Source organism: Mycobacterium sp. (genome assembly GCF_035623875.1).
GTDB lineage: Bacteria > Actinomycetota > Actinomycetes > Mycobacteriales > Mycobacteriaceae > Mycobacterium.
Genome location: NZ_DASPSP010000136.1, coordinates 1 through 55089, shown reverse-complemented (window position 1 = coordinate 55089; position 55089 = coordinate 1). Strand labels below are relative to the sequence as shown.

Annotated in this window: 39 protein-coding genes, 1 tRNA gene and 1 pseudogene; 26 read left to right on the top strand and 15 right to left on the bottom strand. The window is 65.5% G+C overall.

Features of this window, described 5'->3' with window-relative positions; translation table 11 throughout:
- Positions 1–187: 187 nt before the first annotated feature.
- From VEI45_RS11235 to VEI45_RS11215, 5 genes are read right to left on the bottom strand one after another with little or no spacing between them, the layout of a single operon-like run.
- Positions 188–1690 (bottom strand): class I adenylate-forming enzyme family protein, encoded by a 1503-nt coding sequence (locus VEI45_RS11235; RefSeq protein WP_324853110.1) that lies wholly within the window; start codon positions 1688–1690, stop codon positions 188–190.
- Entirely contained in the window at positions 1687–2622 is a 936-nt protein-coding gene (locus tag VEI45_RS11230; protein WP_324853108.1) for an acyl-CoA dehydrogenase family protein, read from the bottom strand. The genes VEI45_RS11235 and VEI45_RS11230 overlap by 4 nt, the downstream gene beginning before the upstream one ends.
- On the bottom strand, positions 2619–3767 hold the full coding sequence (locus VEI45_RS11225; RefSeq protein ID WP_324853106.1) for an acyl-CoA dehydrogenase family protein: 1149 nt from the start codon (positions 3765–3767) through the stop codon (positions 2619–2621). The genes VEI45_RS11230 and VEI45_RS11225 overlap by 4 nt, the downstream gene beginning before the upstream one ends.
- Before the next feature lie 2 nt (positions 3768–3769).
- Positions 3770–4906, bottom strand: a complete 1137-nt coding sequence (locus VEI45_RS11220) for an acyl-CoA dehydrogenase family protein (protein ID WP_324853104.1) — start codon at positions 4904–4906, stop codon at positions 3770–3772.
- Entirely contained in the window at positions 4903–5982 is a 1080-nt protein-coding gene (locus tag VEI45_RS11215) for an acyl-CoA dehydrogenase family protein (protein WP_324853102.1), read from the bottom strand. Before VEI45_RS11215 ends, VEI45_RS11220 begins: the two co-directional genes overlap by 4 nt.
- A gap of 91 nt (positions 5983–6073) precedes the next feature.
- Here VEI45_RS11215 and VEI45_RS11210 point away from each other — a divergent pair, with 91 nt between their 5' ends.
- Positions 6074–6925, top strand: coding sequence for an LLM class flavin-dependent oxidoreductase (locus tag VEI45_RS11210; RefSeq protein ID WP_324853100.1), 852 nt, complete (start codon positions 6074–6076; stop codon positions 6923–6925).
- A gap of 9 nt (positions 6926–6934) precedes the next feature.
- Here VEI45_RS11210 and VEI45_RS11205 read toward each other — a convergent pair whose 3' ends face one another.
- Positions 6935–7654 (bottom strand): SDR family oxidoreductase, encoded by a 720-nt coding sequence (locus VEI45_RS11205; RefSeq protein WP_324853098.1) that lies wholly within the window; start codon positions 7652–7654, stop codon positions 6935–6937.
- Between the two features lie 12 nt (positions 7655–7666).
- Entirely contained in the window at positions 7667–8488 is an 822-nt protein-coding gene (locus tag VEI45_RS11200; protein ID WP_324853096.1) for a FadR/GntR family transcriptional regulator, read from the bottom strand.
- 191 nt (positions 8489–8679) lie between these two features.
- Between VEI45_RS11200 and VEI45_RS11195 the strand changes: the two genes are divergently transcribed.
- Complete coding sequence (locus tag VEI45_RS11195) at positions 8680–11079, top strand: CoA transferase (protein WP_324853093.1); 2400 nt, start codon at positions 8680–8682, stop codon at positions 11077–11079.
- 85 nt (positions 11080–11164) lie between these two features.
- Positions 11165–11356, top strand: coding sequence for a ferredoxin (locus VEI45_RS11190; RefSeq protein WP_324853091.1), 192 nt, complete (start codon positions 11165–11167; stop codon positions 11354–11356).
- 8 nt (positions 11357–11364) lie between these two features.
- Here VEI45_RS11190 and VEI45_RS11185 read toward each other — a convergent pair whose 3' ends face one another.
- Complete coding sequence (locus tag VEI45_RS11185; protein ID WP_324853089.1) at positions 11365–12600, bottom strand: cytochrome P450; 1236 nt, start codon at positions 12598–12600, stop codon at positions 11365–11367.
- Between the two features lie 199 nt (positions 12601–12799).
- Here VEI45_RS11185 and VEI45_RS11180 point away from each other — a divergent pair, with 199 nt between their 5' ends.
- The 6 genes from VEI45_RS11180 (at position 12800) to VEI45_RS11155 (ending at position 17497) form a co-directional block, all read left to right on the top strand.
- On the top strand, positions 12800–13915 hold the full coding sequence (locus VEI45_RS11180; RefSeq protein ID WP_324853087.1) for an aromatic ring-hydroxylating oxygenase subunit alpha: 1116 nt from the start codon (positions 12800–12802) through the stop codon (positions 13913–13915).
- Positions 13915–15501: an AMP-binding protein gene (locus VEI45_RS11175; RefSeq protein ID WP_324853085.1), complete on the top strand. Its 1587-nt coding sequence runs from the start codon at positions 13915–13917 to the stop codon at positions 15499–15501. Before VEI45_RS11180 ends, VEI45_RS11175 begins: the two co-directional genes overlap by 1 nt.
- Before the next feature lie 16 nt (positions 15502–15517).
- Positions 15518–15943: a nuclear transport factor 2 family protein gene (locus tag VEI45_RS11170; protein ID WP_324853083.1), complete on the top strand. Its 426-nt coding sequence runs from the start codon at positions 15518–15520 to the stop codon at positions 15941–15943.
- A gap of 74 nt (positions 15944–16017) precedes the next feature.
- Complete coding sequence (locus VEI45_RS11165) at positions 16018–16491, top strand: FAS1-like dehydratase domain-containing protein (RefSeq protein ID WP_324853112.1); 474 nt, start codon at positions 16018–16020, stop codon at positions 16489–16491.
- Entirely contained in the window at positions 16488–16919 is a 432-nt protein-coding gene (locus VEI45_RS11160) for a MaoC family dehydratase (protein ID WP_324853081.1), read from the top strand. The genes VEI45_RS11165 and VEI45_RS11160 overlap by 4 nt, the downstream gene beginning before the upstream one ends.
- Positions 16920–16924: 5 nt before the next feature.
- Positions 16925–17497 (top strand): maleylpyruvate isomerase family mycothiol-dependent enzyme, encoded by a 573-nt coding sequence (locus VEI45_RS11155; protein ID WP_324853079.1) that lies wholly within the window; start codon positions 16925–16927, stop codon positions 17495–17497.
- Between the two features lie 3 nt (positions 17498–17500).
- On the opposite strand, the gene VEI45_RS11150 is transcribed toward VEI45_RS11155, so the two are convergent.
- On the bottom strand, positions 17501–18973 hold the full coding sequence (locus tag VEI45_RS11150; protein ID WP_324853077.1) for an aldehyde dehydrogenase: 1473 nt from the start codon (positions 18971–18973) through the stop codon (positions 17501–17503).
- A 68-nt stretch (positions 18974–19041) separates the two neighbouring features.
- Here VEI45_RS11150 and VEI45_RS11145 point away from each other — a divergent pair, with 68 nt between their 5' ends.
- On the top strand, positions 19042–19869 hold the full coding sequence (locus VEI45_RS11145; protein ID WP_324853075.1) for an enoyl-CoA hydratase/isomerase family protein: 828 nt from the start codon (positions 19042–19044) through the stop codon (positions 19867–19869).
- Positions 19866–21200 carry a lipocalin-like domain-containing protein gene (locus tag VEI45_RS11140; RefSeq protein ID WP_324853073.1) on the top strand — a complete coding sequence of 445 codons (1335 nt, stop codon included), beginning with the start codon at positions 19866–19868 and terminating at the stop codon, positions 21198–21200. Before VEI45_RS11145 ends, VEI45_RS11140 begins: the two co-directional genes overlap by 4 nt.
- A gap of 77 nt (positions 21201–21277) precedes the next feature.
- Here VEI45_RS11140 and VEI45_RS11135 read toward each other — a convergent pair whose 3' ends face one another.
- On the bottom strand, positions 21278–22888 hold the full coding sequence (locus VEI45_RS11135; protein ID WP_324853071.1) for a serine/threonine-protein kinase: 1611 nt from the start codon (positions 22886–22888) through the stop codon (positions 21278–21280).
- 223 nt (positions 22889–23111) lie between these two features.
- Here VEI45_RS11135 and VEI45_RS11130 point away from each other — a divergent pair, with 223 nt between their 5' ends.
- The 5 genes and pseudogenes from VEI45_RS11130 to VEI45_RS11110 form a co-directional block, all read left to right on the top strand.
- On the top strand, positions 23112–23834 hold the full coding sequence (locus VEI45_RS11130; protein ID WP_324853069.1) for a DUF1906 domain-containing protein: 723 nt from the start codon (positions 23112–23114) through the stop codon (positions 23832–23834).
- A gap of 486 nt (positions 23835–24320) precedes the next feature.
- A complete protein-coding gene (locus VEI45_RS11125) occupies positions 24321–33572 on the top strand; it encodes a polyketide synthase (protein ID WP_324853067.1) in 9252 nt (3083 codons plus the stop codon).
- A gap of 111 nt (positions 33573–33683) precedes the next feature.
- Positions 33684–34076 carry a holo-ACP synthase gene (locus VEI45_RS11120; protein WP_324853065.1) on the top strand — a complete coding sequence of 131 codons (393 nt, stop codon included), beginning with the start codon at positions 33684–33686 and terminating at the stop codon, positions 34074–34076.
- Positions 34077–34189: 113 nt separating this feature from the next.
- Positions 34190–35527 (top strand): dipeptidase, encoded by a 1338-nt coding sequence (locus VEI45_RS11115; RefSeq protein ID WP_324853063.1) that lies wholly within the window; start codon positions 34190–34192, stop codon positions 35525–35527.
- 71 nt (positions 35528–35598) lie between these two features.
- Positions 35599–37089 (top strand): annotated as a pseudogene (locus tag VEI45_RS11110) (MFS transporter); the annotation flags it as partial.
- A gap of 52 nt (positions 37090–37141) precedes the next feature.
- On the opposite strand, the gene bcp reads toward VEI45_RS11110, so the two are convergent.
- On the bottom strand, positions 37142–37615 hold the full coding sequence (gene bcp / locus VEI45_RS11105) for a thioredoxin-dependent thiol peroxidase (protein ID WP_324853060.1): 474 nt from the start codon (positions 37613–37615) through the stop codon (positions 37142–37144).
- A gap of 119 nt (positions 37616–37734) precedes the next feature.
- Between bcp and VEI45_RS11100 the strand changes: the two genes are divergently transcribed.
- Positions 37735–37962: a DUF3618 domain-containing protein gene (locus VEI45_RS11100; protein ID WP_324853058.1), complete on the top strand. Its 228-nt coding sequence runs from the start codon at positions 37735–37737 to the stop codon at positions 37960–37962.
- Positions 37963–38050: 88 nt separating this feature from the next.
- On the opposite strand, the gene VEI45_RS11095 is transcribed toward VEI45_RS11100, so the two are convergent.
- Both VEI45_RS11095 and VEI45_RS11090 read right to left on the bottom strand, forming a co-directional pair.
- The gene (locus tag VEI45_RS11095; RefSeq protein ID WP_324853056.1) at positions 38051–39868 is read right to left on the bottom strand and encodes an FAD-dependent oxidoreductase; all 1818 of its coding nucleotides are present in this window, start codon (positions 39866–39868) and stop codon (positions 38051–38053) included.
- Positions 39869–40037: 169 nt separating this feature from the next.
- Positions 40038–41165: a methyltransferase gene (locus VEI45_RS11090; RefSeq protein WP_324853054.1), complete on the bottom strand. Its 1128-nt coding sequence runs from the start codon at positions 41163–41165 to the stop codon at positions 40038–40040.
- Between the two features lie 334 nt (positions 41166–41499).
- On the opposite strand from VEI45_RS11090, the gene VEI45_RS11085 reads away from it, so the two are divergent.
- From VEI45_RS11085 to VEI45_RS11060, 6 genes are all read left to right on the top strand, one after another.
- Positions 41500–41769, top strand: a complete 270-nt coding sequence (locus tag VEI45_RS11085; RefSeq protein WP_324853052.1) for an acyl carrier protein — start codon at positions 41500–41502, stop codon at positions 41767–41769.
- Positions 41770–41796: 27 nt separating this feature from the next.
- Positions 41797–42948: a 3-oxoacyl-ACP synthase gene (locus tag VEI45_RS11080; protein WP_324853050.1), complete on the top strand. Its 1152-nt coding sequence runs from the start codon at positions 41797–41799 to the stop codon at positions 42946–42948.
- Positions 42945–43889, top strand: coding sequence for a hypothetical protein (locus tag VEI45_RS11075; RefSeq protein ID WP_324853048.1), 945 nt, complete (start codon positions 42945–42947; stop codon positions 43887–43889). Before VEI45_RS11080 ends, VEI45_RS11075 begins: the two co-directional genes overlap by 4 nt.
- A 107-nt stretch (positions 43890–43996) precedes the next feature.
- Positions 43997–44257, top strand: coding sequence for an acyl carrier protein (locus VEI45_RS11070; RefSeq protein ID WP_324853046.1), 261 nt, complete (start codon positions 43997–43999; stop codon positions 44255–44257).
- On the top strand, positions 44254–47193 hold the full coding sequence (locus tag VEI45_RS11065; RefSeq protein WP_324853045.1) for a type I polyketide synthase: 2940 nt from the start codon (positions 44254–44256) through the stop codon (positions 47191–47193). Before VEI45_RS11070 ends, VEI45_RS11065 begins: the two co-directional genes overlap by 4 nt.
- 175 nt (positions 47194–47368) lie before the next feature.
- On the top strand, positions 47369–49084 hold the full coding sequence (locus VEI45_RS11060) for a fatty acyl-AMP ligase (RefSeq protein WP_324853043.1): 1716 nt from the start codon (positions 47369–47371) through the stop codon (positions 49082–49084).
- A gap of 49 nt (positions 49085–49133) precedes the next feature.
- Here the strand turns inward: VEI45_RS11060 and VEI45_RS11055 are convergent, their stop codons facing one another.
- Positions 49134–51383 carry an MMPL family transporter gene (locus tag VEI45_RS11055; protein WP_324853041.1) on the bottom strand — a complete coding sequence of 750 codons (2250 nt, stop codon included), beginning with the start codon at positions 51381–51383 and terminating at the stop codon, positions 49134–49136.
- 690 nt (positions 51384–52073) lie between these two features.
- Between VEI45_RS11055 and VEI45_RS11050 the strand changes: the two genes are divergently transcribed.
- Together VEI45_RS11050 and VEI45_RS11045 are read left to right on the top strand one after the other, a co-directional pair.
- Positions 52074–53417: an adenylate/guanylate cyclase domain-containing protein gene (locus tag VEI45_RS11050; RefSeq protein WP_324853040.1), complete on the top strand. Its 1344-nt coding sequence runs from the start codon at positions 52074–52076 to the stop codon at positions 53415–53417.
- A gap of 113 nt (positions 53418–53530) precedes the next feature.
- Positions 53531–53932, top strand: a complete 402-nt coding sequence (locus VEI45_RS11045) for a hypothetical protein (RefSeq protein WP_324853038.1) — start codon at positions 53531–53533, stop codon at positions 53930–53932.
- A gap of 55 nt (positions 53933–53987) precedes the next feature.
- On the opposite strand, the gene VEI45_RS11040 is transcribed toward VEI45_RS11045, so the two are convergent.
- Positions 53988–54068: transfer RNA gene (locus VEI45_RS11040), tRNA-Lys, on the bottom strand.
- An 825-nt stretch (positions 54069–54893) separates the two neighbouring features.
- On the opposite strand from VEI45_RS11040, the gene VEI45_RS11035 reads away from it, so the two are divergent.
- Positions 54894–55089, top strand: a 196-nt coding sequence (locus VEI45_RS11035) for a nitroreductase/quinone reductase family protein (protein WP_324853036.1), incomplete at its 3' end; no start/stop codon positions are given.

Here is a 55089-nt window from a genome sequence, read left to right as displayed (position 1 = left end):
AGGGTAATTCACCCGTGGGCAGGCACAGGTTGGGAAACAGCAGCGCGCTGCCCGATGTGGTGACATAGGTCTGCCGACGGCGAGGTCAGAATCACGGTGCCGTCGGGCAGCTGTTGATCCCGCCATCCCCAGAAGGTCTTCACCAAGTGTTGCAGGCGGCACAGACATTTGAGGTATAGGTGCCGCGTTATCCCCCCCGGGCCTCGATCATCGCTGCCCGGTTGACCTTGGTCGCGGCCGTGCGCGGAATCTCATCGACGAACTCGACGGTCTTGGGAACCTTGTAGGCGGCCAGTCGGGTCTTCGCGTAGGCGATGACCTGCTGCTCGGTCAACGCCGTCTCGACGTCGGCGAGCTGGACCACAGCGTGCACCCGGCGCCCCCACTCCGGATCGGCGAGTCCGATGACGACGACGTCGACGATCTCGTCGTGTTCGGCCAGCGCGCATTCCACCTCCGCCGGAAAGACATTCGCGCCCCCGGTGATGATCACGTCGCTACGGCGGTCGGCGATGTAGAGGTAGCCGTCGGCGTCCAGGTGTCCGATGTCACCGGCGGTCCGAAACCCGTCGGGCGTTGACGGCAACAACGGCGCCCCACCAAGATATCGATACCCGGCGCTCATCGGCGAGCGCAAGTAGACCTCGCCGAGCTCGCCGGTTGCCACCGGCCGGCCCTGTGGATCCAGGATCTGCACCTCGGTGTCCCGGAAGCCGCGGCCGACGCTGCCCGGATGCGCCAGCCACTCGTCGCCACGCAATGCGGTGATTCCCAGGCCTTCTGTCATCCCGTACGCCATCACGACTTGCTCCGGGCTGAGCAGATCGAACCAGGTGTGCAGCAGCGCGTGCGGCATCACTGCAGCGCCCTGCAAGATCCAGGCGACGCTGGAGAGATCTCGTTGGCGTACATCGGGAAGAGCTGCGATGCGAGCGAGCATTGTCGGCGTGGCGGTGAAGTTGGTGATGCGATACCGTTCGATCGCGTCGACAACGGTTGCCGCGTCGAACTTTTCCAGCACCACCAATTGGTCACCCCCCAACAGGTAGGTGAGCGGTGAGAATCCGTTGGTGTGATACATCGGACCGGGCACGAGGATGGTCTGCGGCTGGGCTGTCGGCTCCCAGGCGGCTAAGAACGGGAAGGATGACTCAGGCGTCCAGAGCCCCTGCGCCAGAGTGAGAATCACTTTGGGCAGGCCGGTGGAACCGCTGCTGCATATCCCGTTCGCGTGGGGGGACACCACGGCCGGAAGCGGCTCGTCGGACTGCTCGGCGGCACGCGATGCCAGCACGTCCCGGTGTTGTTCGTCGACGACGACGGCCGGGTCGATCACCTCCAGCACCCGGGTGCGCTCCCAATCCGGCAGGTCCCAGCGCATCGGAACGGGAACAGCGCCGATCTTCCAGCAGCCGAGCGCGGCTAACACCAGCTGCTCGGAATTGGGAATCGCAAGCGCGACAAGCGAACCGGTTTCAGCACCGGCCGCGGCCAGCGCGCGCCCCCATTGGTTGGCCCGGCCATCTACTTCGGCGAAGGTCATCGAGCGCGCGGTGCCGTCGCGGGCGATAACGGTAACGGCCGTGTCGTCACCACGTTGTCCGGCGAGCTGCTGCAGTTTGGTCCCGAACGGAATTCCTTCGTCTGGCGGAGTGGAAATCACTTCAGAAGCTGCTGGTTCCGTGGTCATGCGGATACCGGCTCAGAGAACAATGTCTCCAGTTGGCCACCGCGAACACCGGGCATCAGGCGAAGCGCAAGCACTTCGCTGCTGACCGGCAGCCGGATCAGCGGCTGGGTGTGCCTGTCCAGGACGCTGACGTCGGACTCGTCGCAGAAGCCCAGCGCGCCGAGCAACTGGTGCGCGGTGCGCAGCACCTGGCGCGCGGTATCGGTGGCCTTGAGCCGGAATACCAGCGCGTCTGCCGAACGCACGTGGGCCGCAGTCGATCCCATTCGGCTGATGGTGTACTTGGCGAGTTCGTAAAGCCCGCGCACGGCGACCGACGCGTCGGCGATGGTGAACCGGACGGCTTGAAATTCCGCCAGCGGCTTGCCGAACTGCATTCGCGCGGTGACGTGCTGGCGGGTGATCTCCAACGCCTGCTGCACGGCACCCAGAACCCGCCAGGATCCCAGCGTCAGGTGCATATCGACGTCGGCTCCCGGCACCGTGCCGTCGGGCTCAGTCAAGGTGGCCGGGACCAGAAACGGCCCCAGCTTGGCGCTGGTTCGCGACGACGGTCGCACGTGGTACCGCGTGCCGTCGAGGTCAGCGGCGATCCAGTCGCCGGCCAGGTCGCCGTGGTCGATGCGCGGCGCTTCGGGATTCACCAGGGCGAGCCGAGCACCGTCGATCGCCAGCAGCTCCTCGACTAGCGGGTAGGGCAGGGCCGCTGCGCCGGCCGCCTGGCAGAGCACAGCGGCCGCCAGCAGATCGTCGCCACCGGATCTGACGTCGAGGTCGAATGCGCCCAGGTCGGCCAGCGCGGACCGGGCATCGAGCCGGAGGTGGTCCTCGGTCTCGGCCCGCAGCGCCGCCTGCGGGCCGCCGAACCGGACGAAGCGTTTGGCGGCGACAGCGCCGAACTCGGTGATATCTTCTGGCAGAGCGGTGTTCACCCGTGATCCCCCAATGTCTCGCGCGCCACCAGCATCCGCTGTACTTCGATCGTTCCCGACGCCACGGTGGCTGCCTGGGCGTAACGCCAGTGGTCTTCGACCGCCCCGTGCAATCGGGCGGAGGTGCCGCTGTCCAGCGCAGAGGGGCCGAGCACGTCGAACAGCAACTCGGCGACCTGCTGATCGCAGGTGGTGGTCGCGATGCGGGCGGCACTGGCTGCCGGGCCCGCCGACGGGTCGTCCTGCAGCGACACTGCGCGGTAGGCCAGCAGCCGAGCGACCCGCAGGTCGATCAATGCCCGCACCCATCGGGACCGGATCGACTCGGGCAATCGGTCCCAGTCGTCACCGAGTTCGGATTGCATCCGGTCCAGCAGCGACTCACACCGCGCGTACCGGGCGATCCCGACCCGTTCGAAGGCCAGCGCCTCACGCATCACCCGCCAGCCGTCACCGACCTCGCCGAGGACCTCGTCGGCGAACACCTCAACACCGTCGAGGAACACCTCGTTGAGGTGGTGCGGTCCAAGCATCGAGCGGATCGGCCGCACAGTGATACCGGGCCGGTCCATGGGAACGAGAAACAGGCTGAGCCGCTTAGGTTTCGGTGCGGTCGGATCGGTGCACGCCGCCAGCACGCACCAGGACGCCATCTGCGCATAAGACGTCCAGACCTTCTGGCCGGTGACGCGCCAACCGTCGCCGTCGGGAACCGCGCGGGTGCGCAGCGACGCGAGATCGGTTCCAGCTTCCGGCTCGGAAAATCCCTGACACCAGATGACTTCTCCGCTCGCGATGGCGGATAGGTGTCGGGCCTTCTGCTCAGGGGTCCCGTAGCGCATCAGGGCGGGTCCGACCCAGTTGATGCCCATGTACTGCGCTCCGCGCGGTTCATGATGGGCCCACATCTCCTCGCGGAGTACGGTCTGCTGCCATACCGAACCTCCGCCGCCGCCATGCTCTTTCGGCCAGGCCAGCGCCAGCAGCCCGTCGGAGGCCAGCAGCTTGCAAAACGACTCGGTGGTGGCGAGGTCTCTCGGGTCGTCGGTGCAGGCGCCCAAGAAACCTTCCGGTATATGCGCGGAAATTAAGTCCCGCAAACGCTTTCTGAGATCGACGGCGTCGGCACCGAGGTCGTAATCCATCGTCATCCCTTCGGCAGTCCGAGCAGCCGCTCGGCGATGATGTTGCGTTGGATCTCGGATGTCCCGCCGTAGATAGTCGCCGCCAACGCGTCCTGACGTTCGAAGAGCAAGTCTTCATCGTTGATCGAACGTGGCCCGGCCGCAGCGGCGGCGAGTTCCCAAACCCGCTGCAGGGTAACCGAACCGAGGAGTTTCAGGATGTCGGCTTCTGGGCTTGGCCGGCCGGCGAGTTCGTTGTACAGCGAGCGGTACCCAGTGGCCCGCAACGCTTCGGCGTCGGCGAGCAGTGAGCCGAGCTCGGTGAAGACCTCACCCGAGGCGTAGTCGTCGTGCGCGGTCTCGGATCCCCGAACCGAATCGAGTCCACGCTTGATCTCAACCCAGTTCATGATCCAAATCATCTGGCGCTCATGGTTCAGCGACGACAATGCGACTTGCCATCCGCCGTTGTAGGGTCCCAACAGGTTAGCCACCGGCACCTCGACATCGTCGAGAATGACTTCGCAGAACGTCTCATCGGAGATCGATGCCATCCGAATCGGCTCGATCGTCACCCCGGGGGATTCGAGATCGAGGATGAGGCAGGAGATGCCGCGGTGTTTGGGTGCGTCCGGGTCGGTGCGGGCATACAGCGTGCACCACCGGGACAGGTGCGCCTGGGTGGTCCAGATCTTCCTGCCCTTGACCCGGAATACTTTGCCGTCTGGGCCGTCACGCACGGCGCGGGTGCGCAGGCCGGCGAAATCGGATCCGGCTTCCGGCTCCGACATGCCAAGCGCCCACCACTCGTCGCCGCGCAGCAGCGGGACGAGCAGACGTTCGATCTGCTCCGGGGTGCCGAACTGGCGAATCCCCGGCGCAGCAACATTGGGGCCGGCGATGTTGGGCAGCTTCGGCGCCGATCGCGTGGCGGCTTCCAGCCGGATCTCCATCGCGTCGGCCAAGCCCAACGATCGACCCCCGTGTTCGCGCGGCCAGGTCGGCTGCAACCACCCGGCCTCGAACGCCGCGCGTTGATGATCGCGCCGAAGATCGAGGTCCCAGCGATACTCGCGGTAGCGGTCGTAGTAGTCGTCGGGCAGAAAGTCCGTCAACCAAGCCGCATACTCGGCGACCACTTCACGCACCGAAGCCGTCATGCGGCACCTCCGGCGATGCGGCGTCCCACTGCGTAGTAGAGCGCGCGACTGTCTCCTAGCGTCGCGGCACCTTGCCACGCGTGCCGCAGATACAAGTGCATGTCGTGCTCCCACGTCTGCCCCAACGCGCCGTGGACCTGAACGCCGGTGCGCGCGCAGCCGACCGCGGCCTCCGCTGCCGCCGCCTTGGCCAGCGCCGCGGCGGTCCAGCCGGCCGAGGGTGACGTCGCGGGATCGTCGAGGCGCGCTGCTGCCGCATAGGTGAGACTGCGGGCGCGCTCTAAGGCGACATACTTGTCGGCCAACGCGTGCTTGATTCCCTGGAACGCGCCGATCGGCTTGCCGAATTGCTGCCGTGATTTCGCATGTTCTATCGCGCGCGCCAGCGCGGCGTCGGCCACGCCGACCAGATCGGCCGCCGCGGCGACCAACGGTGTGGCCAGCGCCGATTCCACATCGACCGGCGCGGTGACGACGGCTTCCGCGTCGATCTCGACGTCAGCGACCGGCTGCGCCGGATCGGTGCACTCCACGGCTTTCATGGCCACGCCGTCGCCGACGCGAACGACTGCGGCGACCGGCCCGTCAGCTGACGAGGCCAAGGTGACGATCAGCTCCGCCCGGGGCAGGCCGGCCACCGCGACCGCACGCCCGCGCAGACGTCCGCTCTGCAGGGTCATCGGCACACCCGGCAGCCGACACCCGGGTGGGTGAGCAGCCAGCGCGGCCACCACACCACCGCCGATGGTCTCCAGCACCTCGTCGACCGCGGGGCCGGCGACACGCAAGACACCGGCGGCCAGACCGATGCTGGACAGTAATGGGATAGGGGCGATGGCCGAACCGCATTCCTCGAGAACGACAGCGAGATCGAGGCGGCCGAAGGCGCCGTCACCGCCATCGGCGGGCACGGCGAGTTCGGTCCAACCGAGGTCGACGACCGTCTTCCACACGGTGCGCCAGCGTTCCGGATCCGTCATCGCCTGCCGGGCGACCCCGGGCGGGCACTCGGTGCGCAAGACGTCGCGCACGCTGTCACGCAGCGCCAGCTGACCGGAATTCAGTCCGACGTCCATAAGGCCCCTAACATAATAAAAATAGTAAACTAGCGCGACAGACGTCAATCGCTGCCGCGGTGTGCTGGGCGGCTCCGTATGGTGGTCAGCTATGGCCGAGTGGTACTTGTTCCTGCCGCAAGTGAGAGTGCCGGTCGCCGACATCGTTCAGCGATCGCGCCACGCTGAGGCCAGTGGGTTCAACGGGGTGGCGTTCGTCGACCACCTCGAGGCGCCCGGACTGCGCGACGAAAAGATCTGGGAGGCAATGGGGGTCGCCACCTGGGTGGCTGCTAAGACCGAGCGGTTGCGTATTGGTCATTTGGTGCTCTGTGATGCATTCCGCCATCCGGCGGTGCTGGCCAAACAGGCTGTCACCTTGTCGGAGGCCTCAGACGGCCGGTTCGAGCTCGGCCTCGGCTCTGGCTCGTGGCCCGCTGAGTTCGCCAGATTTGATGTTGGCCAACAAGATCCGGTGGCCCGGATCGCGCAGCTCGAACGCCATCTGGGCTTGATCATGCAGTACTGGGGGCGTGACGAGGCCCTGGAACGCAGACAATCGCCACCTCCCGAGCATCCGATACCGCTGGTCCTCGGGGGAACCGGGCGTCGGATGATGGAACTCGTTCGCAGATACGCGGATTGGTGGAACATACCGGCCAATCATCTCGATCGGTTGGCAAGTCTGGCGCCGGCCACCGGGTCCGCCCGGGTATCGGTTCAGCAGATGGTGGGCTTCGTTCGCCGGGACAGCGACCCCAAGGCTGTGCGGGAGCTGAGCACCCGGCGGTTCGGAAACCTCGGTTCCGGCCTGGTATGTGGTGATGCCGACGAATTGTCCGGACATTTCGCCGGCCTGTCCGCCCAGGGCGTCGAGCGGTTCTATGTCTGGTTCGCCGATTTCGCCGCCCCGGAATCGCTACACGAGTTCGGTGAAACGGTGATCAAAGCCTTCCCCGGATAGCGCGCTCGGTCATTGCTGCTGTGCGGCCCGCCGACGGACCTCGGTGGGCACGACGGGTTCACGGGCGAAGGGCCCGCGCCGGACCGCGTTCAGCCGGATCTCCGGTAGGTCCACGGACGGGTCCACGGTGTCGAGCCAGGCGACGGTCTCAGCGACATCGGACACCTGGATCGCGTACATCTCGAACGGAACATCTTGCAGCATCTCGGTTTCCACGGGTCCCGGCGTCACGATGTGCACGGCGATGCCGTCGCGGTCGACCTCGAGAGCCAGCGCGCGGGCGAAGGCGTTCATCCCCGCCTTGGACGCCGAGTAGGCCGTCCGCGCCATCATCGGCTCGTGCGCCGCGGAGGACGAGATGAACACCAGCCGGGAGCCGGCACGCATCCGTGGCAGCACCGCCGCGGTCACCACGAAGCAGGAATCCAGGTTCGCCGAGATGATCGCCTGCCATTGCTCGAATGTTTGCTTGCGGGCGTAGGTTCCGCCCAGCGTTCCGGCGGCGTGCACAACCAAATCGATTGTCTCCAAGGAGCTGATCGCTTGCGCGAAGCCTTTCGCGTCAGCGGCGTCGGCCACGATATACCGGGCTCCGATCTCGTCGGCGGCGGTGCGCAGCGGGCCCTCCCGGCGCGCCGACAAGACAACGTCGTAACCCAGTTCGCACAGTTTGCGCGCGCAGGCCTTGCCGATCCCGCCGCTGCCACCGGTGACCAGTGCGGTTCTCACGCTTGCTGCGATCTACAGATGGCGGTTGTCCCGCGGGCGGGACAGCGCCTGCGGCGACAACGCGTAGATCCGTTGGTCGGGGCCCGCGGCCAACACGTGACTCTGGGTGTCGGAAAGGTGCCGGGCAGCGATGCGGCGCGCCCGGTCGACGTCACCGGCCTCGATCATTTCGGCCAGCTTGACGTGGGTGTTGAGCACGGCGCGACGCTTAGCCAACGACGGGTAGGTGCCCTTAGCCGCGCTCTCGTCGGCCCAGTGCTGTTCGTGACTGGTCCATAACGTTTCCAGCGTGCCGACCACCGCGATGATGGTGCGGTTTCCGCAGCCACGCACGACGGAATCGTGGAATTTACGGCCGATTTCGGTGAATTCGGGTCCGTCCTCCAGATGCGCGGCCATCGCATCGTTGATCTCTTTGAGCTCGGGCACGATGGTGTCGGAGCGGTCCGGCCGTTGGGCGGCCAATGCCGCGCAGGCGGGCTCCAGCTCCAATATCGCCGTCCCCAGATCGGCAACCACAACCGACTCGCTCTGCAACAGCAGACCCAACATGTAGGCGGCGCTGGTCTTCGCCGGAGCGTGCACAACCGCACCGCCCCGGTTGCCGCGCCGAACCGATACCAGCCCTTCGGTCTCCAGGATCCGCAGCGCCTCTCGCAGCGAGACAAGGCTGACGTTGAACTGCTCGACGAGCACTTCCTGGCGCGGCAGCAAATCGCCGTCGGCCAATTCGCCGTCGATGATCTGGCGCCGCAACTCGTCGGCGACGATCTCGGCGATCCGGGGCGCCGACAAGCGACGTCGGGCCTCGGGGCCAATTCCCAGCGCAGTCATACGATTCCAGCAGCGAAACGACCGGACAGAGCCACGGCCGCTGCACCCGCGAACTCCATTGACTGCAATCTTAGCAGTAATGGCATAATAGCCGCGCTGGTCAAGCGGCCGGTTCAACTTGATCGAACCGATGATCGGCAAAGTTACTAAGATGGCATAGACAACAACCCGACGATGTAGACGGATGCAGGTTGAGCAGCGAGCATGACAGCCGACCGACACCGCTGGACGACGTCCGTGTTGTCGAGATCAGTGACCGGATCGCCGGCAGTTACTGCGGAAAGCTGTTGGTCGACGCCGGTGCCGAGGTCAGGAAAATCGAACCGCCACAAGGGGATCCGTTGCGGCGGTTCAGTGCCAGCTGCTCGCCGACGCCGGACCAGACGGACTCACCCCTGTTCGGCTACCTCAATGCCGGCAAGCGCAGCCTGACCTGGCCTGCTGCGGGCCCGCGCTCCGACGAGGGTTTCCACGATCAGCTTGCCGGCGCCGATATCGTCGTGGTCAGCGCGACCCGGGCACAGGCGTCCGCGTTGGGCATCGATCCGCAGCGGTTGCTGGCGGATAACCCGCAGGCAGTCGTCGTCACGATCTCCGACTTCGGCTGGACCGGTCCCTACGCCGACCGTGCCGCCAGCGAATTCACGCTGCAGGCCTGGTCGGGCTTGACCGGTTTCCGCGGCGATCCGGCCGGACCACCGATCGCGATCGGCGGTGACCTCGGGGAGTACATGGGCGGGGTGTCCGCCGCATTCGGCGCGCTCGCGCTGCGCCGCCGCGTCGAGCGCGGCGGTCCCGGCGAGCATCTGGATTTGTCCATGCTGGAAGCGATCACGCTGATGCAAAGTGGCGAATGGCTGCACTCGCAGCTGTTACAAGTGCCGCCGGTATCCCGCACGGTCGAAGTGCCGTCGATCGAGCCGGCCAAGGACGGCTACATCGGGATCACCATGGTCACCGGCCAGCAGTGGCTCGACTTCGCGGCGATGGTCGACTGCCCAGAGCTGACCGAGATTCCTCAGCTCAGTTTTCAAATCGGCCGATGGGAGTACCGCGACTTCATCCGCGATCGGATTCGTCCCTGGCTGGCCGAACGCACCGTCGAGGAAGTCGTCGAACTCGGGCAACTGTTCCGCCTGCCGATCGCGGGATTGGGTAACGGCGCCACGATCCGCGACACCGCCTATGCGACCGAACGCGGAGTGTTCGTGCGCAACCCGGCGGGCTTTCACCAGCCCCGCACCCCCTGGTTGATGTCACGCTGTGGGCCCGCCCTGCTGCGCAGCGCGCCGTCGCTTGGCGAGGCCAACAACACCAGGCCCTGGCCCAAGCGTGAGCACGACGTGCGGCCGGCAGAGCCTCGGCTGCCGCTCGAGGGCCTTCGCGTCATCGACCTGACCGCGTTTTGGGCTGGGCCCGCCGCGACTCATCTGCTCGCGGCGTTCGGCGCCGACGTCGTCAAGGTGGAGTCGATCCAGCGTCCCGACGGCATCCGGTACTCGGGCGGGATGCGCAAGGACGTCGACGACTGGTGGGAATATGGCTGGGTGTTCCACGCCATGAACACCAACAAGCGGTCGGTAACTTTGGATTTGGGGTCCGACGAAGGCCGTCGGCTGTTCACCGGCTTGGTCGCCGACGCCGACGTGGTGATCGAGAATTTCTCCGCGCGGGTGATGGACCACTTCGGGCTCACCGCGGACGCCTTGCTGGCGGTCAACCCGCGGCTGGTCATGGCCCGGATGCCAGCGTTCGGGCTAGACGGTCCGTGGCGCGACCGGGTCGGTTTCGCGCCCACCATGGAGCAGATCGCCGGGCTGGCCTGGGTGACCGGATTGCCCGACGGTCCGCCGGTCCCGCCCAGGGGAGCCTGCGATCCGCTGGCCGGCGTCCACGCCGCGTTCGCCGTGCTGGCTGCGCTGAACTTCGCCGAGCGCACCGGAGACGGCCAGCTCGTCGAGCTGCCGATGATCGAAACAGTCATGAACGCCACAGCAATTCAGCCGATGGAGGCCGAGGTATTCGGGATCACGCTGAGCCGCCGGGGCAACCGCGGTCATGGCTGGGCCGTCCAGAATCTCTACCGCTGCGCGGGCGACGACGATTGGATCGCCGTCACGGTGCGTACCGACGACCAATGGCGTGCATTGGTTGACCTGATGGGCCGGCCGTCGTGGGCCGAGGACCACCGTTTCGCCACTGTCGCCGGACGGCGGGAAGGGGCCGACGATATCGACCGTCGACTTCAGGACTGGTTCCTCGGCCAGGATCTGCGAAGCGCAGTGGAAAACCTTGCCGGCGCGGGCATTCCCGCCGCACCGGTGGTGTCGCCGTCGCTGGTGACCGAGAATCCGCAACTCAACGACCGCGGGTTCCTCGAGCCGCTCGACCATCCGCGCACCGGCCCCGGCCGCTATCCCCGGCCGCCGTTCGCCCCGCTCGACGGACGGCGGAACTGGCTGATGCGTCCGCCGCCGACCCTCGGCGAGCACAATGAAGAAGTACTGCGCGATCTTTGCGGGCTCACCGATCAAGACCTCGCACGGTTGGCGTCTGCCGGGGTGATCGGCACCCGGCCCAAGGGTATGTAACGAACTGCGCCTGGTGGCAATATCGGCCCGCGGTGGGGGTCCCCCCGCTTGCGGGGGCGAGCCGGGCGAAAGGAGGAGGTTTTCGATGCGAGTGATTGTCGACGAGACGTTATGTGAGGCAAACGGTTTCTGCGAATCGTTGGCGCCGGACATATTCGAGATCGGGCACTCCGACGTCGTGCACGTTGCGGAGGGTGAAGTTCCGGAGCATTTGGAGATAGACGTGCGCGCCGCAGTCGACCAGTGCCCCAAGGCCGCGTTGCGAATCGTCGACTGAACTAGGGCTTACCGCTCCCTCAGCGAGATCGCCATCTCGTCGTAGATCGACATGTTCGTCGTCAAATTCGGGTAAGCCGCCCGGGCCGGGCCGAGCGTGATGCCGTCACTGCGCAACAGCAGCTCGTCAAACACTGCGCGAAGCTCGGCGCGCGCCAGCATGGCGCCCAGGCAATGATGCGGGCCTCCGCCGCCGAACGCCACATGCGGATTCGGCTGGCGAGCGATGTCGAAGGTGAACGGCGCCTCGAAGACCTCCTCGTCGCGGTTCGCCGACCGCAGCATCGAGACCACCCGATCGCCTTTGGGGATGTGCAGGCCATCCATCTCGACGTCGACCTTGGCGGTGCGTGTCCAGTACGCCACCGGTGACGCCCAGCGGAGCACCTCCTCGACGGCGCTCGACCGCAGTGATTCTTCTTCGCGATACCGCTCGATCTGGTCGGGATTGGCGACGAACGCCTGCAGCCCGATCGCCAGCGCGTTCTTGGTGGTGTCGCTGCCCGCGAACGCCAGTACGAAGAAGAAGAACTCCAACTCGTTGGCGGGCAGACTGAACTGCTCGCCGTCGTCGCCGGTGATCACCGCGGATGCCAACGTGCTCCAGATGTCGTCGGTCGGATTCCGCCGCTTTTCCGCAGTGAGCTCCATCGCGTAGCTGAAGATCCAGGCGAAGAGATCGACGTCCGGCTTTCGGTTCTCCTGCGACCCGCGCGCTTGCGACTTCAGGATGCGGTCGAGGCAATCGAAGACTCGCGGCCGATCCTCGTCCGGTATGCCGATGATGTCGCCGATGACGGTCATCGGCAGCGCGTCGGCGACATCATCGATCCAGTCGCCGTCCCGCTTGGCGAGGAGATCGTCGATCATCCGCGCCGCGCGGGCTCGGATGCCGTCCTCCAGTTTGGCGATCGCTCGCGGGTTGAAAGCGTTCGAAATGAGCTTGCGACGTTTGTTGAGCCCCGGCGGATCCATGTTGATGATGGTCGGGTAGGAGGCGAAGAGATCGGCCGGCTGGATCAGTGGGCCATCGGCGGCGGTGAACGAATCGGCATCTCGGTGCAGGCGCACGGCATGCCGATGTTTGGTGGCCATCCAGAAATCCCGTTTGACGGTTTTGGCCACGCCCGGCGTCAAGCCGTGGCGGAACAGCGGCTTGTTGCGGCGTAGCTCGGCGAACACCTCATCAGGAAAGCCGTTGCGCCACAATGCGAAATCGGACAGATCGACCGCCACAGCCGTCATCCGCAACCTCGATTCACTCGGACGCCAATACCGCGCAGGGCGCCGCTAGCTGACCCAACCCTACTGCCACCAACGACCCGCGTTGACGTTCAATGCTTAAAATAGTAAAAATAGAAGAAGTCGTCCACGCGCGGCGAGCATAAAGCGCGGCCATGTGCCACTTGGCTGGCGCGGGAGATGGACGCAAAAGGAGCAGACAGTGACGGACACGGTTTCGGACTCCTCCATCGATCCGTCCGAACGCGAGTTCGGGGCGAGCGGCATCAGCCTGTCGCGGTACCGATTTCCGACTGGATGGTTCATCGTCGGCTTTGCCTCGGACCTGGCGCCCGGCGAAGTCAAGCGTGTGCACTACTTCGGCGAGGAGCTGGTGCTTTTTCGCACCGAATCCGGCCAGCTGAACGTGCTAGACGCGTACTGCCAGCACCTGGGCGCCAACATGGGTGTCGGCGGCACGGTGGAGGGCGAGAACATCGTCTGCCCCTGGCACGGTTGGCGGTGGCGCGGTGACGGAACTAATGCGCTGATCCCGTACAGCAAGATCGGCTGTAAAAACAACGTCCGGGTCCGCACCTACCACAGCACGGAGTGGTATGGCTTCATGCTGGTCTGGCACGAGCGGCACGGCCGGGCGCCGTACTGGCAACCGCCGGTACTGCCCGAGCTGGAGACCAACGAGTACTACCCGCTGCACCCACACACCCGAATGGTCAACCGGGTCAAGGTGCACGCGCAGATGATCATCGAAAACGCCGCCGACCCGTATCACGTGCAATATGTGCACAAGGCCGCCAACCCCGCTACCACTGCTTCGTTCGAGGTGTCCGGCTATCACCTGCACGCCACGGTCAACGCCCATTTCGGCGGCGGCCGAGCACAGACCTGGCTGACCCCGAACGGGCCGGTCGACGCGAAGATCATCTACGACAACTACTCGCTCGGGTTGGGCATCGTTCGGTTCCCCAGCGAGCTGGTCGCCACCGTCCAGGTCACCGGGCAGACTCCGGTCGACGAGGACTACACCGACTACTTCTACACCCAGGCTTCCATCCGCGAACCGGGCGACACTGGCGACGCACCCACCGGTCGCGCCGCCAAATTTTTGGCGCTGCAGCAAGAGGTCATCAAGCAGGACTTCTTCACGTGGGAGAACATGAAGTATCTGGAAAAGCCGAATCTGGCTCCCGAGGAGGCGCACGACTATGCGGCGCTACGGCGGTGGGCGCACCGCTTCTATCCGGGAGAACAACGCTCGCCTGAGGACTTCGGCTACACCGCCAATGGCGAGCCGGACCCGGCGGCCGCCCCGGCTTGATGTGCGCTGACCGGAGCGGGCCCCTCGGGCCCTCCGATTTCGGCGTCGATAGTTTCACCGTGTCTGCTGTGCTGGATCGGCGGGCCGAGCAGTACCCCGATCGCGTGATGATGGCGATCGCCGGGACCGACGTGACTTTCGAACAGATGCGGCGACGCTCCTGCGCGGCGGCTAATGCTCTGCTGGACTTGGGTATCGGGCCGGCAGACTGCGTCGCGTTGTTCACCGCGACGTGTCCGGAATGGGTCTACTTCTGGTTGGGCGCCGCGCGCATAGGTGCGGTGACCGCAGCCGTGAATGCCGCCAACAAGGGCGACTTCTTGCTGCACGCGCTTCGATTGTCGCGGGCGAAAGCGGTCATCACCGACACCGAACGGCGATCCCGGGTCGCTGAGGTGGCTGAACGATTGCCCGAGTTGAGCAGCATTGTGGTCCAAGGTGATCCGCTCGACGAAGTGCTCCATTGCGCAGCGATGGGCACCGAGGGCGAGTACGTCGGCAACGGCGGGGATGTCGGGTCGTTGTTCTTCACGTCGGGCACCACCGGGGCGTCGAAAGCGGTTGCCACCACTTGGCATTACCTGTTCACCACGGCCGCGACGGTCGCGTCGGCGTGGGAGTTCGGTTCCGCCGAGGTGCTGTGGACGGCGATGCCGCTGTTTCACCTCAGCGCTGCGCCGTCAGTGCTGGCGCCGATGCTCGTCGGCGGGACAACGGTACTGGCGCCGGCTTTTCATCCCGGGTCGGTCTGGGACGAGGTGCGCGCGTGCGGCGCTGTCGGATTCGCCGGTGCCGGTGCAATGGTCTCGATGCTCCTGCGGCAGCCGCCCGATCCACGCGATGCGCAGTTGCCGGTGCGGTTCATCTCCGCCGCGCCGATTGATGCTTCGGTGTACCGCGATATCGAAAAGCGCTACGGATGCCGAATCGTCACCATGTACGGCATGACCGAGGCCTTTCCGATCGCGGTCAAAGGTGTTGCCGACGAAAGCGTGCCCGGAACGTCGGGCCGGCCTAATCCCAGTTTCGACGTGCGGATCGTCGACCCGGCCGGCGAGCCGGTCCCGGACGGATCGGTGGGCGAGATCGCTTGTCGGCCCCGCTACCCGCACGTCATGAGCGAGGGTTACGTGAACGGTGAAGGTGGCGTCGACCCGCACCCGCCGTGGTTTCGCACCGGGGATCTCGGCGTGCTGGACAGCGACCAGAATCTGACTTATGTGGACCGGCTGAAGGATTCGTTGCGCCGTCGCGGCGAAAACGTCTCATCGGTCGAGGTCGAGACCGTGGTGATGGGTCATCCCGCGGTGCTCGAAGCCGCGGCGGTCGGTGTGCCCAGCGACCTCGGTGAGGACGACATCCTGCTGGTCGTCGCGGTGCGACCGGACTCCGCGCTGGATTACCCGGACCTGCTGGACTTCTGCAGTGCCCGAATGCCGTACTTCTGCGTGCCGCGATACGTAGAGGTAGTCGGCGAGTTGCCGAAGACCATCATCGGGCGGGTCCGCAAGGATATTCTTCGCAGCCGAGGTGTCGGACCCAGCGCCTGGGACCGCGAAAGTCACGGATACATCGTCAGCCGGTAAGACAGGGAGAAAACAGATGGCCATGACCTACCAACAGCAGTACGTACTCGACGGTGCGGCGGGGCGCGACGCCATCTTGAATCTGACCGCACGGCACAACCGATGCTATTCGGACGGCGACCGCACCGGCTGGATTACCACATTTCGGCACTCTGGCGCCCGTTTCACCCGCGACGGTGAGAAATTCACCGATCTGGGTGCTGCCTTCGACGGCGGCGCGGGAAGGCTGGTCACCATCGATCACGAAATCACCGTCGACGGCATCAACGCGACACAGCGCTGCGTCGCACTGCTTTTCGCCATCGGCGAGGATGGCACGACCAGCTTGCGCGCCACCGGAAGCTACCGGGACCAACTCATTTATGAACGCGGCGGCTGGTACTTCGCTTCCCGCGAGCTCGAATGGGATTCGGTCTCGAACGGGCATTCGCTCACGGTGTGACGGAAGCGGCATCCTTGGTGACAACACCCATCAGCTACCGGTTGGCGTTCGGTACCTATGAGGAGGCCCTGCGGATGGTCGGTGTGGCAACCGAGCCAAGAACTGCGGGGACAGTGGTCAGTGCGGCCCGGATCCAGATGTTCGCCGCGACCGTCCGTGACGGCAATCCGTCGTATTGGGACGTCGAATTCGCCACGAGCACCTGGGGAGGACTCTTGGCGCCACCGGCGCTGCTGATGGGGTGGCTGACGCCGCCGCCCTGGGAGCCGACCGGGCAACCGCCGGTGTCGGCCATCGCCATCCGGGTGCCGTTGCCCGGGACCACGTTTATCAATGCGGCCAACGAGGCCGAATTTCCGCTGCCCATCATCGAGGGTGACCGGCTGAGTGTCGTCGAGGAAGTGGTGTCGGTGTCACCGGAGAAACGAACCCGGCTCGGTGTCGGCCATTTCGTCGAGACGTTGGACACTTTCACCCGCCAAGACGGTGCGGTGGTGGCCACGAACCGGAACACTCTGTTTCGCTTCACCCCCGATACGCCGTCATGACCGTGGACTGGGAGCGGATCAATATTCCGTGTGATCTGCCCGAGGTACGCGATGAGATCAGCTACCAGCGGGTGGTGATGAACTCCGGAGCGACGTGGGACTACTTCCCGGGCCACTTCGATCCCACCTATGCCGAAAGCCAAGGCCATCCAACGATTTTCGTCAACACGATGCACCTCGCCGGTTTCGCCGACCGCATCGCGACCGATTGGGCCGGCCCGGACAGCCGGGTAGTGCGGCGGAAGATGAGGTTAGTCGGCTCGATCTATGCCGGCGACACGATGGTGGGCCGGGGACGCGTCGTCGCCACGCGCCGCGACAGCACCGTCGACCCGCCGCGCTACCTGCTCGATGTGCAGATCGAGGTGACCAACCAACGCGGTGAGCTGTGCTGTCCGGTCGAGCTCACCCTGCAGCTACCCGGGTAATTGCAGTGGCCGATGGCTTGGGCGAACGACACCTGGCGGTGTGCCGAAGGTTCGGCGAGTCGGTTCGCGCGGCGAACGGAAAATGGGATCGTCGCTCGCCCTGCGATGCGTGGGATGCCAGGGGAGTGCTGGAGCACGTCATCGGTTTTCACGACGTACTGCTGCTGCGCCCGCTGGGGCTCAAGCCCGACCGTCCGCGTGATGATTCGCAGATCCGGTGGGAGCTGACCTACGGCGCGCTAGAGAAGGCGTTCGAACCCGGTCGGCGCCTGTTCGACCGAGTCGTTGACATCCCGGAATTAGAGGGCAATCCGGCGACCCGACTGGATGCGCGCGCGGTGATGCCGAACCTGACCCGCGACGTGTTGGTGCACACCTGGGACCTGGCCCGGGCGGTGGGGGCCGATGACCGGCTGGACGCCCGGTGGTGTGAGCTGTTCTACGCGGCGTTGCCGAGCGACCCTGAGGCGCTGAGCGTTTCCGGGATGTTCGACGTTCCCGTCGCGGTGGCTGACCACGCTGACGCGCAATCGAAACTCCTTGCCCGGCTTGGCCGCAACCCGGGTTGGCAGCTGTAGTCGCTAACCAGGCAGTGGCGGCATTGCGCCTTTGCTTATCACCGATTGCAGTTCGACATACTCGTGCAGGCCCTCGGGCCCGAATTCGCGGCCGATGCCCGATTGCTTGAAACCGCCGAACGGGCTGCCGATGTCGAGGGTGTACATGTTGATGCCGTAAGTGCCAGCGCGCACACCCGCGGCGACCTCGAGGCCGTGCGCGACGTCGGCGGTCCACACCGACCCGGCCAGACCATAGTCGCTGTCGTTGGCTATGCGGATCGCGTCGTCTTCGTCGCGGTAGGTCAGCACGCTCAACACCGGGCCGAAAATCTCCTCCCGGGCGATGCGCATGTCGTTCGTCGCGTCGGCGAACAGAGTCGGCCGCACATACCAGCCGCGCTCGCTGGGAGCGTCTTCGCCGCCAAGGACGATCCGGGCGCCCTCTTTTACCCCTGACCGGATGAAGTCCTGCACCCGATGTTGCTGCCGTTGGGCCACCAGGGGGCCGACGTCGGTCGCGTCATCCGACGGATCGCCTACATGCAAACCAGACATCATGTCGGCCAGCGCGTCGACGACCTCGTCGTGACGCCGTTCGCTGACCAGAATGCGGGTCTGCGCGACACAGGCCTGGCCATTGTTCATCAGGCTCGCGCTCTTCAGGCTCTTGACCGTCTTGTCGATGTCGGCATCGTCGAGGATGATCGCCGCGGACTTGCCGCCGAGTTCCAAGCTGACGCGCTTGAGTTGCTCGCCACACAGCGCGGCGATCCGGCGTCCGACGGCACTCGACCCAGTGAACGCGATCTTGTCCACACCCGGATGACGCACCAGCGCCTCGCCGACATCCGTACCGCCGGGCAGCACGGACACCACCCCGTCTGGCAGGTCAAGCTGCTCGATCATCTCAGCCAACCACAAAGCATCCAAAGGTGTTTCGGGTGCGGGTTTGACGATGACGGTGCAACCTGCGATCAGGGCGGGAATCAGCTTGGGCATGATCAGGAATTGCGGCACATTCCACGGCACGATCGCCCCGACCACGCCGACCGGGGCTCGCCGCAGGTGCACTTCGCCGAGCACTCCTTGGCGACGTTCAGCCCAGGGAAAGTCGCGGGCGACTGCCAGCGCGAGGTGCATCAGCGACACCGCTGCCGTCGCTTGGCCCAGCCGGCTGAAACTGCGCGGTGAACCCATTTCGTCGGTGATCAGGTCGGCCATCTCGTCGAGATGGCCGGAGTAGATGGTCGCGAGCTGTTCCACCTTGCGCATCCGCTCGCCCGGGTCCAGTCGCGGCCACGGGCCGTGGTCGAAGGCCTGTCGCGCGGCGGCGACCGCGGCATCGACGTCGGCTGGGGCGGCGGCGGGAGCTTCGCCGATCGGCTCTTCGGAATGCGGAGAGATGACCGCTATCCGGTTCCGGGTGGACGGCTCGCGCCAGTGTCCTCCGATGAAAAGCTGGTCGTAGCAACGGTGGTCACGGTTTTCCGTCATCGGGGCACCACCTCTGAAAAGGCGACGGCAACTTCGCTATTGATGCTAACATAGCAAAAAAGCCAGGCATGAGCCTCGGGTCAATAGTGAAGGCCGACGTGAGCGACGAACTTCGGGTGACAGCGGACGGCGCCGTACGGATCGTGACGATCAACCGCCCAGATGCTCACAACGTCATCGATGCGACGCTGCACCATCAGCTGCTCGACGTATGGCGTGATTTGGAGCGCGACGCCGGGGCCCGCTGCGTGGTGCTCACCGGCGCCGGCAAAACCTTCAGCGGCGGAGGCGATTTCGCGTTCCTGAAGGCCCAGCACCGCTCCCTCGCGCTGCGGTATGACATCTCCGCGCAGGCGTCGGACATCCTGAACGCGATGATCAACTTCCGGCTGCCCATCGTCGCCGCGGTCAACGGCCCCGCGATCGGACTGGGCGCCTCGCTGGCACTGTGTTGCGACCTGGTGTTGATGTCCGAGCGCAGCTATTTGTGCGATCCCCACGTCTCGATCGGCCTGACCGCCGGCGACGGCGGGGCGTTGCTGTGGCCCTACATGACCAGCCTCATCCGCGCCAAGGAATACATCTACACCGGTGAGCGCATCCCGGCCGAGCTCGCGGTCGACCTGGGCCTGGCCAATCGGGTCACCACCGCCGACACCCTGATGGACGAAGCGCTGCGATTGGCCGCGCGGCTGGCGGCCCAGCCGGCCCGCGCGCTGCAGACCACCAAGCGGGCGTTCTCCAAGCACATCGCGCAGGCGGCGGTCGCGATCATCGACTACGGTCTGGCCGCCGAAACGCTTGAGCTCGGCGCCGACGACCACATCGACAAGGTGCGTGAGTTCCTCGGCGCCGACAAGTACGACGCCATCGATGTCCCCGATGGGTTGACATGAGCAACGACTGGCGCAAATACCCGTTCCGGCTGGTGCACGACGACAGCGCGCTGGATTTCCCTACCGCCGAAGGCGAACACGCCGACCAGGAGTCCGACACCTGGTTCATCGCCGGCGAGCTGACCGCCACGACTGGCCGCTCGTTCGCGTTCCTGACCATCTTCAACAAGAACCGCCCCGGCGGGACGGTGGTCGCGGACTTCTACACCATGGCGCTATTCGATTGCGATACCGGCGCATACGGCACCTACACCGATTACGACATGCCACCGAATAACATGCGTCCGGACGCGCGGCCGAAGTTGTCCATGGCGGCTGGGCACCTCGACATCCGCTACCACAGCAGCGCCGGCCCGGTGTCGTGGACGACGTGCCGCGACGACGACGGAGAACTGCTGCCCTACACCTACCGTGTCAGCCTCTGCGGTGTCGATCAGGCAGCTCAGCGGATGGAACTGGACTTGACCGTCACGCCAACCCGCGCGCCGGTACCGGTCGGCGCGGACACGCTCAACGGCAAGATCATCTGCTTCGGCCAGCACGACACCTATTCGTATTTCCAGACCGGTATGGCGATGCACGGGACACTGCGCTGGGGTGAGCTGTACGAACGGGTCAGCGGCAGCGCAGGACACGTCGATCGGCAGTGGTTCCCCAAATACGCCGGCGGCGGGGGATCTGGGGGAGACCCGCGTGCACGCTCGCACGAGTGGCGCACGATCAACCTGGACAACGGCGTCGACATGAGCATCTGGCGACAGTTCGACCGGACGGACGGCAATGCGCTGCAACCATTCTCGGGCGTGACCGTGAGTTACCCCGATCCGGCGATGGTGCCGGAGTGCGCGGAGGACGTCGAGGTCACCGTCAGCAGCTACGTCCAATGGCCGAATGCGATTCGGCCGCTGGTGCGGCCACTGGCATCAACCCGCTACATGCCCGACCGTCACCGGCTACGCAGCGCCACACTGCAACTGGATCTCATCGGAGAGCCGCTGGTGGCGGCCCCGGCGCACGGCCTGCCGATCGAATACATGGAAGGGCCGTATCGCTATCGCGGAACGCAGCGTGGAGAACCGGTGACCGGCTTTGCATTCTACGAACGCTCGCTGGCGCTCTACCGGGATTGGGAGCTGATCGATGTGTTGGCCGCCGCCGTCGAGAACCTCAGCCCGGCCGACCCGTCATTGGTCAGCCTCGTTGAGCAGGTCCGGCCGCTGGTGACCTCCGGCCGTCGCGCGGAGGCACGAAAGTTGTTGGAAGCCAATGATCAACCTGGTTGCAGCGATGTTATCGACGCGCTGATCGCGGCGTTATCGGTCGACAGCTGATGGCGAATCGCTTGTAGCTCTTGGCAATTGCCAGCGTGCCGACATATCGCAATGACGACGCATCCACGCGCCGTTAGTTACCCACCGGGGGATTCCCAGGCGGATCCGCCCGGCGTGTCCACGCAGGCGAGGGGTATGCCCGAGTTTGACGTGGCTGTCGCGCCCGCGGGGCCGCAGGGCATACCGACGGCAGGGCGGGTATCCAGGCTGGGTGGGGGAGTCGGGGTCGTCGGAGGCGGGGAATGCGGTCCGGTTGTCGGCGCCACGGTCGTCTCTGGCGCCGAAGACGCGGTCACCGGCGCAGCGGTCGTCGCTGCCGGCGATGGCGCGACCGTCGGAGGCGTGGCCGATGGATGCGTGACCATCGTGGAAGTGGGAGCCGGGGCCTTGACGACCGGCGGCGAGATGGCCGTGGCCGGTGCCGGGCGTGCAGGCGGGACTGTGGTCACCGAGGACGGAGTTTCGACATCAGTTGGGGTGTTGCGGGACTCAGAGGCCGAGCGCAGAGCCATGACGCCCAAGATGCCACCCACCGCCACCGTCAGGATGGCGAGGCCGAGCCCTGCTGTGTGCAGCAGGCGGTGACGGTGGGACGCCTTCCGTGTGTCGTCATTCGTAGCGGTCCATACATCGGATACCTCAGGTTCCCCCCCCAGGGTGATGGCATCGTCGGCTTCGGTCTCTGGCAGGACATCTGGCGGTGCGCCAGCATCGCCGACTTCGGCAGGTGGGAGATCGGGTTCCGCCATCGCTGGCGGAGGGGACACAGCCGGCTCGATCGGCCCGGCACCGTCGGTCTCCGGCACGGTGACGAGCGGGGGGGCGTCAGCATTCCGGATGGTCAACTTCAGGCTGCCCCTCGCCTCGAGCGCTTTGGCGAAATCTCGACACTGCCGGAATCTCTCGTTGGGTGCTTTCATCAGTGCGCGGGCAAACGGCGCGTCGAAGTAGGTCAGCTCGGGTTTGACATCACCTGGCCGTGGCGGTGTTTCGTTGAGGTGCTTGCTGATCACCACGGCGGAGTTCATGTGCTGAAACGGTGGCGATCCGGTCAACAGATGAAGTGCGGTGCTCGCCAGAGCATATTGGTCAGTTCGGCCGTCGATCGAGTCGTCCATCAGCTGCTCGGGCGCCGCGTAGCTCGCGGTGCCGATGGCCAGGTTTCTCCGAGTCAGACTATTGGTCTCGGCAGAGCGCCGCGGTACACCAAAGCCTGCTAGCACAATCGGTCGTCTGGCGGACTCCGAATTGCTGAGAAGGATGTTGCTCGGATTCACATAGCGGTGCACCAGCCCCTGTTCGTGAGCGTAATCGAGGGCGTCCGCGATCGCGGCGACGATCTCGAGCACCATGTCTGGCGGCATGCCTTCGGGATAGGTATCGGTCAGCAGTTGGGCCGCGTCGGTGCTGTCGACGTAGTCCATCAAAAGCCACAGCCGGTCCTCGAACTCACCCCGGTCGTGGATGCCGACGATGTTCGGGTGCCACAAAGCGGCTGCCTGGTCTGACTCCTGGTTGAACCGGTAGCGGTACTCCGGGTCGGTCGACACATCGGCCGACAGGATCTTGAGCGCATACTGGCGCGGCAACCTCGGGTGTTCAGCCAAATACAGCTCGCCGATCTGTCCGCACCCGAGCAGCCGAACAATATTGAACCCGGCGGCCGTCGCACCACTGACCAGCGGCATGGGGTGGATCGTACAGACTGACGCCGACCTGCTGCAGGTCCATCGCGAGCGCTCGTTCGGCTACCGGCTACCTGCACATCGCGTTGTTTGGGTCGATCGTCGCTACCGGCACCTGGCGGAGCTGATGGGCAGGAATTTGGGCTCATCGGCCGATTCACGGTGATACAGATGTGACGAGTGGCGTTCATGTGGTAATTGGTGCATTTGTCGTACTCTGTGACGCATGTCAGTGTCTCGGCGCGACGTGCTCAAATTCGCGGCGGCGACACCTGCCCTGATCGGCCTCGGTGTTGCGGCGGGGTCGTTGGCTGCCCCGTCGGCCTCGGCGGATGGCTTGGGCGTCTTGTTGGATTACGCGGCCGGAGTGATCCCCGCCAGCCAGATCCGGGCGGCCGGCGCCGTGGGCTCGATCCGCTATGTATCGGATCGCCGGCCCGGGGGCGCCTGGATGCTGGGCAAGCCGATGCAAATCTCCGAGGCCCGCGACCTCAACCAGAACGGGCTGAAGGTCGTCTCCTGCTACCAGTACGGCAAGCAGAGCTCAGCCGATTGGCTGGGCGGTCAAAGCGCGGGCGTCACGCATGCCCGACGCGGGTGGCAGCTGCACACCGCCGCCGGTGGTCCCGCCGGCGCCCCCATCTACGCCTCGATCGATGACGACCCGTCCTACGAGCAGTACAAGCAGCAGGTGGCGCCCTATCTGCGAGGCTGGGAGTCGGTGATCGGCCACCAGCGGGTCGGTGTGTACGCCAACTCCAAAACGATCGACTGGGCGCTGCGGGACGGCTTAGGCTCCTACTTCTGGCAGCACAACTGGGGCTCACCGCGGGGATACACCCATCCCGCCGCGAATCTGCACCAGGTCGAGATCGACAAACGCGACGTCGGCGGCGTCGGGGTCGACATCAACAACATCTGCAAGCCCCAGTTCGGTCAGTGGGCCTGATCTGAGCTGACCCGCGGGTAAGTTTCCAGCAAACTTCTGCCGCCTGGTCTGGCGACCCGATTTTGATCCGTCACTGCGCGGCGCGTCATCACGTGTGGACCGGCACGCCCCCAGCAGCGCAGATTTTTCAGATAACGATTACATAACAATACTGCCTTGATCTGCGCTGTTGTTGCTACTCGACCGTAACCACCTGCATCCAGCAGGTTTGTTCTGCAGGCCCTCGGCCGCGGTTGAGCGGAGTGTTACCCAGCGCACCATTACCCGCGCGTAGAACTCACCAGTAACCGATTCACGCCGGAAACTCCCGATGGTTCTTATGACACTCTTATTGCAGCCGATGACGCGCCCTCGGTTGGCCCGCCGAAGCCGGATCAGTCGAGACGCGGCCGGTTGGACAAGGGCTCAGTCGGGGTTTAGACGACATCCGCAGGGCAGCGCGGCTCTGACACGCAAGGCGATAAGCGCTTATAGGGAGATACACACGTGACGATCTACGAGCACCACCGAGTGTCCGCTGACCACGACGGGATGACCGCGGAGGCCACGCAGGGCACCCATGCTCTGGTCGATCGTCTCACTGACGGCGAGGCCTACGCCGTCGCGTTCGGTGGGCAAGGCGGCGCGTGGCTGGAGACGCTGGAAGAGCTGGTCTCTTCGGCAGGCATCGAATCCGAGCTGGCAACGTTGGTTGGCGAGGTGGACCTGCTGCTTGAGCCGGTCGCCAAGGAACTCGTCGTCGTGCGTCCCATCGGCTTTGAGCCGCTGCGTTGGGTACGTGCGCTGGCTGCGGAAGACCCGGTTCCATCCGCCAGGCAACTCACGTCGGCCGCGGTGTCGTTGCCCGGCGTGCTGCTGACCCAGATCGCAGCGATTCGCACCCTCGCGCGGCAGGGCATGGACCTGCAAGCCACCCCTCCGGTGGCCGTCGTCGGGCACTCCCAGGGCATTTTGGCCGTGGAGGCTCTGAAAGCCGCTGGAGAACGCGATATTGAGCTGCTGGCCCTGGCCCAGCTGATCGGCGCCGCCGGCACCCTGGTGGCCCGCCGGCGCGGAATCTCCGTCCTCGGCGATCGCCCACCGATGGTGTCGGTCAGCAACGCCGACCCCGAGCGCATCTACCGGCTGCTCGAGGACTTTTCCCAAGACGTCCGGACCGTGCTGCCGCCCGTCTTGTCGATCCGCAACGGGCGGCGCTCGGTCGTCATCACCGGCACCCCCGAGCAGCTGTCCCGCTTCGAGCTCTACTGCAGGCAGATCTCGGAGAAGGAGGAAGCCGACCGCAAGAACAAGATCCGCGGCGGCGACGTCTTCGCGCCGGTCTTCGATCCGGTGCAGGTCGAGGTGGGCTTCCACACGCCACGCCTGGCCGACGGCATCGACATCGTCGGCGACTGGGCCGAAAAGGTCGGCCTCGATGTCGGATTGGCCCGCGCGGTGGCCGAGTCGATCTTGGTCGAGCCGGTCGACTGGGTGGACGAGGTTGTCAAAGTTCACGAGGCAGGCGCCCGCTGGATTCTCGACCTGGGGCCCGGCGACATCCTGACCCGGCTGACCGCACCGGTGATCCGCGGCCTCGGCATCGGGATCGTGCCCGCCGCGACCCGCGGCGGTCAGCGCAACCTGTTCACGATCGGCGCCGTTCCCGAGGTCGCCCGTCCGTGGTCGAGCTACGCACCGTCGGTGGTCAGCTTGCCCGACGGCAGAGTCAAACTCTCGACGAAGTTCACCCGGCTGACCGGCCGGTCGCCGATTCTGCTGGCCGGCATGACCCCGACCACCGTCGACGCCAAGATCGTCGCCGCCGCGGCCAACGCCGGGCACTGGGCCGAGCTGGCCGGCGGCGGGCAGGTCACCGAACCGGTCTTCAACGACCGCATCGACGAACTCTCCGGGCTGCTTGACCCCGGCCGGACCTATCAGTTCAACGCGCTGTTTCTCGACCCGTATCTGTGGAAGCTGCAGGTCGGCGGAAAACGGTTGGTACAAAAGGCTCGTCAGTCCGGCGCGCCGATCGACGGCCTGATTGTCAGCGCAGGCATCCCCGAACTGGAAGAGGCCGTCGAGCTGATCGACGAACTCAACGAGATCGGGATCAGCCACGTGGCGTTCAAACCGGGCACCGTCGAGCAGATCCGCTCGGTCATCCGCATCGCCACCGAGGTGCCGACCAAGCCGGTCATCATGCACATCGAGGGTGGACGCGCCGGCGGCCACCATTCCTGGGAAGACCTCGACGACCTGCTGCTGGCCACCTATTCGGAACTGCGGTCGAGGCCCAACATCACCGTCTGCGTCGGCGGCGGCGTCGGAACACCGGAGCGGGCGGCCGAATATCTGTCCGGGCGCTGGGCCGAGGCCTACGGCTTCCCGTTGATGCCCGTCGACGGCATTCTCGTCGGCACCGCGGCGATGGCGACGCTGGAATCCACCACGTCACCATCGGTCAAACGGATGCTGGTCGAAACGCAAGGCACCGACCATTGGATCAGCGCCGGAAAAGCCCAGGGCGGCATGGCTTCCAGCCGCAGCCAGCTGGGCGCCGACATCCACGAGATCGACAACTCCGCTTCGCGTTGCGGGCGCCTGCTCGACGAGGTCGCCGGAGACGCGGAAGCGGTCGCGGAGCGCCGCGACGAGATCATCGCGGCGATGGCCGACACCGCCAAGCCGTACTTCGGCCACGTCGAGGAGATGACCTACCTGCAGTGGCTGCAGCGTTATGTCGAGCTGGCCATCGGCGACGGCAACAGCACGGCCGACACCGCCGCACCGGGCAGCCCGTGGTTGGCCGACACCTGGCGCGACCGGTTCGAGCAGATGCTGCACCGGGCCGAGGCGCGGCTGCACCCGCGGGACCACGGCCCGATCGAGACGCTGTTCGCCGACGAGACGCTGCTGGAGAACCCCGACGAGGCAATCGCCACTCTGCTGACGCACTATCCGGACGCCGAGACCGTGCGACTGCACCCGGCCGACGTGTCGTTCTTTGTCACGCTGTGCAAGACGCTGGGCAAGCCGGTCAACTTCGTGCCGGTCATCGACAAAGACGTCCGGCGCTGGTGGCGCAGCGACTCGCTGTGGCAGGCCCACGACGCCCGCTACGAAGCCGACCAGGTGTGCATCATTCCTGGCACCGCTTCGGTCGCCGGCATCACCCGGATGGACGAACCGGTCGGCGAATTGTTGGACCGCTTCGAGCAGGCCGCGATCGACGAGGTGCTGTCAACCGGGGCGCAGCCCACACCGGTGACGGCGCGTCGGCAGGGTCGCATCGATGTGCACGGGGCGCTGGCCGTCATATTGGACGCGCCGGATGTGCTGTGGGCCGGCCGCATCGCGACCAACCCGGTGCACCGCATCGCTGATCCCGGCGAATGGCAGGTACACGACGGACCGGAAGAGTCACGGGCCACCCATTCATCCACCGGCGCGCGACTGCAGAGCGACGGTGACCAGGTTGTGTTGAGCGTGCCGATCGCGGGCACGTGGATCGACATCCGATTCAGCCTGCCCGCCAGCACGATTGACGGTGGCATTCCGGTTGTCCGCACCAAGGACGCCATCGAGGCCATGCGTTCGGTGTTGGCCATCGCCGCCGGTGTCGATGGTCCGGAGATGCTGCCCCGGGTGCACAACGGGACGGCCACCGTGACCGTGCCGTGGGACCCCGAGCGGGTGGCCGACCACACCGGGGTCACCGCCATCTTCGGTGAGCCGCTGGCGCCCACCCTCACCACCGTGCCCGACGCGCTGGTCGGTCGATGCTGGCCGGCGGTCTTCGCGGCCATCGGCTCCGCGGTCACCGCTTCTGGTGTCCCGGTCGTGGAGGGGCTGCTGAGCCTGGTGCACCTGGATCATGCCACGCACCTGCTTGGCTCCCTGCCCAAGTTATCGGCCGAATTAACCATTACCGCAACGGCTTCGGTGGCCACCGACACCGAAGTCGGCCGGGTGGTGCCGATCTCGGTGACGGTCTCCGCCGCGGACCGCACTGTGCTTGCGACTCTTGAGGAGCGGTTTGCAATTCGTGGCCGCACCGGCGCTGGCGAACTGACCGACCCGCTTCGGGCCGGTGGCGCGGTATCGGAGAACGCCACCGACACCCCGCGGCGCCGCCGGCGGGACGTCACGCTCATCGCACCGGTCGACATGCGCCCGTTCGCGGTGGTGTCCGGCGACCACAACCCGATTCACACCGACCGGTCTGCTGCACTGCTGGCCGGTCTCGAATCGCCGATCGTGCACGGGATGTGGTTATCCGCGGCGGCACAACATGTGGTCACCGCCACCGACGGCCAGGCCCGTCCGCCCGCCCGACTAGTCGGCTGGACGGCACGCTTCCTGGGTATGGTGCGCCCCGGCGACGAGGTTGACTTTCGGGTCGACCGCGTCGGAATCGACCAGGGCGCAGAGGTTGTGGAGGTCGCTGCCCGGGTCGGCTCGGATCTGGTGATGTCGGCGACGGCACGGCTGGCTGCGCCCAAGACCGTTTACGCGTTCCCCGGTCAGGGCATTCAGCACAAGGGCATGGGCATGGAAGTCCGGGCCCGCTCGAAGGCCGCCCGCAAGGTGTGGGACGACGCCGACAAGCACACCCGCGAAACGCTGGGCTTTTCGATCCTGCACGTGGTGCGCGACAACCCGACCAGCCTGATTGCCAGCGGCGTGCACTACCAACACCCGGAAGGCGTGCTGTATTTGACGCAGTTCACCCAGGTCGCCATGGCGACGGTGGCTGCGGCGCAGGTCGCCGAGATGCGCGAGCAGGGTGCATTCGTCGAGAACGCGATCGCCTGCGGCCACTCCGTCGGCGAGTACACGGCGCTAGCCTGCGTGAGCGACATCTACGGGCTAGAAGCGTTGCTGGAGACGGTGTTTCAGCGCGGGTCCAACATGCACGACATCGTGCCGCGCGACGAGCTGGGCCGTTCCAACTACCGGCTGGCCGCAATCCGCCCGTCGCAGATCAATCTCGACGACGCCGACGTGCCGGCGTTTGTCGACGAGATCTCGCAGCGCACCGGCGAGTTCCTGCAGATCGTGAACTTCAACCTGCGCGGCTCGCAGTACGCGATCGCCGGCACGGTCCACGGTCTCGAGGAGCTGGAGGCTGAGGTGGAGCGGCGGCGTGAACTCGTCGGCGGTCGACGGTCGTTCATTTTGGTGCCGGGCATCGACGTGCCGTTCCACTCCGAGGTGCTGCGGGTCGGTGTGGCCGATTTCCGCCGTTCACTGGAGCGGGTCATGCCACGCGACAAGGACCCGAACCTGATCATCGGGCGGTACATCCCCAACCTGGTGCCGCGCCCGTTCAGCCTCGACCGCGACTTCATTCAGGAGATCCGCGATCTGGTGCCGGCCGAGCCGCTCGATGAGATCCTCGCCGACTACGACACCTGGCGCCGTGAGCGGTACACGGAGATGGCCCGCACGGTTCTCATCGAGCTCCTGGCCTGGCAGTTCGCCAGCCCCGTGCGCTGGATCGAAACTCAGGACTTGCTGTTCACCGAAGAAGCCGCGGGCGGTTTGGGTGTGGAGCGGTTCGTCGAGATCGGCGTGAAGTCGTCGCCGACGGTGAGCGGGCTGGCCACCAACACCCTCAAGCTGCCCGAATACGCCCACAGCACAGTCGAAGTACTCAATGCCGAGCGCGACGCCGCGGTGCTGTTCGCCACCGACACCGATCCGGAACCTGACGACGAGGACGATTTGCCGGACGATTCCGGCGAGGCTGTTGCCTCGCTGGAGGGCGCACCCAGCTCCAATGTCGTTCCTGCCGTCGCTCCGGCTCCGGCCGGAGCTCCGTCAGGTACTCCACGCCCCGATGACATTCCATTCGACGCGGCCGACGCGACCCTGGCGCTGATCGCGCTCTCGGCCAAGATGCGCATCGACCAGATCGAGGAGCTGGACTCCATCGAGTCCATCACCGACGGTGCCTCCTCGCGGCGGAACCAATTGCTGGTCGACCTGGGCTCCGAGCTGAACCTCGGTGCCATCGACGGCGCCGCCGAGGCCGACCTGGCCGGGCTGCGCTCGCAGGTCACCAAACTGGCACGCACGTATAAGCCTTATGGGCCTGTGCTTTCCGACGCGATCAACGACCAGCTTCGGTCGGCGCTGGGCCCGTCGGGCAAGCGGCCCGCGGCCATCGCCGAACGGGTGAAGAAGACCTGGGAGCTTGGTGACGGCTGGGTTAAACACGTCACGGTCGAAGTCGCGCTCGGAACCCGCGAGGGCACCAGCGTTCGCGGCGGCGCAATGGGGAATCTGCACGAGGGTGCGCTGGCCGACGCCGCGGCCGTCGACAAGGTCATCGACGCCGCGGTCGCGGGGGTGGCCGCACGCCGCGGGATTGCGGTGGCGCTGCCGTCCTCCGGTGGTGGCGGCGGTGCCACCGTCGACGTTGCGGCGCTGGGTGAGTTCACTGAGCAGATCACCGGCCGCGACGGGGTGCTCGCCTCGGCGGCCCGCCTGGTGCTGGGTCAGCTGGGGTTGGACGAGACGGTCACCGTGCCGCCCGCCGCGACCGACGCCGAGCTGATCGATCTGGTCACCGCCGAACTGGGCGCGGACTGGCCGCGGTTGGTGGCGCCGGTGTTCGACGGCAAGAAGGCCGTGGTGTTCGACGACCGCTGGGCCAGCGCCCGCGAAGACCTGGTCAAGCTCTGGCTGACCGACGACGACGAGGCCAACGCCGACTGGGCGCGGCTGTCGGAGCGGTTCGAGGGCGCCGGCCACGTCGTGGCGACCCAGGCGACCTGGTGGCAGGGCAAGGCACTCGCGGCCGGGCGTCAGATCCACGCCTCGCTGTACGGCCGGATCGCTGCCGGCGCGGAGAACCCGGACAACGGCCGCTACACCGACGAAGTCGCGGTGGTGACCGGTGCGTCGAAGGGCTCGATCGCTGCGTCGGTGGTCGGACGGCTGCTCGACGGTGGTGCCACCGTCATCGCGACGACGTCCAGGCTCGACGACGAGCGGCTGGCGTTCTACCGGTCGCTGTATCGCGACCACGCCCGCTACGGCGCCGCCCTGTGGGTAGTGGCGGCCAACATGGCGTCCTACTCCGACATCGACGCGCTGGTCGAATGGGTCGGCACCGAGCAGACTGAAAGCCTTGGCCCGCAGTCGATTCACATCAAGGACGCGCAGACGCCGACACTGCTGTTCCCGTTCGCGGCACCGCGCGTCGCCGGCGACCTGTCGGAGGCCGGCTCGCGCTCGGAGATGGAAATGAAGGTGTTGCTGTGGGCGGTGCAGCGACTGATCGGCGGTCTGTCCCGAATCGGCGCCGAGCGCGACATCGCCTCGCGGCTGCACGTGGTGCTGCCCGGCTCGCCCAACCGCGGCATGTTCGGCGGCGACGGCGCCTACGGTGAAGCCAAGTCGGCGTTGGACGCCGTGGTGACCCGGTGGCAAGCCGAGTCGTCGTGGGCGCAGCGAGTCAGCCTGGCGCATGCGCTGATCGGCTGGACCCGTGGCACCGGGCTGATGGGACACAACGACGCGATTGTCAGCGCCGTCGAAGAAGCCGGTGTGACAACGTATTCCACCGACGAGATGGCCGGCATGCTGCTTGCGCTCTGCGATATCGAGTCCAAGGCCGCCGCCGCCAACGCGCCGCTCAAAGTCGACCTGACCGGCGGGCTCGGCGACGTCGACCTGGACATGGCCGAAGTGGCCGCCAAAGCTCGCGAGGAGCAGTCGGCCAAGGCCGCAGGAGACGGGGCCGAGGAGACCGGCGCCGACGGCACCATCGCTGCTCTGCCGTCCCCGCCGCGCGGCTACACCCCGGCCCCGCCGCCGGAATGGGACGACCTCGACGTCGACCCCGCCGATTTGGTGGTCATCGTCGGCGGTGCCGAACTCGGCCCGTTCGGCTCGTCGCGCACGCGCTTCGAGATGGAGGTCGACAACGAACTGTCGGCCGCCGGGGTGCTCGAGCTGGCCTGGACCACCGGGCTGATCCGTTGGGAAGACGACCCGCAACCTGGTTGGTATGACACCGAATCCGGCGAACTGGTCGACGAGGCCGAACTCGTCGAGCGCTATCACGACGCCGTCGTGGAACGGGTCGGCATCCGTGAGTTCGTCGACGACGGTGCGATCGGCCCGGATCATTCCGCGCCGCTTTTGGTGAGCGTGTTCCTGGACAAGGACTTCAGCTTCGTGGTGTCCAGCGAGGCCGACGCCCGCGCGTTCGCCCAGTTCGACCCCGAGCACACCGTCGTCCGGCCGTTGCCCGACTCCACCGACTGGCAGGTGATCCGCAAGGCGGGCACCGAGATTCGGGTGCCGCGTAACATCAACCTGTCGCGGAGGGTCGGCGCGCAGATCCCGACCGGCTTCGACCCGACGGTGTGGGGCGTCAGCGCCGACATGGCGACCTCGATCGATCGCCTTGCGGTGTGGAACATTGTCGCGACCGTCGACGCGTTCCTGTCCGCCGGCTTCACCCCGGCCGAAGTGATGCGCTACGTGCACCCGAGCCTGGTGGCCAACACCATGGGCACCGGTATGGGTGGTGGCACCTCGATGCAGACGATGTACCACGGCAACCTGCTGGGCCGTAACAAGCCCAACGACATCTTCCAGGAAGTGCTGCCGAATATCGTTGCCGCGCACGTGGTCCAGTCCTACATCGGCAGCTACGGCGCGATGATCCACCCGGTCGCCGCGTGCGCGACCGCGGCGGTGTCGGTCGAGGAGGGCGTCGACAAGATCCGGCTGGGCAAGGCCGAGTTGGTGGTCGCCGGTGGCATCGACGATCTGACACTGGAAGGCATCATCGGCTTCGGTGACATGGCGGCCACCGCCGACACTGGCATGATGCGCGACCGTGGTATCGCGGACTCGAAGTTCTCCCGGCCCAACGACCGGCGCCGGCTGGGCTTCGTGGAGGCGCAGGGCGGCGGCACCATCCTGCTCGCCCGCGGGGACCTCGCGGTCAAGATGGGATTGCCGGTGCTAGCCGTAGTGGCCTTCGCGCAGTCGTTCGGCGACGGTGTGCACACCTCGATCCCGGCGCCGGGCCTTGGTGCACTGGGCGCCGGACGTGGCGGCAAGGACTCTCCGCTGGCCCGTTCGCTGGCCAAGTTGGGTGTCGAGGCCGACGACGTCGCGGTGATCTCCAAGCACGACACCTCGACACTGGCCAACGACCCCAACGAGACCGAACTGCATGAGCGGCTGGCCGACTCGCTCGGCCGCTCGCCCGGAGCGCCGCTGTTCATCGTGTCGCAGAAGAGCCTGACCGGCCACGCCAAGGGCGGCGCGGCGGTCTTCCAGATGATGGGGCTGTGCCAGATCCTGCGCGACGGGGTGATCCCGCCCAACCGCAGCCTGGATTGCGTCGACGACGAACTGGCCGGCTCGGCGCACTTCGTCTGGATACGTGACACGCTGCGACTGGACGGCAAGTTCCCGATCAAGGCCGGGCTGGTGACCAGCCTCGGGTTCGGCCACGTGTCCGGCCTGGTCGCGCTGGTGCACCCGCAGGCCTTCCTGGCCACACTGGATGCCGGCCAACGTGCCGACTACGTGCAACGGGCCGACGCTCGTGTGCTCGCCGGGCAGCGCCGGCTGGCCTCGGCGATAGCCGGCGGCCGCCCGATGTACGAGCGGCCCGCCGACCGTCGCTTCGACCACGAGGTGTCCGAGAAGCGGCAGGAAGCGGCGATGTTGCTCGACGCGGAGGCGCGGTTGGGTGACGGGGACCTATACCGTCTGTAACCACCTCCTGTGACATCCGATAAGTTCGCAACCCATGAGCTGCGCCGGCGACGATACGGAAATGAGCAACGAGGTGGGGGCACCACCCGCTTGCGGGGGAGAGCGGCGCCAATGAGCATTGTCGGAGTCGGGATCGACGTCGTCTCCATCACTGATTTCGCCGAGCAGGTCGACCAGCCCGGAACCGTGTTCGCCGAAACCTTTACGCCCGGTGAGCGGCGCGACGCCTCGGACAAGAGTTCGTCGGCGGCACGCCACCTGGCAGCGCGTTGGGCGGCCAAGGAGGCGGTGATCAAGGCCTGGTCGGGGTCGCGCTTCTCCCAGCGACCGGTGCTTCGCGAGGACATCCACCGCGATATCGAGGTGGTCACCGACATGTGGGGACGACCGCGGGTGCGGTTGACCGGGGCCATCGCCAAGCATTTGGCCGACGTGACGATCCATGTGTCGCTGACCCATGAAGGCGACACCGCAGCCGCGGTGGCCATCCTGGAGGCTGAGTAAGCGTTCGCGGTGGGGGCGCCAAGCAACGAGACCGACGTTAGTGCAACATTCCTGTCCCTTTTCCACGCTGGCGTCGATCTCGGCGTTACCGAACTGCCGCTAGCCTCAAGATCATGAGCGATCTGGTCGAACGCGTCCGCGAGGTACTACCGTCGGTGCGCCGTGATCTGGAGGCGCTGGTCCGCATCGAATCGGTCGGGGCCGACCCTGCCCGCCGCGACCAGGTGGACCGCAGCGCCCAAACGACGACGGATCTGCTGTCGCAGGCTGGTTTTGACGACGTGCAGATCGTCAGCGAGGGCGGTGCACCCGCCGTCATCGCCCGGCATCCGGCACCGCCGGGAGCGCTCACTGTGCTGCTGTATGCCCACCACGACGTGCAGCCCGAAGGCGATCCCGCACAGTGGACGTCACCGCCTTTCGAGCCGACCGAACGCGACGGCCGACTCTACGGACGCGGCAGCGCCGACGACAAGGCCGGTATCGCAACGCATTTGGCGGCGTTTCGGGCCCACGACGGCCAACCCCCGGTGGGGGTGACGGTGTTCGTCGAAGGCGAGGAGGAGTCCGGTTCACCGTCGCTGGGCCGTCTGCTGGCTGCGCATCGCGACGCGTTGGCCGCCGACGTGATCGTCATCGCAGATTCGGACAACTGGAGCACCGACGTCCCCGCGCTGACGGTGTCGCTGCGCGGACTGGCCGACTGTGTGGTCGAGGTCGCCACCCTCGACCACGGCCTGCACTCCGGTCTGTGGGGCGGGGTGGTTCCGGACGCGCTGTCCGTACTGGTGCGCCTGTTGGCCAGCCTGCACGACGACGACGGCAACGTCGCGGTGGCCGGTCTGCACGAAAGCACAGCCGCCGCAGTCGATTACCCCGCCGAGCGGGTGCGTGCGGAATCTGGTCTGCTAGACGGAGTAAGCGAAATCGGTTCCGGATCGGTACCGCAGCGACTGTGGGCCAAGCCGGCGATCACCGTGATCGGCATCGACACCACATCCATTGCCGCATCGTCGAATACGCTGATCCCGCGTGTTCGCGCCAAGGTCAGCATGCGCATAGCTCCCGGCGGCGACGCCGCCGCGCATCTGGATGCATTGCGCGTTCATCTAGAACAGCATGCTCCATGGGGTGCACATGTGACGGTGACGCCCGGCGACATCGGCCAGCCTTACGCCATCGACGCCAGCGGCGCAGTTTATGACGCTGCCCGCGCGGCATTCCGGCAAGCCTGGGGCGCTGAGCCGGTCGACATGGGGATGGGCGGCTCGATCCCGTTCATCGCCGAGTTCGCCGCCGCGTTCCCCGAGGCCGCGATCCTGGTCACCGGCGTGGAGGATCCCGCGACGCAGGCGCACAGCGTCAACGAGAGCCTGCACCTGGGTGTGCTGGAACGGGCCGCGACCGCCGAGGCGCTGCTGCTCAGCCTGCTGAATACGTCGACTGGGTGAGTTCTGCGATTCGCCGCTTTTCGGTGAGCGCCTCTGTTCAATGAGAGCTGTTCGATCAGGACGGAGCAGCCATGAGCCCAAGTGTGCAAATCCGAACGATCACGACCCGGATACCTGCACGACTGGACCGCTTGCCCTGGTCGCGGTTTCACTGGCGCATTGTCGTTGGTCTCGGTGGCGTTTGGGTGCTTGACGCGGTCGAGGTCTCATTGGTTGGCAGCGTGTCGTCTCGCCTCACCCAGCAAGGCAGTGGTCTCGGGCTCAACGCCGCACAGGTCGGCTGGGCGGCCGCGTTCTACATCGCCGGGGCGTGCCTGGGTGCGCTGTTTTTTGGTCGGCTGACCGATCGCTTCGGAAGGCGCACTCTGTTCACGGTGACGCTAGGGCTGTATTTGACCGCGACCATTGCGACCGCATTCGCCTTCGCGCCTTGGTATTTCTTCATCGCGCGATTTTTTACCGGTTCTGGGCTAGGAGGCGAATACGCCGCCATTGCCTCGGCGATCGACGAGTTCATCCCGGCGCGGGTGCGCGGTCGCGTGGATTTGGTGATCAGCGGGTCGTACTGGCTGGGTGCTGCCGGAGGAGCGGCCGGCGCACTGGTATTGCTGAACACGTCGATCTTCCCGATGAATATCGGGTGGCGGCTCAGCTTCGGTATTGGTGCCGCTTTGGGTGTCATGGTCCTTTTTGTCCGCCGCGGTGTCCCAGAAAGCCCACGGTGGTTGGTCATTCACGGAGACGAGCAGGAAGCCGAGCGGATCGTCGGGACGATAGAAGATCAGCTGCGCCAACAAACTGGGCGATCGCTTCCCGAACCGCAAGGGTCGCCGCTGAGAATTCGTCAACGCACAACGATCCCCTTCCGGGAGATCGCCAAGGTGGCATTCACGCTGTACCCGCGACGCGCGGTTCTTGGACTGGCACTGTTCAGCGGGCAGGCGTTCCTTTACAACGGGGTGACTTTCAATCTGGGCACACTGCTAAGTGGGTTCTATGGCGTAGAACCCTCGGTAGTACCGATGTTTGTCATATTGTGGGCGCTCAGTAATTTCGCCGGCCCGGTGGTGCTCGGGCGGTTGTTCGATACCGTCGGCCGCAAACCGATGATCACGCTGACCTACGTCGGTTCGGCGGTCGTGACGGTAGTTCTGGCCGTGCTGTTCGTTAGCCATACTGGCGACGTCTGGACATTCATCGTCGTACTCGCAACGGCGTTCTTCCTGGCCTCCTCGGGTGCGAGCGGGGCGTTCCTGACGGTGAGCGAGATCTTCCCGATGGAGACCAGGGCGCTGGCGATCGCGTTCTTCTACGCAGCGGGCACAGCGGTCGGCGGGATCAGCGGGCCGTTGGTATTCGGCCAGTTGATCAACTCCGGACAGCGCGCACAGGTCGCCTGGTCGTTCCTCATCGGAGCAGTTTTGATGGCAGGTGCAGGCCTTGTGGAACATTGGTTTGGTATCGCGTGCGAGCAGCGCTCGCTGGAGGAGCTGGCATTGCCTTTGACAATGGCCGAAGTTGACCGTCGGGACGAGTCGGCCAGCGCCGAGGATGCCACTCCTGCACCGAGCCCAGAACCCGAGGCGACGCCGGTCGGGAGATCGCTGGGCGGGCCTAGACCGAGAGGTCACGGCGGAGTTTGGCGACGTGGCCGGTGGCCTTGACGTTGTACTGCGCGACGGCGATCTTGCCCTTCTCGTCGACCACGAACGTCGAGCGGATCACGCCTTGCACGGTCTTGCCATACATCTGCTTTTCGCCGTAGGCGCCCCAGGCGGTCAACACTTTGCGGTCGGGATCGGACAACAACGGAAACGTCAGGCCTTCGGCGTCACGGAATTTGGCCAGCTTCTCGGGCTTGTCGGGGGAGATGCCGACGACGTCGAGGCCGGCGCCGTTGAGTTCAGCCAGACTGTCGCGGAAGTCGCAGGCCTGCTTGGTGCAACCGGGGGTCGACGCCGCGGGGTAGAAGTAGACGATGACGCGCCGGCCCTTGTAATCGGCCAGCGACACCTTCTTCCCGTCGGCATCGGGCAGGCTGAAGGTGGGCGCTTTGTCGCCCCGCGCGAGGCGTGCGGTGTCGGTCAAGGAAGGTCCCTTTCTGTTCACCGGCACGTTGGGTCGGCGCCGGCTGATTTAGGGTAGGTCGGCAGGCACCAACCTAGACCGAGCCCGGCCTTGGTGCGCCGACGACAGGGAGGACGAGAGTGGTTGAGCGGGATCCTGACACCATCAAGCAGGAGATCGACCAGGCCCGCGACCAGCTCGCGTCGACCGTCGATTCACTGGCTGAGCGGGCCAATCCCCGCCGACTTGCCGACGACGCCAAAGCCCGGGTGATCGGGTTCGTCAAGAAGCCCGTGGTGGCAATCTCCCTGGCCGGCATTGGGGCTCTTGTCGTAGTCGTTGCGGTCCGCAGGGTCAGGAATCGGTGATCAGCCGCGCTTCGCGCCGAGCCGCCCTGGCGCTGTGCTGGTGCCTTCTGGGCTTCTCGTGATTCGCGGGTCCCCAACGCAGATAAGGTCAAACTTGTTGGTGTCGCGTCTGCTGCCAATAGGGCAGCCATCGCTCCTCGAGGAACCCGTTGAGGTCCGAACTCCCCTCGGCGGCTGGTTTGGTGGTTCGCCATGCGACATGGCCATCAGGGCGTACCAAGAGGGCGCCTCGATGACCGACCTCGAATAGCGCCAGCAGTTCACCCTGATCGCGCGGGTCCGCGGCGGCAAGGGACGTCACCACGATGGGGAGTACGGCCGAGTGCCGCTGCGTGCGCAGCGCAGCGCTCCATTGCGGTGCACTTGAGGTGAGGAGGGTGAGCCCGCCGGGGCAGAGTATGTCGTGAACCGGTACCGATCGACCCTCGTGAAGTACGGAGGCGTGCGGCAGGCGTGCCCCGGGCCTTGTAGTAGGGCGGTACGTAACGATGTCGGACTGCCCGAGCGGACTGTCATCTGACCCGGGGGCTATCAGTGGGCCCCGGTATATGTAGCCAAATTCAAGCCCCTGGAACACGAAGTGTTCGAGTTGGCCTGGGATGGCGGCTGAAATCTGTGCACGGAGACGCCGCGCGCGGGCGCCTCCGGCCAGCAGCACCTTGGTGCGCCTGGTCTGTAGCTGCGTCGCTTGGTCACAGGCCAATCCCAAGAGCCGTCCCGGCAGCCAAGAGAGCGGCGGACGGGCGACAGCCTCGGTGGCCTTGCAGATTGCCCGGTTGGTGATACCAAGTGGAGCGGTGACCTCGTCGAGGCGGAAAAAGTTCTTGACGCTTTGCTGCGCGAACAGCTCAACGACTGGTCGCCGCTCGGGATCATATGTGTCGAGCAAGGCGTCGTCTGCGTGTCCGTTGATAATCGCCGTGATTTTCCAGGCCAGGTTCTGCGCATCCTGCACGCCGCTGTTGAGACCGAAACCTCCTGCGGGCGGGAACCGGTGAGCGGCGTCACCCGCGAGTAGCAGTTGCCCACGCCGAAAGCGGCTTGCGATCTGTGAGGTCATAGTCCACGTGCCGGTGGAGCGGACGGTGAAACCGTGGCTCATTCCCAGCACCTCGGGGAGCATTCGGTTCCAGAACGCGTCGCCATCCCGTGCAACCGCTTGGTCCCGGTGGAGGTACGGCGTCATCAGCACGTAGTGATCGGCGGCATGCGAGATAAGCGCGCCACAAAACCGCGGCTGGTATATCCAAGTCAGCAGTGGCCTGGGCGTGTCGGCACCAAACAGCCGGGGGGCATGGAAGAAGACGCTGCCCATGTGGGTCAGGACCTTGCCTGGCATCCCGATGCCGGCGCGCTCGCGGACGGCGCTGTCAGCCCCATCCGCTGCGACCACGTAACGGGCACCTAGCCGCTCAACCGGCCCTAGCCGAGGGCGGATGTCGACGACCATGCGGCCGGACGTCTCGCAGACCCGCTCGACTGATGTGCCGCGCCGAAAATCCACTAGTGGTTCGCGTTCCAGTGCGGCCCAGAAGACCGGCATGAGGAGATGCTGCCCGATGTGGGATATGAGGAACGGACTGTAGGATCGCAGCCGCTCCTCTAGTTGAGGGTCCGCTGCCACATCTATCTCACCCAGCGGCGCGTCGGCCAATCCGCAGCACCAGCGGATGCTTCCCAACTTCTCGGTAGGTGCCGCGAGTGCAAGAATTTCTTCCGCCAGGGCGGGTGACGCCTGATGCCAGATCTCAAGGGAGCGGGCGTTAATGACGTGGGCGGCGGGATGGACCAGGGGTTCTTCGCGACGCTCGAGGACGATGGGGGATATGCCTCGTCGGGCCAGGAGCAAGGCAAGGGTGCAGCCGGTCGAACCGCCGCCCACGATGACAATCTGGTCGTCGGTCATCGCTCAGCGCTTTGTCCAGCAGTGGAACGCTCGTTTATCCGGGCGGCCGTACCCCCGACGGGCGCCAGAGCCCCGCTTGCAGGGGTCAGCGGAGTCGTCGCCGAGGTGCCGCCCCGGCGAGGGTGTCACCCGCACCGCCATCAAGCCCACGCGCCAGACACGCGAAAGATCAAGACTGCAGGGCATCCCGCTCGATTCGTGAGGCCTCGATTACGCAGACCGGCGAGACGGTCTGGACAATTCGCGTTAGGTGAAAGCCGCTGCGCCGCAGAAGTTCACGATGCTGCGCCGCGGTGCGTTCATGGCCTTCAGTGAGTAGCAGCAGTTCCAGGTCGACCCAGTTGCCGGTGAACTCGCGGTGATGTCGGGGAATCACCATCTCCACCAGCAACAGCGTGGCCTGATCGTGTGCCGCTGCCGCGACGTTGCGCAGGATAGTCTGAGCAGCTTCATCGCCCCAATCGTGGATGACCAATTGAAGGACGTACGCGTCGCCGCCGGTGGGCACACTGTCGAAGAACGAGCCGCCCTCGACGCGCGCCCGGCTACTCACACCGGCGCGGTCGAGCACTACCGGCGCACCGGTGACGACGTCGGGCAGGTCATAGACCACGCCGCGGGCGCTCGGAGTAGCAGCAAGTATCGCTGCGAGCAGTCGGCCGTGTCCGCCACCGACATCGACGATGACGGGAAACCTCCCGAAGTCGTAGGCATCCACCACCGAAGCCGCGGCTATCCCGGCGATGGCCGTATGGGCGTTGTTGAACAGCGAGGCCAAATCGGGGTCCTCAGCCAGATAGGAGAAGCCGTCGGTGCCCAACATCGACGGGACGACCGACTGTCCGGTCCGCACCGCGTCGATCAGCAAAGACCAGAGTTCGCGGTATTTTTCCGATCCGTAAAACCGCGCCAAGCCAGCCACCGAGAGGGGTGCATCCGAGCGCAATGTGGCGGCCAGCGGAGTCAGCGCGTAACGGCCGTCGCGCAACTCGCGGAAGATGCCGCGGCCGATCAACGCCCGCAGCAGCCGCGCCAGCGCCGCGGGGTTCGCGCCGACCCGGCGAGCCAATTCGTCGCGGGGCAGTGGCCCGTTGGCCAGGGCGTCGGCCAGCCGTAGTTCGGCGGCCACGGCGATGGCTTGCGACACCATGTGACCCACGATCAGTTCGCTCATGGCTTGCGGGGCCGGGACGAGTTTTTGATGTAGGCGGTAGAGATAGTGACGGATACGTTCCAGTGCGCGCACCAGCGAAACCGGGGGTGTGGGAAAAGGTAGTGGGGCGATCTGCTCGTCCATGGCTATGTCCTTCCCGGCTGGACGTGGCCATTTAATGTGAGATCGGCCTCGTTCAGTGCGACGGGCACGTCGATGAGATCCGCAGCAAGGTTACCGTGTGTACAAGCACCGCGGACCCGTTGCTCGGGTCGGCGGCCGCGTCGGCCGGTGAACTAACGACGCCCTAAACTCGTGCAACCTACGAGGAGATTTGTGTGATGACAAAAACACCTCGACTGCGCGATGTGCTGAGCCGGCTAGCTGCGCTCAACGCCTCCTTTCGCAGCCCGCCGAACGGTGTCTCCGGTCGGCGTGGCCCAGCAAAAGGTCGGGCGACAGGATAATGGCGACTGTTATGTCAATAGCAAACGACGTCGAACGCGACATCGTCGAGTACCTGCGGGCGCACCACGGCGTCGAAGCCGATGAGATCACCGACGAATCCACGCTTGCCGATCTGGGACTGGATTCGCTTGGAGTTCTTGCTATCGCCGACATCCTCGAGACCAAATACGGCATCTCGCTCGACGATGAGCGCATCGCGGGTGTCCGCACATATTCCGATTTCAAGAACTTCATCTTCTTGAACCGAGCGAAGCGGCCTACGGCTGAGCAATCTGGTTGACAACTCGATCATCGGAGCCACATCGGCATGAGTGCATACATCACGGCCACCGGCGCGTTTCTTCCCGGCTACCCGGTGCCCAACGACGAAATCGAAGACTACATCGGAAAAGCGGGGCGCGCGTCCTCCGATCTCAAGGACCTTATTCTGGCGAACTGCGGGATCAAGACGCGCCACTACGCGATCGATAAGAGTCAGCGAACCGTGGTATCGAATGCGGCGATGGCGGCTGCCGCGGTGCGCAACGCCGCCGAACGCGCCGGGCTGGGCCCCAACGACGTCGAACTGCTGTCGGCGGCAACGACGATGCCGGATGTGATGGGTCCCGGGCATGCCAGCATGGTGCATGGCGAGTTGGGCTACGGTCCGCTCGAGATCGCGACCGCGCATGGTATCTGCAGTTGCGGGATGATGGCGTTGAAGAACGCCTATCTTCAGGTGGCGATCGGCGAGAAGCGCAATGCGATTTGCGTGGCCAGCGAGTTGGCATCACGGGGTTTCAAGAGCACCCGCTGCGAGGAGATGGGGGCGATCGACGACGACGGGTCGCTGCCGATGGAGACCGCGTTTTTGCGCTACATGCTCTCCGATGGGGCCGGTGCCGCGGTGGTTGAGAGCGCGCCCGCGACATCGGGGATCAGCCTTCGCATCGACTGGATCTCGCTGACGTCGTTTGCGAACACCGAGAAGGCGTGCATGTTTTTCGGCAGCAACGACAACGCGTGCGCGAAGACCTGGGGTGACTACCCGACCATCGCGGCGGCCGCCGCCGACGGTGCGCTCGCTTTGCGGCAGAAGCTCTCCCTGCTGCCGCACTTGGTACGCGTTGGAATCGATGAGTACGAACGTCTACTCGCCATGGGCAAGTTCGACCCGGACACAGTGACCTGGTTTCCCGCCCACTACTCGAGCGAACGAATGAAGGCCATGATGTTGGGCGAGTTCTCTCGGCGGGGCGTCGCCACGGGTGGTCCGGAGACGTGGTACAGCAACCTTACGAGAGTCGGAAACATCGGCAGCGCAGCCATCTTCGTCATTCTCGACGAGATGATGACGGAGGGCCTGATTAGGGACGGCGACACGCTGTTGTGCATGGTCCCGGAATCGGGCCGGTTCGTGGTCTCGTTCATGCATCTGACCGCGGTGACATCGGCTGCGGTCTCGGACCCCCAGTCATGACTACGGCGTCCGACGTCGTCTCGGTCGGGCAGCGTCGCCCTCGCGCGGTGGTGTACCTGTATTCGCAGACCGGGCAGCTGCGCGAGGTCGCCGATGCATTGACCGCTCCTCTGGTCGCCCGCGGGTGGGACATCCGTTGGGTGCAGGTACAACCACGCGTCGAGTTCCCGTTTCCGTGGCCGATCCGGCGATTCTTCGGGGTGTTCCCCGCGGCGGTGGATCCCGAGTCGCTCGTGGAGCTCATCGAACCGCCGGGCAGCTTCTGTACCGACGCGGAGGAATTGGTCATCCTGGCCTATCAGGTGTGGTACCTGGCGCCATCGCTGCCCATCCGGTCACTGCTGAAAGCGCATCCCCAGGCGGTCCGCAACCGGTCGGTCGTCTCGCTGATTGCCTGCCGGAACATGTGGTACTCGGCGGCGATCGAAGTGTCCGCGCTGCTGCGATCCGCGGGTGCTCGACACGTCGGGGTTATCGCCGCGACCGACACACGGCCGCAGGCGACGACACTCGTGACCACGCTGCGCTGGCTGCTGACCGGCCATCGCGAACCCTTCCTGTGGTTCGGGAGGGCCGGGATCAGCGACGCGGAACTGGCTCGGCTCGTCGATGTCGGGCGATGCATCGGCGAATCGAGGCGGTGCCCGCAAGACGCGGCGCCCATCGTGCCCACACTGGCTGCGGCAGATCTCCTCGCCGGGACGGTGTTTCGGAGGTGGGGCGCAACAGTCAGGTCGGCTCAGCGATTCGGCTCGATAGCGCATGGCGCGAGCTTGGCAACATTCGTGCTCGGCTTGGCGGTCGCCATCGTGTTAGGTCTGCCGCTGATCGGATGCGCGGCACTCGCCGGCGGCACGCGGTTCGACGCGATGGTGGCTGGTTTCGTACGGCGGCGGATTTCGATTGGCGGGGCAGCTGTCTACGAGGCGGCGACCCCGTGATGGCCCGCCCCGCAGACCCGTCGCCGTCAGGTTCTCGTCGTTCGTGCGGGCCGGCCCGATCCGCAAGCTGGGCTGCGGTGCCAGCGAACCGCAGCTTTCCATCGGCGATGTCCGCTGACGCTTCGGAGTATCAGGAACTTGTCGACTGGCTGACCACAAAGGTCGCCGGATATGTCAACGTTGCGCCCGACGCGATCGGCATCGATACGCCGTTGGCCGATTGTGGGATCGACTCCGTCTCCGGTCTGGCGCTGTGCGCGGACCTGCAGTGCGAGAAGGGATTCGCCGTCGACACCACCATCGTCTGGGACTACGCGACCATCGATGCCATCGCGGCGTATCTGGTCGGCGAGCGAGCGGCGCCGTGATACCGATCGCCGTGGTCGGTATCGACTGCCGCTTCCCGGGCGCGCCCGACAAGGAGGCGTTCTGGCGACTACTCATGGACGGCGTCGTCACCGACACGGAAGTGCCCTCGCAGCGTTGGGATATCGACACCTTCCATCACCCCGACGGTGTCGCCGGATCGATGAACACCCGACGCGCCCATTTCATCGACGACGTGGACGCATTTGACAACGACTTTTTCGGCATCGCGCCGATCGAGGCGGCGGCGCTCGACCCGCAGCAGCGACTGCTACTTCAGGCATCGTGGCGCGCACTGGAAGATGCCGGAATTGATCCCCGGTCGCTGGCCGGCACGCCAGCCGGGGTCTTCGTCGGAATGATGTCCAGCGAGTGGGGCCTCCGTCAGATTCTCGACTTCGCCGGGCTCACCGTATTTCGTGGTACAGGCAGCGGCTACTTCATGACGGCCAACCGCATCTCATACCACCTGAACCTCACCGGACCGAGCATGGCGATTGATTCCGCGTGCTCGTCATCATTGATGGCCGTGCACCAAGGCTGTGCCGCGCTGGGCTCCGGGGAAACCGACACTGTCATCGCCGCGGGTGCGAATCTGCTTCTGACGCCTGCGCTTTCGATCTTCTACACCCAGGCCGGGCTGTCCGCGCCGGATGGTCGCTGCAAACCGTTCGGGCAGTGCGCAGACGGCATCGGCCGGGGTGAGGGCGTGGCCGCGGTAGTGCTGCGCCGACTGGACGACGCCGTTGCCGACGGCCAGCCGATCTACGCCGTCGTGAGGAGTTCGGTTGCCAACCACGATGGCCGCAGCAACGGGATCACCGCCCCGAATCGTCGATCCCAGGTGCAGCTGATGCGCCGCGCGCTCGATCTCGCAGAACTTGAGGCCGGACAGATCGACTTCGTCGAAGCACATGGCACCGGCACCGTTCTCGGCGACATGATTGAGGCCAACGCGCTGGGCGATATCCACCAGACGCGCGGCAGCGAGCCATGCCTGCTGGGTTCGGTCAAGGGAAACATCGGGCACACCGAGGGCAGCGCAGGGATCGCGTCGTTCATCAAGGCCTGCCTGGCGCTGCACCATCGCATGCTGCCGCCGACGGTGTTCGGCGACAGGGCCAATCCGCGGTTGCGGCTGGAGGCGCATGGGCTGCGCCTGGCCGACGGTCCGGAGGAATTGCCAGCGAACGGTGCAGTGGGCGCGGTGAGCTCATTCGGACTGGGCGGCAGTAACGCGCACGCGGTGCTGGAGTCGGCGCCGGCCGCAGCGGCGCCCCATCCGGGTGCGACGGGAGTCCTGACCGTGTCGGCGCCCTCTGAGCAGGCGCTGCGGCGCAACATCGCTTCGATCGCCACCGCGCTGCAGACTGTCGACGATCAACGGCTGGCCTCCTGGTGTCGCGCCACCAACATCGTGAAGCGATCGCATCGGTGTCGCTTCGTGCTGGAAGGTAACCGCGGAACACTGGTCGATGGGCTGCGGGAGTTTCTCGCCGGCGCGCGTCCCGATCTGGCGTCGTCCGCCCCGATGCGCAAGGTCCCCGCCGCCGTGGGGCTGTTGTGCTCTGGGCAGGGCACCCAGTACCCGGGCATGACGCGGCCGCTCTACGACGCCAATCCCAGGTACCGGGAACATCTGGATGCCGTGACGGCCGCCCTCGACCAGCACATGTCATCGGACCTTCGTTCGGTGATATTCGGCGACGCACCCGGCCTCGATCACACCAGCCTCGCGCAGCCGGCGTTGTTCGCGGTCTCCTACGCGCTGGGAACGACATTGCTGCAGAGCGGGATCCGTCCAGCCTTCGGCATCGGCCACAGCGTCGGCGAGCTCGCCGTCGCCTGCCTCGCCGGCGTGTTGTCCCTCGACGATGCGGCACGGCTCATCGCAATCAGAGGACGTCTGATCGGCTCCTTGCCCCCCGGCGGCGCGATGATCGTGGTCGACCTCGGTGTCGAGCAGGCCGAGGCACTAGTCGCAGACGAGCCCGAGTGCGCGATCGCAGCCGTCAATGGGCCACGCTCGGTGGCCATCTCCGGTGCCGCCGATGCGGTGGCGCGGGCCCAGGCCGCGGTTTCCGAAAAGGGTGGAAGAGCAGTGAACCTGAGGGTGTCCCATGCCTTTCACTCGCCGCTGATGGAGCCCATCGTGGCGGAATTCCGGCGCGAGCTGTCGGGGCTCGCGCCAGGTCCCTCGGAATTCCCGCTCTTCTCTACCGTGCTCGGCAGAGAAGTTGAGGGCCACGATATGGACAGCGACTACTGGGCCAACCAGATCTGTTCACCGGTGCGGTTTTTCGACGCAGTTCAGGCTGCCGGGAGTGCTGCAAGTGCCGACTATCTCGTCGAGGCCGGTCCGCGTTCCACGCTGCTCGCCCTTGCCATGCAGTGCGGACTGTCGTCGCAGATTCGGTCGTTGCCATTATGCGGCGGACCGTGTTCAGACGGAGCGGAGCTGATGGCCGTGGCTGCGTCGATGCTGCGTGATGGGTACTCGCCCGACCTATCGCCGTTATACGGCAGGCCTGCTGACCCGCTGCAGCGGATTCCGCCATACGTCTTCGACACTTCCAGTCGGTTCTGGTTCGACGGCGGGGTCGCCGCCGTGCCGCCAACGGCCCAGCCCCCGATCGTCACGCCCGTCGCCGAGCGAGAGCAGCGTGCGTGCGTCCCGGCCGAGATAGAGGGGGCGGTACTAGCGGTGATCGCCAATGTCGGCGGCTATCAGGTCGCTGAGCTTGGCCGGTCCAGCCGGCTCGCCGAAGACCTGGGCTACGACTCGCTGCTGCAACTTCGCCTCATCGATGGGCTGCGCTCGGAATATCCCCAACTTGAGCACATCAGCGTCGCCGAGGTGCTGCCGAAGATTCGAAGCGTCGGCGATCTCGTCGACTTCGTGGTGCGGTGGTTCAATAGGGCCGGCGTGAGCGGATGACACCCATCGAATTGGTGTGCTTCCACCCCGCCGGACCCCACGCCCAGCTCGGCCGCGCCATGGCCGCCTGGCTGGCGTATTTGCCTGCTCAACAACGTATTTCGTGCGGAATGGAGCCGGTTTTCGTCGCATCCAATCGCGCCCCACACTTACCAGTGGCGCAGGAGCTGATCCTATGAGCATCTTCACCCGCGAAATGCTTGCGTCTGCGGCATCGTCACCGCACGGCTTGACCGCCGGCACCGTTGCGGATCCCATACGGTTGAGCTGGAGCGAAGTCCACGACCAGGCGAAGCGGATGGCTGGCAGCCTGGCCGCCAAGGGAGTTGGCCGCCACGGCTCGGTCGCGGTGCTGGCCACCGACGCGGCGGATGTCGCACCGCTCGTACAGGCGATCTGGCTGCGCGGCGCCGCGGTGACGATGCTTCAGCAACCGACACCACGCATCGACCTCGCTGTCTGGCTAGGCGATACCGTGCGGGCGATCCTGATGATCCATGCAGACCTGGTCGTCGTCGGGGAACCTTTTTTAATGGCGGGGGATCATTTGCTGGCCCACAACCTGGCCGTCTGCACGGTCGAGTCGCTACGCGGCGCCAAGCCGATCGAGCCCGACGACGCGGACGAGGCCGACGAGGCGGATATCGCGATGCGCCAGCTGACGTCCGGGTCAACGGGCGTACCCAAGGCCGTCGAAATCAGTCACGCTAACCTCGCCGCGAACACCGTCGCAATTTGCCATGCGGTGGACATTGAAATCGACAAGGATGTGATGGCCAGCTGGCTGCCGCTCTCACACGACATGGGCATGATCGGTTTCGTGCAGTTCCCCATGCAGGTGGGTGTGGAAACCGTCGTAGTCACGGCGGACCAGTTCCTGCGGCGACCACTCACATGGGCCGAGTTGATCAGCAGGCACCGCGCATCCATTACCTCGGGCCCCAACTTCGCGTACGCGGTGCTGGCCCGCGTCCTGCAACGGGCCGACCCCACCGATATCGACCTCTCATCGCTGCGGCTCGCGGTGAATGGGGCCGAACCCATCGATCATCGCGATCTGGTGAACTTCGCCACCGTCGGCGCCCGCTTTGGCCTGAGACCCAGCGCACCGACGGTCGCCTATGGGCTTGCCGAGGCCACCCTGATGGTGTCCATGGGGGCACCGCACGACCAAGCGATCGTCGACTCGGTCTCCCGGCAGGCTATGGCGGAGGCACACCGCGCTCAGCTGGTTCCGGATGACTCGGAGAACGTGCAGCACGTCGTGTGCGTGGGATTCCCGGTCAAGGGCATGGACGTGCGCGTCGCCCGGGATGGAACGGCGCAGGGGCCTAGAGAAATCGGCGCCATCGAACTTCGTGGTCCTGCTGTCGCCAGCAGTTATCTCACGCCGGACGGGGTCATTCCACTCGCCCGCCAGGACGGCTGGGTCGACAGCGGGGACCTGGGTTACCTCGACGAGGAGGGGCGGATCTACGTGTGCGGCCGCACAAAGGATCTCATCGTGCTGGCCGGGACGAATCTGTATCCCCACGACATCGAGCGTGCCGCCGAGACCGTCGACGGTGTGCGCAAGGGCTGCGTGATCGCGCTGCGTGTCGACGCCGCGCGAGAGGGCTTCGCGGTGCTCGCCGAAGTGCATAACGTAGATGAGGAGGACGCTCGCCTGCGTATCAGCCGGGAGATCACAGCCAGGGTGAACCACCAAGTTGGGCATGCACCGCGGGAGGTACGGTTGTTCCCCGCCGGAACCTTACCGAAGACAGGTTCGGGCAAACTTCGCCGCAACAGCGCTCGAAAACTGTTGTCCCAAGGAACACTCGGCGCAGACACCACGAGCCCAGCCTCACTAACTGAAGCCGAGCCCGCGGCCTCCGGTAAACCAGGCTGATGCGCTGCGCTGGGTCGGGCAGACACTGGCCGCGATGCAGGGTTCACCGCTAGGCGCGCTCAAGAGGCGGCGAAGTATCGGGTGCGCCGTGTCTTGCGGTATCGCCGAGGCCGATCCATTCGTGCAGCCGGGTAAGCGGTTTGGGCGCCCACCAATTCAGCCGGCCAACCACCCGCATGAAGGCAGGCACGAGCAACATCCGAACCAGGGTCGCGTCCATCAGCACCGCCAGCGTGAGCCCGAGGCCGACCATCCGCACGAACGACACCTGCGCTGCCATCAACGCGGCGAACGAGATCGACATCACCAGCGCAGCCGCGGTGACCACCCGGCCGGTGCGCGCGACGCCGAGCGCAACGCTCTCACTATTGGCGGCCGGTGTGTGATCCGATTGGAGCCAGTACTCGCGGATCCGCGAGATCAGAAAGACTTCGTAATCCATAGATAGTCCAAATGCGATGCAGAACAACAACACTGGCAGGTTCACATCCAGCGTGCCCGTGACTGTTGAACCGAGCGCGCCGAGATGCCCGTCTTGGAAGACCCATACCAGCGCACCGAACGCGGCGGTCAGCGACAAGATATTGAGCAAGACGGCCTTCACCGGCAACACCACGCTGGCGGTCAACAGGAACAACAGGACCAGCGTGATGCCAGCGATGATCCCGAGCACCAGGCGTAGGCGACTGGTGATCGCATGCACGCTGTCATGATTGCCCTGTGCGACGCCTCCCAGCTGCACGGTTTTGTTCGCCGGGGTAGCGATGGTATGCAGCCCGTCCAGCTGACGCGCCGACTCGTCCGAGAACAGCGGCGTGATGCTGGTTACGTTTAAGAAAGCGCTACCGTCCTTGACGCCGGTTGGTGCCGTCGGCGGACCGGCGAGGCGGCCGTCGACGAAGCTACCGCCGGGTGAGGCCACCGACGACACGTCAGACACTTTCGACAGCGCCGACGCGTAGCGGCTGAAGTCATCAGTGCTGACCCCGTCCGCATCGGGCATCACCACGGTGATGTTGGTCAGCGGGTTGACGGCAAAGTCGTTGCGCAGCTCATCGCCGAGCTGGCGCGCGGATGTCGAGGAGGGCAGCATCCGGTCGTCGGGAAAGCCCCACTTGACTCCGAGGAACGGCGCTCCAAGCACCAGCAGCACGACGATGATTGCGGCTCCGATCAGTACCGCGTGATGCATGACAAACGTCGTCAAGCGATACCAGAACGTCTGCTCGACTGGCTTGGGTGACGGGTCCGGGCGACCTAGCATCCGGCGCAACAGCCTACTTATGTCCAGCAAGTCGAGACGATCGCCGAGCAGCGTGATCGCGGCGGGGGTCACCACGATCGAAGCGGTGGCCGCCAAAGTGACCACGGCCACGCCTGCGTACGCGAAAGACTTTAGGAAGTATTGCGGGAACAGGACCATCGCCAGCATCGACGACGCGACCGTCATCGCCGAAAACAGCACAGTGCGTCCCGCGGTCGTCATGGTGCGCTCCAGCGCGGCGAATGGGTTGGCGCCTGTGGCCATCTCGTCGCGATAACGGCTGAGGATCAACAGGGTGTAGTCGATCGCGAGTGCCACGCCCAGCGCGACGGTCAGGTTCAACGCAAAGATCGAAACGTTCGTCAACAGCGAGACCAGGCGCAGCATCGCCATCGTCCCGAGGATCGCGAAGACACCGACTGCCATCGGCAGCGCGGCCGCGACGAGACCGCCGAACACCCAGATCAGCACCAAGAAACTCAGTGGCAGCGTGAGCGATTCGATGAGCACCAGATCCTTCCGCGTCTGGTCGGTGGTCTGCCAATAGATCGTGGGCTCGCCGCCGACACGCACCGTGACGCCGTCGCGGTCATGCACGAGTTCGTCAGCCAGTTGTCTGGCGTACTTCGGCGCCTCGTTATCGTTGCCGGAGATGCCGGCCGTGATCAGCCCCGTCTTGCCGTCCTCACTGATAAGCGCGGCGGTGTGGGCGGTCCATGCGGACGTCAGCTCGCCGACATGCGGGGAGTTCTGTAGCTGCCGCACGATGTCGGTGCCCAGCGTTCGGGCCGCGCTGCTCTCGGCGCCTTCGTTCGATGTGACGCTGACGACCATCGTCATGTCGCCCTGATCGAACTTGTCTGACAGCAGTTTTGCGGCCTGCGACGACTCAGATGTCGGATCCCGCATGCCGCCGCCCGAGAGACTCTCGGTTACCGGGATACCGACGATTGCGGTGCCGACCAAGACGAGGAACGCCACAGCGATAATGCGCCGGGGTACCCGGATGGCGATTCGAGTGACTCCCTGCAGCACGTCACGCCCCCATCGGTCTTTCTCCGTGGCTGCTGCAGTCTATGCGCCACCGCACTACTGCGGGAGCGGTCAGCCGGAGACGATCAGTCCAACGCCGGTGGGTTTGCTACATACTGGCCGTCGCGCCGGACAGCGCCAGCACGGTCTGATACCTCTGCTCAGCCACGCTCAACTCCCTCATTCGAAGGAGTGTCAAGGATCAGCCGAAGTAACTGTCAACCACCAGCCGAACACCGTCAGGCATCACCCGAAGACAGCGGGCCTGCTGCGGCCGGTTGATCAGCGCGGACTGCCGGCCCTACTTGTGAAGTGCGCCGTCAGGGTTTAGAACCCCGGACCCGCTGATTAAGAGCGGGCGGTTTTCGTTGCCTCCCGGTGTGTCCGGTTGTGTGCCCTATTCCGTTGGGCGGCAATGTTTCGCCTAACTCATTACTTCCTGTCGCAGCCGGTCGATTCCGGTCGATTGTTGTCATTTGCGGCGCATAAACGTCACCTGGCACTAGTAACCCGGCTCAGGGAAACTCACTCCACCTGCTCCGATGGGGTGAACGGTGCGAACGTAGGCAGCGGGCGGTCGATCCCGTAGTGGTCAATAGACCGCTGCTGCAGCAGGGTGGAAGCGCACTTTCGTGGTCGGCTGTGGACGGCGCCGATCTCGCCAGGGAACCTGATGCCTCGTAGCCTTTACATGTGGCAAACGTCCCCGAAACCCGGTATACGAAGACCTTCGACGGCCTGCACATCGCCTACCAGGTCACCGGTGAAGGCCCGATCGATCTCCTGTTTAACGTCGGGCTAATCAGTCATGTCGAAGCCGCTTGGGAATTGGCAGCACACGCTCAGTTCTTCCGTCGCCTCGCCTCATTCAGCCGCCTCATCCGGTTCGACAAGCGCGGAAGCGGCTTGTCAGACCCCGTCAGCCGAGCTGCAACTCTCGAAGAACGCATGGATGACATGCGAGCCGTGCTCGATGCAGTTGGTTCGGAACATGCCGTCCTGATGGGCATCTCCGAGGGGGGTGCGATGGCAATGCTCTTTGCGGCCGTCTACCCAGAACGGACCTCCGCCCTCGTGTTGTACGGCACGGGTGCTCGGGTCTGCCGAGCGCCCGATTATGACTGCGGGTTCGAGCGAGCCTTCGCCGAGCAGGTGGTGGCGTCGGCCGTTGAGGGGTGGGGACGACCAGGTGGCCGCCTGTTTAAGATTCTTGCGCCAGGAGCCGCGAGCGATCCCCGGCTCCAGGAGGGGTGGGCGCACTACGAACGGCTGGCGGCGAGCCCCGGTCAGTTTGCGGATGCCACGAGTATGAATTTCGATATCGACATTCGCTCTGTACTGCCCACAATCCACGCGCCCACTCTGGTGGTACATCGAGACGACGATCTCCTCTTCCCGGTATGCCATGGGCGATATCTGGCCGAGCACATCCCTGGTGCCAAGCTCAGAGTGCTCCCCGGATCGGACCATCTGTTCTGTTTCGGGGATGCGGACGGGATCGCCGACGAAATCGAAGAATTCCTGGTCGGCGCCCGGCACACCCGAGAGCCCGACCGAGTGCTCTCGACGATTCTCTTCACAGATATCGTCGGTTCCACTCAGCGGGCGTCGGCCCTGGGTGATCGCCGGTGGGGTGACCTCCTCGACCGCCACGATGAGCTTGTCCGCCGCCAGCTCGCACACTTCGGGGGTCGAGAGATCAACACGCTAGGTGACGGATTCGTCGCCAGCTTTGATGGACCGGCACGGGCAGTCCGATGCGCAAGAACCATCACCGCTGAGGTTCCATCGTTGGACCTCGAAGTCAGGGCAGGAGTGCACACCGGGGAGTGCGAGGTTCGGGGCAACGATCTGGCTGGAATAGCCGTGCACGTCGCTGCTCGGGTCGGCGCCTTGGCGCCTCCGGGCGAAGTCCTCGTGTCGAGCACGGTCCGAGACCTTGTGGCCGGGTCTGGCATCCGCTTTGTCGAACGTGGTACCCACGTGCTTAAGGGCGTGCCAGAGGAGTGGCGGCTTTTCGCCGTGGAGAGCGTGTAGCGCAGAACGGCCGCGAACAAACACACGCGAATCGCTTGGGCAGGCAGCCTGATTATGTTCAGCGTCGCCATCAACTTGGCTTGGGTCGCCGACCTGGGCGGGGAGCGGTAGCCGTGGCGGGCAGACCGCCGCTGCGGATCGGCCAGCACGGCAAGATCAGCCGCAAGTACCTCGGCGATGGGGTGTGGGAAGCCCAGTGCCGCGTCCGCGACTCGGACGGCGTGACCCGACGGGTGCGGCGAGTCGGCCCTCCGGACGATTACGACCGACACGGCAAGCTCGCCGAGGATGCGTTCATGGAGGCGCTGACGCAGCGGCGTCCACCATCGGGCGCACCGGACCAGATCGGCGCCGATACGCCCGTGATGGTGTTGGTGGAGGCCCACCTTGCTCGACTGGCAGAGGACGGACGCGCCCCAGCCACCAAGCGACATACCGCGTCGTGGCCGGCAAGCTGCGGGCGAAGCTCGGCGGGGTGCGGGTTGGGGAAGCCGACCTTCTTGACGATGCAATAAGCGGCGCATAAACGGCCCCTCGGAGCCGGTTCTCAATCAAAAATGGGCTTTGAAGTGCGCCGTCAGGGTTTCGAACCCCGGACCCGCTGATTAAGAGTCAGATCAGCTACGTTTTTGGGCGTCCGCAGGCGTCCGCAGAGGTGCCCGCCGGGGTGGTCAGGTCCGATACCTGACCTGCAAAAACCATCCCTAGCTGTCCGCCGCTGTCCGCTGCCGTCCGCCGGGGAGTTAACGACGAGTTGTGACAACGTCGTGACACCGAGCGAGTACTGCGGAAGCTCTGCGCACGTTCCCCTTTGGCGCGACGTGCGGCGCCCCGACCAACTAGCACAACATCGGGTGCTCGTAATGCGTCGCGGTCGACGCGGTTGGCCTGTCGGTGACCGCGAGTAGATTTTTGGGCACTGCCCGCGCCGCTGCGGAGGATGGTCTACGAACCCAAATCGGCGTCACTAAAGCGGGAACCGCACGACCGGGCCGCTTGTCCACACATGGTGTGGACGACGAAGACGCCAAGCCCTACGGGCCGAGGGACTCGACCCCGACGACCCTGCGGTGATCGCGGCGATAGACCTTGTCCGGTGGGAACTCTCGCTCGGTGCTTGAGTTACCGTACCCGCCCGGACGGGCGTCCGTGCACTGTGCCCGGCCACCGCGTGGATGAGGAAATAGCAGAATTTACCCCGGCGCGGCCATGACCATCACCGCTGGCCGCCATCCGCAGCACGGCGGTCCGCTAGCGCCATGACAAAGATCGCACCGATACTGTTCTAGAGTCTGGCGGGTTCTTCCCGTGAAAAGCGCACTTTGTCTCCTGTCGGAGTGAATAGTGTTGCGCGTGAACGATAATGCTTTCCCAGATGTGCGGTGGGGTCATGAACCACCCGCGGCACTCAAGAGACCGGTACTCGCCTTTCTTGGCTCGAAGTTTGGTTCCTGGTGTTTTCGCAAACTCGCCCCGGTGGACGGCCAACTTCTGCGCCGAAGCAACGGTCGTTTCACAATTCTCGGCCCGATCGGAGCTCCGCTGCTGCTGCTGACCACCACCGGCAGAAAGTCGGGTGAGCGACGCGAGATACCACTGACTTACATGCGAGAAGGCGATCGCCTCTTCCTGGTCGGAAGCAACTTCGGACAGGCCACTCACCCCGCGTGGT

Excerpts from the sequence above, each read along its gene's own strand:
- VEI45_RS11150 (WP_324853077.1), bottom strand. The coding sequence starts at position 18,973 with ATGACGGAAAACCGTGACCACCGTTGCTACGACCAGCTTTTCATCGGA.
- VEI45_RS11070 (WP_324853046.1), top strand. The coding sequence starts at position 43,997 with ATGTCCGCTGACGCTTCGGAGTATCAGGAACTTGTCGACTGGCTGACC.
- VEI45_RS11215 (WP_324853102.1), bottom strand. The coding sequence starts at position 5,982 with ATGGACGTCGGACTGAATTCCGGTCAGCTGGCGCTGCGTGACAGCGTG.
- VEI45_RS11210 (WP_324853100.1), top strand. The coding sequence starts at position 6,074 with ATGGCCGAGTGGTACTTGTTCCTGCCGCAAGTGAGAGTGCCGGTCGCC.
- VEI45_RS11120 (WP_324853065.1), top strand. The coding sequence starts at position 33,684 with ATGAGCATTGTCGGAGTCGGGATCGACGTCGTCTCCATCACTGATTTC.
- VEI45_RS11235 (WP_324853110.1), bottom strand. The coding sequence starts at position 1,690 with ATGACCACGGAACCAGCAGCTTCTGAAGTGATTTCCACTCCGCCAGAC.
- VEI45_RS11175 (WP_324853085.1), top strand. The coding sequence starts at position 13,915 with ATGTGCGCTGACCGGAGCGGGCCCCTCGGGCCCTCCGATTTCGGCGTC.
- VEI45_RS11190 (WP_324853091.1), top strand. The coding sequence starts at position 11,165 with ATGCGAGTGATTGTCGACGAGACGTTATGTGAGGCAAACGGTTTCTGC.
- VEI45_RS11060 (WP_324853043.1), top strand. The coding sequence starts at position 47,369 with ATGAGCATCTTCACCCGCGAAATGCTTGCGTCTGCGGCATCGTCACCG.
- VEI45_RS11115 (WP_324853063.1), top strand. The coding sequence starts at position 34,190 with ATGAGCGATCTGGTCGAACGCGTCCGCGAGGTACTACCGTCGGTGCGC.
- VEI45_RS11140 (WP_324853073.1), top strand. The coding sequence starts at position 19,866 with ATGAGCAACGACTGGCGCAAATACCCGTTCCGGCTGGTGCACGACGAC.
- VEI45_RS11200 (WP_324853096.1), bottom strand. The coding sequence starts at position 8,488 with ATGACTGCGCTGGGAATTGGCCCCGAGGCCCGACGTCGCTTGTCGGCG.
- VEI45_RS11160 (WP_324853081.1), top strand. The coding sequence starts at position 16,488 with ATGACCGTGGACTGGGAGCGGATCAATATTCCGTGTGATCTGCCCGAG.
- VEI45_RS11220 (WP_324853104.1), bottom strand. The coding sequence starts at position 4,906 with ATGACGGCTTCGGTGCGTGAAGTGGTCGCCGAGTATGCGGCTTGGTTG.
- VEI45_RS11170 (WP_324853083.1), top strand. The coding sequence starts at position 15,518 with ATGGCCATGACCTACCAACAGCAGTACGTACTCGACGGTGCGGCGGGG.
- VEI45_RS11075 (WP_324853048.1), top strand. The coding sequence starts at position 42,945 with ATGACTACGGCGTCCGACGTCGTCTCGGTCGGGCAGCGTCGCCCTCGC.
- VEI45_RS11080 (WP_324853050.1), top strand. The coding sequence starts at position 41,797 with ATGAGTGCATACATCACGGCCACCGGCGCGTTTCTTCCCGGCTACCCG.
- VEI45_RS11225 (WP_324853106.1), bottom strand. The coding sequence starts at position 3,767 with ATGGATTACGACCTCGGTGCCGACGCCGTCGATCTCAGAAAGCGTTTG.
- VEI45_RS11130 (WP_324853069.1), top strand. The coding sequence starts at position 23,112 with ATGTCAGTGTCTCGGCGCGACGTGCTCAAATTCGCGGCGGCGACACCT.
- VEI45_RS11185 (WP_324853089.1), bottom strand. The coding sequence starts at position 12,600 with ATGACGGCTGTGGCGGTCGATCTGTCCGATTTCGCATTGTGGCGCAAC.
- VEI45_RS11135 (WP_324853071.1), bottom strand. The coding sequence starts at position 22,888 with ATGCCGCTGGTCAGTGGTGCGACGGCCGCCGGGTTCAATATTGTTCGG.
- VEI45_RS11090 (WP_324853054.1), bottom strand. The coding sequence starts at position 41,165 with ATGGACGAGCAGATCGCCCCACTACCTTTTCCCACACCCCCGGTTTCG.
- VEI45_RS11085 (WP_324853052.1), top strand. The coding sequence starts at position 41,500 with ATGTCAATAGCAAACGACGTCGAACGCGACATCGTCGAGTACCTGCGG.
- VEI45_RS11165 (WP_324853112.1), top strand. The coding sequence starts at position 16,018 with ATGGTCGGTGTGGCAACCGAGCCAAGAACTGCGGGGACAGTGGTCAGT.
- VEI45_RS11095 (WP_324853056.1), bottom strand. The coding sequence starts at position 39,868 with ATGACCGACGACCAGATTGTCATCGTGGGCGGCGGTTCGACCGGCTGC.
- VEI45_RS11145 (WP_324853075.1), top strand. The coding sequence starts at position 19,042 with ATGAGCCTCGGGTCAATAGTGAAGGCCGACGTGAGCGACGAACTTCGG.